59 protein-coding genes and 1 pseudogene (2 of these 60 only partly in view) are annotated in these 55477 nt (G+C 57.2%); 21 read left to right on the plus strand and 39 right to left on the minus strand.

The window, feature by feature from the left end:
* Window positions 1-292: the 3' end of a glycoside hydrolase family 25 protein gene (locus FY156_16090; protein ID UXS02881.1), read on the plus strand. Its footprint begins 791 nt before the window's first position; 292 of the gene's 1083 nt are visible here — the last part of the coding sequence; its start codon lies off the left edge, out of view; its stop codon occupies window positions 290-292.
* A gap of 15 nt (window positions 293-307) precedes the next feature.
* Here the strand turns inward: FY156_16090 and FY156_16095 are convergent, their stop codons facing one another.
* Window positions 308-1183, minus strand: coding sequence for a DMT family transporter (locus tag FY156_16095; protein UXS02882.1), 876 nt, complete (start codon window positions 1181-1183; stop codon window positions 308-310).
* Window positions 1184-1268: 85 nt separating this feature from the next.
* Between FY156_16095 and FY156_16100 the strand changes: the two genes are divergently transcribed.
* A complete protein-coding gene (locus FY156_16100; protein UXS02883.1) occupies window positions 1269-2693 on the plus strand; it encodes a PLP-dependent aminotransferase family protein in 1425 nt (474 codons plus the stop codon).
* Between the two features lie 101 nt (window positions 2694-2794).
* A complete protein-coding gene (locus tag FY156_16105; GenBank protein ID UXS02884.1) occupies window positions 2795-3112 on the plus strand; it encodes a hypothetical protein in 318 nt (105 codons plus the stop codon).
* A 54-nt stretch (window positions 3113-3166) separates the two neighbouring features.
* Here FY156_16105 and FY156_16110 read toward each other — a convergent pair whose 3' ends face one another.
* Window positions 3167-3625, minus strand: a complete 459-nt coding sequence (locus FY156_16110) for an Rrf2 family transcriptional regulator (GenBank protein ID UXS02885.1) — start codon at window positions 3623-3625, stop codon at window positions 3167-3169.
* Window positions 3626-3784: 159 nt separating this feature from the next.
* On the opposite strand from FY156_16110, the gene FY156_16115 reads away from it, so the two are divergent.
* Window positions 3785-4675 carry an NAD(P)/FAD-dependent oxidoreductase gene (locus tag FY156_16115; GenBank protein UXS02886.1) on the plus strand — a complete coding sequence of 297 codons (891 nt, stop codon included), beginning with the start codon at window positions 3785-3787 and terminating at the stop codon, window positions 4673-4675.
* A 7-nt stretch (window positions 4676-4682) separates the two neighbouring features.
* Here the strand turns inward: FY156_16115 and FY156_16120 are convergent, their stop codons facing one another.
* Complete coding sequence (locus FY156_16120) at window positions 4683-5561, minus strand: AraC family transcriptional regulator (protein UXS02887.1); 879 nt, start codon at window positions 5559-5561, stop codon at window positions 4683-4685.
* Between FY156_16120 and FY156_16125 the strand changes: the two genes are divergently transcribed.
* Window positions 5560-5967, plus strand: a complete 408-nt coding sequence (locus FY156_16125; protein ID UXS02888.1) for a DUF2000 family protein — start codon at window positions 5560-5562, stop codon at window positions 5965-5967. The two genes, FY156_16120 and FY156_16125, sit on opposite strands and share 2 nt — an antisense overlap.
* 74 nt (window positions 5968-6041) lie before the next feature.
* On the opposite strand, the gene lepA is transcribed toward FY156_16125, so the two are convergent.
* From lepA to FY156_16140, 3 genes are all read right to left on the minus strand, one after another.
* Complete coding sequence (gene lepA, locus FY156_16130; GenBank protein UXS03180.1) at window positions 6042-7880, minus strand: elongation factor 4; 1839 nt, start codon at window positions 7878-7880, stop codon at window positions 6042-6044.
* Window positions 7881-7941: 61 nt separating this feature from the next.
* Complete coding sequence (locus FY156_16135; GenBank protein ID UXS02889.1) at window positions 7942-8811, minus strand: carbon-nitrogen hydrolase family protein; 870 nt, start codon at window positions 8809-8811, stop codon at window positions 7942-7944.
* Complete coding sequence (locus FY156_16140) at window positions 8808-9404, minus strand: GNAT family N-acetyltransferase (protein UXS02890.1); 597 nt, start codon at window positions 9402-9404, stop codon at window positions 8808-8810. The genes FY156_16135 and FY156_16140 overlap by 4 nt, the downstream gene beginning before the upstream one ends.
* A 73-nt stretch (window positions 9405-9477) precedes the next feature.
* On the opposite strand from FY156_16140, the gene FY156_16145 reads away from it, so the two are divergent.
* From FY156_16145 to FY156_16155, 3 genes are read left to right on the plus strand one after another with little or no spacing between them, the layout of a single operon-like run.
* On the plus strand, window positions 9478-9879 hold the full coding sequence (locus FY156_16145) for an isopropylmalate/homocitrate/citramalate synthase (GenBank protein ID UXS02891.1): 402 nt from the start codon (window positions 9478-9480) through the stop codon (window positions 9877-9879).
* A gap of 58 nt (window positions 9880-9937) precedes the next feature.
* Window positions 9938-10516, plus strand: coding sequence for an XRE family transcriptional regulator (locus FY156_16150; protein ID UXS02892.1), 579 nt, complete (start codon window positions 9938-9940; stop codon window positions 10514-10516).
* Between the two features lie 16 nt (window positions 10517-10532).
* Window positions 10533-11081, plus strand: a complete 549-nt coding sequence (locus tag FY156_16155) for a GNAT family N-acetyltransferase (protein UXS02893.1) — start codon at window positions 10533-10535, stop codon at window positions 11079-11081.
* Here the strand turns inward: FY156_16155 and FY156_16160 are convergent.
* Window positions 11053-12129 carry a dienelactone hydrolase gene (locus FY156_16160; protein ID UXS02894.1) on the minus strand — a complete coding sequence of 359 codons (1077 nt, stop codon included), beginning with the start codon at window positions 12127-12129 and terminating at the stop codon, window positions 11053-11055. The two genes, FY156_16155 and FY156_16160, sit on opposite strands and share 29 nt — an antisense overlap.
* A gap of 137 nt (window positions 12130-12266) precedes the next feature.
* Here FY156_16160 and FY156_16165 point away from each other — a divergent pair.
* A pseudogene (locus FY156_16165) lies at window positions 12267-13401 on the plus strand (helix-turn-helix domain-containing protein).
* On the opposite strand, the gene FY156_16170 reads toward FY156_16165, so the two are convergent.
* Window positions 13365-14468 carry a TRAP transporter substrate-binding protein gene (locus FY156_16170; GenBank protein ID UXS02895.1) on the minus strand — a complete coding sequence of 368 codons (1104 nt, stop codon included), beginning with the start codon at window positions 14466-14468 and terminating at the stop codon, window positions 13365-13367. The pseudogene FY156_16165 and the gene FY156_16170 overlap by 37 nt on opposite strands.
* A 173-nt stretch (window positions 14469-14641) precedes the next feature.
* Complete coding sequence (locus tag FY156_16175; protein ID UXS02896.1) at window positions 14642-15115, minus strand: truncated hemoglobin; 474 nt, start codon at window positions 15113-15115, stop codon at window positions 14642-14644.
* Window positions 15116-15255: 140 nt separating this feature from the next.
* Here FY156_16175 and FY156_16180 point away from each other — a divergent pair, with 140 nt between their 5' ends.
* Window positions 15256-16239 (plus strand): rubrerythrin family protein, encoded by a 984-nt coding sequence (locus FY156_16180; protein UXS02897.1) that lies wholly within the window; start codon window positions 15256-15258, stop codon window positions 16237-16239.
* A gap of 70 nt (window positions 16240-16309) precedes the next feature.
* On the opposite strand, the gene FY156_16185 is transcribed toward FY156_16180, so the two are convergent.
* Together FY156_16185 and FY156_16190 are read right to left on the minus strand one after the other, a co-directional pair.
* Window positions 16310-16924 carry a transglutaminase-like cysteine peptidase gene (locus FY156_16185; protein ID UXS02898.1) on the minus strand — a complete coding sequence of 205 codons (615 nt, stop codon included), beginning with the start codon at window positions 16922-16924 and terminating at the stop codon, window positions 16310-16312.
* 121 nt (window positions 16925-17045) lie between these two features.
* On the minus strand, window positions 17046-17831 hold the full coding sequence (locus FY156_16190; GenBank protein UXS02899.1) for an alpha/beta hydrolase: 786 nt from the start codon (window positions 17829-17831) through the stop codon (window positions 17046-17048).
* 188 nt (window positions 17832-18019) lie between these two features.
* Between FY156_16190 and FY156_16195 the strand changes: the two genes are divergently transcribed.
* The 6 genes from FY156_16195 to FY156_16220 all read left to right on the plus strand — a co-directional run bounded on the left by FY156_16195 (window position 18020) and on the right by FY156_16220 (window position 23860).
* Entirely contained in the window at window positions 18020-18556 is a 537-nt protein-coding gene (locus tag FY156_16195) for a translation initiation factor IF-3 (protein UXS03181.1), read from the plus strand.
* Window positions 18557-18718: 162 nt separating this feature from the next.
* Complete coding sequence (gene rpmI, locus FY156_16200; protein ID UXS02900.1) at window positions 18719-18922, plus strand: 50S ribosomal protein L35; 204 nt, start codon at window positions 18719-18721, stop codon at window positions 18920-18922.
* Window positions 18923-18962: 40 nt separating this feature from the next.
* Complete coding sequence (gene rplT, locus FY156_16205; protein UXS02901.1) at window positions 18963-19367, plus strand: 50S ribosomal protein L20; 405 nt, start codon at window positions 18963-18965, stop codon at window positions 19365-19367.
* 90 nt (window positions 19368-19457) lie between these two features.
* Complete coding sequence (locus FY156_16210; GenBank protein UXS02902.1) at window positions 19458-20336, plus strand: serine/threonine protein phosphatase; 879 nt, start codon at window positions 19458-19460, stop codon at window positions 20334-20336.
* The gene (gene pheS, locus FY156_16215; GenBank protein UXS02903.1) at window positions 20329-21411 is read left to right on the plus strand and encodes a phenylalanine--tRNA ligase subunit alpha; all 1083 of its coding nucleotides are present in this window, start codon (window positions 20329-20331) and stop codon (window positions 21409-21411) included. The genes FY156_16210 and pheS overlap by 8 nt, the downstream gene beginning before the upstream one ends.
* 25 nt (window positions 21412-21436) lie before the next feature.
* Window positions 21437-23860, plus strand: a complete 2424-nt coding sequence (locus FY156_16220; GenBank protein ID UXS02904.1) for a phenylalanine--tRNA ligase subunit beta — start codon at window positions 21437-21439, stop codon at window positions 23858-23860.
* 82 nt (window positions 23861-23942) lie between these two features.
* On the opposite strand, the gene FY156_16225 is transcribed toward FY156_16220, so the two are convergent.
* Window positions 23943-24944 (minus strand): aldo/keto reductase, encoded by a 1002-nt coding sequence (locus FY156_16225; GenBank protein UXS02905.1) that lies wholly within the window; start codon window positions 24942-24944, stop codon window positions 23943-23945.
* A gap of 118 nt (window positions 24945-25062) precedes the next feature.
* Here FY156_16225 and FY156_16230 point away from each other — a divergent pair, with 118 nt between their 5' ends.
* Complete coding sequence (locus tag FY156_16230; GenBank protein ID UXS02906.1) at window positions 25063-25953, plus strand: LysR family transcriptional regulator; 891 nt, start codon at window positions 25063-25065, stop codon at window positions 25951-25953.
* A 1-nt stretch (window position 25954) separates the two neighbouring features.
* Here FY156_16230 and FY156_16235 read toward each other — a convergent pair whose 3' ends face one another.
* From FY156_16235 to FY156_16250, 4 genes are all read right to left on the minus strand, one after another.
* Window positions 25955-26398, minus strand: a complete 444-nt coding sequence (locus FY156_16235; GenBank protein ID UXS02907.1) for a GNAT family N-acetyltransferase — start codon at window positions 26396-26398, stop codon at window positions 25955-25957.
* Window position 26399: 1 nt separating this feature from the next.
* Entirely contained in the window at window positions 26400-27350 is a 951-nt protein-coding gene (locus FY156_16240; protein ID UXS02908.1) for an aldo/keto reductase, read from the minus strand.
* Between the two features lie 113 nt (window positions 27351-27463).
* Window positions 27464-28447: a GlxA family transcriptional regulator gene (locus FY156_16245; GenBank protein UXS03182.1), complete on the minus strand. Its 984-nt coding sequence runs from the start codon at window positions 28445-28447 to the stop codon at window positions 27464-27466.
* Window positions 28447-29007 carry an isochorismatase family protein gene (locus tag FY156_16250; GenBank protein ID UXS02909.1) on the minus strand — a complete coding sequence of 187 codons (561 nt, stop codon included), beginning with the start codon at window positions 29005-29007 and terminating at the stop codon, window positions 28447-28449. The genes FY156_16245 and FY156_16250 overlap by 1 nt, the downstream gene beginning before the upstream one ends.
* A 183-nt stretch (window positions 29008-29190) precedes the next feature.
* Between FY156_16250 and FY156_16255 the strand changes: the two genes are divergently transcribed.
* The gene (locus FY156_16255) at window positions 29191-30174 is read left to right on the plus strand and encodes a Gfo/Idh/MocA family oxidoreductase (GenBank protein UXS02910.1); all 984 of its coding nucleotides are present in this window, start codon (window positions 29191-29193) and stop codon (window positions 30172-30174) included.
* On the opposite strand, the gene FY156_16260 is transcribed toward FY156_16255, so the two are convergent.
* On the minus strand, window positions 30171-30542 hold the full coding sequence (locus tag FY156_16260; protein ID UXS02911.1) for a hypothetical protein: 372 nt from the start codon (window positions 30540-30542) through the stop codon (window positions 30171-30173). The genes FY156_16255 and FY156_16260 overlap by 4 nt on opposite strands.
* Window positions 30543-30564: 22 nt before the next feature.
* Window positions 30565-30807 (minus strand): hypothetical protein, encoded by a 243-nt coding sequence (locus tag FY156_16265; protein UXS02912.1) that lies wholly within the window; start codon window positions 30805-30807, stop codon window positions 30565-30567.
* Window positions 30808-30992: 185 nt separating this feature from the next.
* Between FY156_16265 and FY156_16270 the strand changes: the two genes are divergently transcribed.
* Window positions 30993-32591 carry an exodeoxyribonuclease VII large subunit gene (locus FY156_16270; protein UXS02913.1) on the plus strand — a complete coding sequence of 533 codons (1599 nt, stop codon included), beginning with the start codon at window positions 30993-30995 and terminating at the stop codon, window positions 32589-32591.
* On the opposite strand, the gene FY156_16275 is transcribed toward FY156_16270, so the two are convergent.
* The 3 genes from FY156_16275 to FY156_16285 form a co-directional block, all read right to left on the minus strand.
* Entirely contained in the window at window positions 32592-33794 is a 1203-nt protein-coding gene (locus FY156_16275) for a mandelate racemase/muconate lactonizing enzyme family protein (protein UXS02914.1), read from the minus strand.
* 17 nt (window positions 33795-33811) lie between these two features.
* Complete coding sequence (locus FY156_16280) at window positions 33812-34519, minus strand: FadR family transcriptional regulator (protein ID UXS02915.1); 708 nt, start codon at window positions 34517-34519, stop codon at window positions 33812-33814.
* A 117-nt stretch (window positions 34520-34636) separates the two neighbouring features.
* Window positions 34637-35134, minus strand: a complete 498-nt coding sequence (locus FY156_16285) for a MarR family transcriptional regulator (GenBank protein UXS02916.1) — start codon at window positions 35132-35134, stop codon at window positions 34637-34639.
* Between the two features lie 81 nt (window positions 35135-35215).
* Between FY156_16285 and FY156_16290 the strand changes: the two genes are divergently transcribed.
* Window positions 35216-36118 (plus strand): EamA family transporter, encoded by a 903-nt coding sequence (locus tag FY156_16290; protein ID UXS02917.1) that lies wholly within the window; start codon window positions 35216-35218, stop codon window positions 36116-36118.
* Here FY156_16290 and FY156_16295 read toward each other — a convergent pair.
* The 17 genes from FY156_16295 to FY156_16375 form a co-directional block, all read right to left on the minus strand.
* Window positions 36093-37331, minus strand: a complete 1239-nt coding sequence (locus tag FY156_16295; protein ID UXS02918.1) for an aminopeptidase — start codon at window positions 37329-37331, stop codon at window positions 36093-36095. The genes FY156_16290 and FY156_16295 overlap by 26 nt on opposite strands.
* 95 nt (window positions 37332-37426) lie before the next feature.
* On the minus strand, window positions 37427-37903 hold the full coding sequence (gene ybaK / locus FY156_16300; protein UXS02919.1) for a Cys-tRNA(Pro) deacylase: 477 nt from the start codon (window positions 37901-37903) through the stop codon (window positions 37427-37429).
* 11 nt (window positions 37904-37914) lie between these two features.
* On the minus strand, window positions 37915-38262 hold the full coding sequence (locus FY156_16305) for an ArsC family reductase (protein UXS02920.1): 348 nt from the start codon (window positions 38260-38262) through the stop codon (window positions 37915-37917).
* A 502-nt stretch (window positions 38263-38764) separates the two neighbouring features.
* Complete coding sequence (locus FY156_16310; protein ID UXS03183.1) at window positions 38765-39355, minus strand: 2'-5' RNA ligase; 591 nt, start codon at window positions 39353-39355, stop codon at window positions 38765-38767.
* Between the two features lie 215 nt (window positions 39356-39570).
* Window positions 39571-41148 (minus strand): glutamine-hydrolyzing GMP synthase, encoded by a 1578-nt coding sequence (gene guaA / locus FY156_16315; GenBank protein UXS02921.1) that lies wholly within the window; start codon window positions 41146-41148, stop codon window positions 39571-39573.
* Between the two features lie 173 nt (window positions 41149-41321).
* Complete coding sequence (locus FY156_16320) at window positions 41322-41870, minus strand: 5'-methylthioadenosine/S-adenosylhomocysteine nucleosidase (protein ID UXS02922.1); 549 nt, start codon at window positions 41868-41870, stop codon at window positions 41322-41324.
* Window positions 41867-42316, minus strand: a complete 450-nt coding sequence (locus FY156_16325) for a PaaI family thioesterase (GenBank protein UXS02923.1) — start codon at window positions 42314-42316, stop codon at window positions 41867-41869. The genes FY156_16320 and FY156_16325 overlap by 4 nt, the downstream gene beginning before the upstream one ends.
* A 78-nt stretch (window positions 42317-42394) precedes the next feature.
* Window positions 42395-42847 carry a tryptophan-rich sensory protein gene (locus tag FY156_16330; GenBank protein ID UXS02924.1) on the minus strand — a complete coding sequence of 151 codons (453 nt, stop codon included), beginning with the start codon at window positions 42845-42847 and terminating at the stop codon, window positions 42395-42397.
* Window positions 42848-42898: 51 nt separating this feature from the next.
* Window positions 42899-43993, minus strand: coding sequence for a DUF1513 domain-containing protein (locus tag FY156_16335; protein UXS02925.1), 1095 nt, complete (start codon window positions 43991-43993; stop codon window positions 42899-42901).
* Window positions 43993-45114: a hypothetical protein gene (locus tag FY156_16340; protein ID UXS02926.1), complete on the minus strand. Its 1122-nt coding sequence runs from the start codon at window positions 45112-45114 to the stop codon at window positions 43993-43995. The genes FY156_16335 and FY156_16340 overlap by 1 nt, the downstream gene beginning before the upstream one ends.
* Window positions 45114-46637, minus strand: coding sequence for a c-type cytochrome (locus FY156_16345; GenBank protein UXS02927.1), 1524 nt, complete (start codon window positions 46635-46637; stop codon window positions 45114-45116). Before FY156_16345 ends, FY156_16340 begins: the two co-directional genes overlap by 1 nt.
* Window positions 46638-46681: 44 nt before the next feature.
* Window positions 46682-47959, minus strand: a complete 1278-nt coding sequence (locus FY156_16350; GenBank protein UXS02928.1) for a peptidase — start codon at window positions 47957-47959, stop codon at window positions 46682-46684.
* A 155-nt stretch (window positions 47960-48114) separates the two neighbouring features.
* A complete protein-coding gene (locus FY156_16355; GenBank protein UXS02929.1) occupies window positions 48115-49404 on the minus strand; it encodes an RsmB/NOP family class I SAM-dependent RNA methyltransferase in 1290 nt (429 codons plus the stop codon).
* Window positions 49405-49464: 60 nt separating this feature from the next.
* Complete coding sequence (locus FY156_16360) at window positions 49465-49833, minus strand: septal ring lytic transglycosylase RlpA family protein (protein ID UXS02930.1); 369 nt, start codon at window positions 49831-49833, stop codon at window positions 49465-49467.
* A 425-nt stretch (window positions 49834-50258) separates the two neighbouring features.
* Window positions 50259-51131, minus strand: a complete 873-nt coding sequence (locus FY156_16365) for an SDR family oxidoreductase (GenBank protein UXS02931.1) — start codon at window positions 51129-51131, stop codon at window positions 50259-50261.
* Between the two features lie 3 nt (window positions 51132-51134).
* Window positions 51135-52283, minus strand: coding sequence for a tRNA epoxyqueuosine(34) reductase QueG (gene queG / locus FY156_16370; GenBank protein ID UXS03184.1), 1149 nt, complete (start codon window positions 52281-52283; stop codon window positions 51135-51137).
* A gap of 82 nt (window positions 52284-52365) precedes the next feature.
* A complete protein-coding gene (locus FY156_16375; GenBank protein UXS02932.1) occupies window positions 52366-53058 on the minus strand; it encodes a glutathione S-transferase family protein in 693 nt (230 codons plus the stop codon).
* A gap of 157 nt (window positions 53059-53215) precedes the next feature.
* Here FY156_16375 and FY156_16380 point away from each other — a divergent pair, with 157 nt between their 5' ends.
* The gene (locus FY156_16380) at window positions 53216-54022 is read left to right on the plus strand and encodes an undecaprenyl-diphosphate phosphatase (GenBank protein ID UXS02933.1); all 807 of its coding nucleotides are present in this window, start codon (window positions 53216-53218) and stop codon (window positions 54020-54022) included.
* A gap of 528 nt (window positions 54023-54550) precedes the next feature.
* On the opposite strand, the gene FY156_16385 is transcribed toward FY156_16380, so the two are convergent.
* Window positions 54551-55477, minus strand: the 3' portion of a protein-coding gene (locus FY156_16385) for a complex I NDUFA9 subunit family protein (GenBank protein ID UXS02934.1). 54 nt of this gene lie beyond the right edge of the window; 927 of the gene's 981 nt are visible here — the last part of the coding sequence; its start codon lies off the right edge, out of view; it ends in the stop codon at window positions 54551-54553.

Below are 55477 nucleotides of genomic sequence, written 5' to 3' on the forward strand. Positions count from 1 at the left end.
GGAAAAGATGCAGGTCTTCATGGACATGCTCGAGCGCCATTACGGCCAGCGCCCGATCATCTATACGGCCCCGGATTTCTATAAGGATCACCTCTCCGGTGAATTCCTGAATTATCCCTTCTGGCTGCGCGCGGTTGCCCAGCACCCATCCAAGGTCTATCCGGATCGCAAGTGGCTGTTCTGGCAATATTCCGGTTCCGGTCTGTCGCACGGCGTTGAAGGCAAGATCGACCTCAACGTCTTCAACGGCAGCGAGGAGGCGTGGCATCGCTGGGTTCGCAGCGCAGGCTGAGGACCGACCCGCCGCTCAACGGGAAAATTTTCTGGCACCAGCAACGCAGCAAACGACGGCAAGCGTAACGGCAATCATGGCACTGCTCACGCTTTCCCCGAGCAGCGTTGAGGCTAGGATCAGGCCGAAAAAGGGCTGCAGAAGTTGCAACTGTCCCACGGCGGCGATGCCGCCAAGCGCCAGCCCGCGATACCAGAAGATGAAGCCGATCAGCATGCTGAAGAGCGAGACATAAGCCAGCCCGCCCCAGGCTTGCGCTCCGATGCCGGTGAGCGACTGAGGCATGGTCAGGATCGACAGGGTGGCCATGACGGGTAGCGACAGTACCAGCGCCCAGGAAATGACCTGCCAGCCGCCAAGCGTGCGGGAGAGGGCGGCACCCTCCGCGTAACCAAGCCCGCAGACAAGAATTGCCGCCAGCATCAGTAGGTCGCCATAGAGCGATGAATCGGACCCGATTGCCAGGGAGTTCGACAGCGAAAATCCTGCCACCAGCGCGCTTCCTACGCAGGAAAACAACCAGAATGCCGGGCGCGGGCGTTCGCCGCCGCGCAGAACCGCAAAGATAGCCGTTGCCAGCGGCAGAAGTCCGACGAATACGATGGAATGCGCCGCCGTGACGTGACGCAATGCAAGAGCCGTAAGCAGCGGAAATCCAACCACGACACCAAGCGACACGACTGCAAGCGAGACCATATTGCTGCGAGACGGGCGCTTTTCCCGAAACAATAAAAGAAGCATGAGCGCCAGGATGCCGGCAATACTGGCGCGGACGACCGTCAGAAACACCGGATCGAAATCCATGATGGCCAATCGGGTCGCCGGCAGTGAGCCGCTAAAAATAACCACACCGATAAAACCGTTTAACCAACCGCTTGTTACTCTATTCATCTGTCGTCTCCTGTCAGTCGTTTTTCCTTGCTCTGGAATGAGCAGAAGATACAGTGACGGTCGTATACAGTTTGATGAAACTGTTATGGTTGTTGAGGCAATACAGATGGAACAGAGTGCGGGCAAAGCGGCTAATTCAGGTACACTGATCGATGCGGTCATGGCCAATATCCGGCAGCGCATTGCGGCGAGAAATCTTGTGCCCGGCGCCAAACTGCCGTCCGTCAGGGCTCTGGCAAAATCCATGCAGGTTTCAACCTCCACCGTTATCGAGGCATATGATCGCCTGGTTGCCGATGGCACCCTTCGCTCGCGACCTGGCTCCGGATTTTATGTGGCAGGTGCGCTCGCGCCCCTCTCTCTTGCCGCGATTGAACCGCGTCCGGACAGGGCCGTCGACCCTCTTTGGGTCTCCAGGCAGGCGCTTGATGATACCCCCGGTTTTGCCAAGCCCGGTTGCGGCTGGCTGCCACCATCCTGGTTACCGCAGGCCGCGTTGAGGCGAGCGGCCAGGGGAATTGCGCGCGCCGATGCCTCGATGTTGACGGACTATGCCAGCCCCATGGGGCTGGCGCCCTTGCGGCAGCTTCTGTCACGCAGGCTCGAAAATCATGGCGTTCAGGCCGGTGCGCACCAGATCATTCTGACGGAGTCCGGAACACAGGCGATCGATCTTCTCTGCCGCTTTTTGCTCCAGCCCGGTGATACGGTCATTGTTGATGACCCTTGCTATTTCAACTTTCATGCTTTGCTGAAAGCGCACCGTGTTAAAACCGTTTCGGTCCCCTACACCGCCTCGGGACCGGATCTCGTGTTGTTCGAACAGGCCCTGCTGGAACATCAGCCACGCCTCTACATCACGAATTCTGCAGTTCATAATCCAACCGGCGCCTCGCTTTCACCGGTTACCGCGCACCGGGTTCTCCTGTTGGCAGAGAGAGCCGGTTTGGCGATTATCGAAGACGATATTTTTGCGGATTTTGAAACGCACCCGTCACCTCGCCTTGCTGCGTTTGATGGGCTGAACCGTGTTGTCCAGATCGGCAGTTTCTCGAAAACACTGTCTGCCTCGGTTCGATGCGGGTTTATCGCCGCTCCAGAAGTATGGGTGGAGCCATTGATCGATCTCAAGATCGCCACGTCATTTGGCGGCGGGCATTTTTCCGAGGCACTGGTTCTCTCGCTTTTGAAGGATGGCAGTTATCGCAAGCATGTGGAAGCGCTTCGGCAACGTCTCGCCGTAACGATGGCCGAAGTGATAACCAGTCTCAAAGCATTGGGCTGCACGCCCTGGATCGAACCAAATGCGGGAATGTTTTTGTGGTGTCGGCTACCGGACGGCGTCGATGCTGCAGAGCTGGCAAAACGGGCTTTGACTCAACAGGTGGTGCTGGCGCCCGGCAATGTCTTCAGCTCGTCTGAAAAAGCGGCCGGATTCATGCGTTTCAACGTGGCGCAGATGTCCGATCCGAAGACCATGCCGGTGCTTCAGCAGGCATTACAGGGTTAACGGACTGCCGATTTTTCTACCTCTTGCGAGTGCAGGGAAACGAAATGGAACAAAATCTTGTGAACGCCGTTTCCTTCTCAGAGTGAAGAGGAGGAAATGCCATGACTTTTGATCCCGGCAACCCACGTCCGGAGCGTGATCTTCGCCCGGAAGTGAATATTACCAATGAACCACGCGCCCGTTCGTCCTGGACGCCGTGGCTGGCTGTTATCGTTGTTGTGCTTGTGGGTATTTTTGCCTGGTCGCAGATGAGCGGCCCGACGACCGACCCATCGACCACATCTTCGACAACACCGCCAGCCGTCAGTGACCAGGCACCTGCGCCGGCTCCGATGACCCCGACAACGCCTGCCACGCCGCCAGCAAACAATGCTGCGCCGACGACACCAGGCACGGGTGGCACACAGACCCAGCCTTAACAGGCGGGACGTCATGAGAGCAGCCGCTCGCCCTATGGGCGGGCGGTTGTTTTTTTATAACGTGTCCATGGCTGCAGGATTGTGTGACAGCATCGCCCAGTGGTTGATCGATTGTTTTGCCAGTTCAGCAAGCGTAATGCGTTCGAAACGCGTCAAGAGGATTGATTGGGCTTCGCTCATGGCGTCTGATAGCGCCTCATTGACAGCCTGCTCGATAACGCAGTTGGGATTGTCGCCAGCAAGGCCAATTGAAAAAAGCTCCGGTTTTCCAAGTGCGCGGTAGATATCGAGCAACGTGATTTCGGCCAGCGGGCGGGCGAGAACCCAACCTCCACCGTGGCCTTTTTCAGATGTGACGTAACCCTCATCGCGCAATCCCGCCATCGTTCTGCGTATGACGACAGGGTTGGTCTGCAACATTGTGGCAATCGCCTCCGATGTCGCAGGTCGCTCATGTTTCTCCATATGGATCAGAATATGCAGCACCCGTGAAAGGCGCGTGTCGTGTCTCATGGTCGCATCCGTTGTTTTGTTGGACCCTACCAACCGATTGGTAACGTAACAATATAAGTTGCATGATTGTTGACATGGAATTTCAAGTAACAATATAAGTTACGAAAGCGGGAATTGTCTTCCTGCTCGTTGAAGATCAACAAACAACAGGTGTTACCCATGAAATTCGATGCCATCATCATTGGCGGCAGCTATGCCGGGTTGTCGGCCGCTTTGCAGCTTGGCCGCGCCCGACGAAACATTCTCGTGGTGGATGCGGGCGAAAGGCGAAATCGCTTTGCTAGCCACTCGCACGGATTTCTCGGGCAGGATGGCAAGACGCCAGGAGAGATCATTGCCGAAGCAAGGCGTCAGATCGAGACATACCCGACAATACAGTGGGCAAGCGGTCGGGTGACGGATGCAGACGGTTCGTTCGATGACTTCAGGGTGGAGATTGATGGCGAACGCCGCGAGACTGCATCCCGTCTCATCCTCTCAATGGGTGTTACGGATGAGCTGCCAGAAATTCCGGGCTTGAAGGAACGTTGGGGCCAGACAATTTTTCATTGCCCTTACTGCCATGGTTATGAACTCGACAGGGGTCGGATCGGTGTGATTGCGGCGTCTTCGCTTGCCATGCACCACGCGTTGATGTTGCCGGACTGGGGGGAGACGACGCTGTTTACCAATGGTGTTTTCACGCCCGACATGGACCAGCGGGCTCATCTTGCCAGCAGGGGAACCGCACTGGACGAAACCAGGATTGCCGAAATTGCAGGTGCTGCGGATATCTTGCTTGCAGACGGCAGGCGCATCGTCATGGACGGGCTTTTCACACAGCCGATCATGCGTATTAGCGCGCGTTGGATCGCCAAACTCGGTTGTGCCCTTGAGGATGGACCCATGGGCGCATCGATTGCAACGGATGCCATGAAGCAGACCACAGCGCCGGGCATCTTTGCCTGCGGAGACATTGCCCGCGCGGCGAGTTCTGTTGCGCTTTCCGTTGGCGATGGCGCAATGGCCGGTGCATCCACCCACCGTTCCCTGATGTTCCCGAATGTGTGACGACGGTTCAGTGTGAGGTAAGGCTCAGCCAGCGACCCGGCGTGATGCCAAAAGCGCTTTTGAAGTGACGGGTGAAATGGGCCTGGTCTGCGAAACCGCATGAAAACGCCGTTTCTGCCAGGCCAGCCCCCGTCGCCATGATCGTTTTGCTCTTCTCCAGTCGCCGCATGATGAGATAGCGGTGCGGGCTTGTCGAAAACAGCGCCCGGAACTGGCGCGACAGTGTGAAGCGATCCAGACCGCTGATTGTCTCAAGGTCTTCGGAACTGACGATACGATGGCTGTTTTCGAAGAGATAATCGCGGCAGCGCAACATCGCTGCATGATCAACCCGTTTGCTTCTTTTGACCTTTGCGTCAGCGTGTTTCCAGAGGTGGTCTGCGAGGCGAGATTGCCAATCGCTAAGCTGCAGGTCAGTCGGTTCGAGATCGAGATTGCCCAGTGCGTCGACAAGGCAGTGACGGAAATCCTCATCCTCGATGACCGGGCTTCTTGCAAAGGGAAGGGCGCGATAATGGTCACAAGCCGCGATCATCCATTCCGGCGGCAGATACAGCATCCGGTAGTGCAGACCTTCCTCTGTGCCGGCGCCTCCATCATGAATCTCGTCCGGATGCAGGACAATGATGTTGCCGGGTGCACTGAAGCGCGATGCCCCACGATAGGAAAAGGTTTGAATACCGGAAATCGTCACACCCAGCGCATAGGTGTCGTGACGATGCGGAGAGTATGCGTTGCCACGGAACCGGGCATCGATGCGCTCGATCCCTTCGCTGGTCGGCGCACGAACAATGCCCTCGAAACTGCACGAACGTTCAAGATCGGCATCGTCTTGCGGTTCTAGGATCGGTTCTCTTTGATAACCGCAACCGGATTGAATTCGCATGTTTGACACCAAGATCGCCATTGTCCTTCGAGATGACCTTGCCGCGTGGCAAAAACTGAATGTTACCGCATTTCTGATGTCTGGAATTGTCGCCCAGACGCCCGAGGTCATCGGTGAACCATATCGCGATGGCGCGGGCAACGTCTATAATCCCCTGTCCGTACAGCCTGTCGTGGTCACCGCAGCGGATCAGGAAACTCTGCGAAAAATCCACGGCCGTTCGCTTGAGCGTGAGGTCACGACCTCGCTCTATATCGAGGAAATGTTTTCCACCGGCCACGACGCAGCCAATCGGCAGGTCTTTTCGGAGTTCTCTCCGGAGACCGCCAAGGTGGTCGGTTTAGCCATACGTGCCGATAAAAAGATCGTCGACAAGATTACGAAGGGTGCAAAGTTGCACGCGTGAGACCGAACCCACCGGAAACGAAAAGGGGAGGTAACAAGCCTCCCCGAATGACGTTTCGATGAGAGCTTCCGCTCTTATTCGTCGTTCATCTTCAGTGCAGCGATAAAGGCTTCCTGCGGAATTTCGACCTTGCCGAACTGGCGCATGCGCTTCTTGCCTTCCTTCTGCTTGTCCAGAAGTTTGCGCTTGCGGGTGGCGTCGCCGCCGTAGCACTTGGCCGTCACGTCCTTGCGCAGCGCGCGAACGGTTTCACGCGCAATCACCTTGCCGCCGATGGCAGCCTGGATCGGGATCTGGAACATGTGCGGCGGGATCAGCTCTTTCAGCTTCTCGCACATGCCGCGTCCGCGACGGTCGGCAGCCGAGCGGTGAACGAGCATGGAAAGCGCATCGACCGGATCGCCGTTGACGAGGATCGACATCTTGACGAGATCGCCCGGACGGTAATCCATGATGTTGTAATCGAAGGAGGCATAACCCTTCGAGATGGATTTCAGGCGGTCGTAGAAGTCGAATACCACTTCGTTGAGCGGCAGTTCATAGGTCAGCATCGCACGGGTGCCGACATAGGTCAGCTCCGTCTGAATGCCGCGACGGTCCTGACACAGCTTCAGAATGCCACCGAGATAGTCATCTGGGGTCAGGATGGTTGCCTTGATCCACGGCTCGCGGATTTCATCGATCTTCACTACATCCGGCATGTCTGCCGGGTTGTGAAGTTCCTTCTCGCTACCGTCCGTCAGGCTCATCTGGTAGACGACCGACGGTGCTGTTGCGACGAGATCGAGGTTGAACTCGCGCTCAAGACGTTCCTGAATGATTTCCAGATGCAGAAGCCCCAGGAAACCGCAGCGGAAACCGAAGCCGAGGGCTGCCGAGCTTTCCATTTCGAACGAGAACGACGCATCGTTGAGACGCAGCTTGCCCACGGCCGAACGCAGATCTTCGAAATCCGCAGCGTCAACCGGGAACAGGCCGCAGAAAACAACCGGCTGTGCGGGCTTGAAGCCTGGCAGAGCCTTTTCCGTCGGGCGACGGTCGTCGGTGATGGTGTCACCAACGCGCGTATCGGCGACTTCCTTGATCGATGCGGTGATGAAGCCAATCTCGCCAGGGCCGAGTGAATCGACATTCACCATCTTCGGTGTCAGCACGCCAACGCGCTCGACGCTGTATTTTGCGCCCGTACCCATCATGCGAATCTGCTGGCCCTTGGCCAGTACGCCGTCGATGACGCGCACCAGAACCATGACGCCGAGATAGGTGTCGTACCAGCTATCGACCAGCAGCGCCTTGAGCGGGCCTTTTTCGCCTTCCGCGCTTTTCGGCGCAGGCAACTTCTGGACGATGGCTTCCAGGACATCGGGAATGCCAAGACCGGTCTTGGCGGAGATGAGCACCGCATCGGAGGCGTCGATGCCGATGACTTCCTCGATCTGCTCCTTGATGCGGTCCGGTTCGGCCGCAGGCAGGTCGATCTTGTTGAGGACCGTCACCAGCTCATGATTGTTGTCGATGGCCTGATAAACGTTGGCTAGGGTCTGCGCTTCCACGCCCTGGCTGGCGTCGACGACGAGCAGCGAACCTTCACAGGCCGACAGCGAGCGCGAGACTTCATAGGCGAAGTCGACGTGACCGGGGGTGTCAATGAGGTTCAGCACATAGGTTTCGCCGTCGTTCGCCTTGTAGTGCAGGCGCACGGTCTGGGCCTTGATGGTAATGCCGCGCTCGCGCTCGATATCCATCGAGTCGAGAACCTGTTCCGACATATCACGTTCGGCAAGGCCGCCCGTCGACTGGATCAACCGGTCGGCCAGCGTCGATTTGCCGTGATCGATGTGGGCAACGATCGAGAAGTTGCGGATATGGTCCAGGGGCGTGCGGGTCGAATTTGTGCTCATGTTCCGCGCTATAGCAGGGGCTTGTGATGCCGCAAAGCGGGAATTTGGTTAAAAGCCCTTTAAAATGGGCTTTTCATCCCTGGAATTGCTCTGGCCAGTCGCGGCGGGTGGCGACCTGCCCCTCGGTCCGCAGTTTTGCCACTGTGGCAAGGTCGATATCGACCACGAGCAACGAACTTTCCATCACCGCATCGCTCTCGCTTTCCGCCACGATGCCGGACGGCGGCATGCCGTAATCCGAGGGCACATAAAGCGCCGCACGACCGCGATTTTCATCGACGGCCGGCGACCAGGGTGCTTCTCCCGCTGTGGGGGAGGAGAGTACGGCATACTGGTTTTCCAGCGCCCGTGCCTGAGCGCCAATACGCACCCGGTAAGCCCCCGCCAGCGTATCGGTGCAACTCGGCGCCAGCACCAGTTCCACACCGAGTTCGGCCAGCTTGCGGCCTAGCATCGGGAACTCGTTGTCGTAGCAGATAAGGATGCCAAGCTTGCCAAGTGCCGTGTCAAAGGCCTTGAGCCCTTCGGTACCACCGTGAATGTTCCATTGCTCGCGCTCAAAGCGCGTCATGATCTGCTTGTCCTGATATCCGATGAGGCCATCGGGTCCGAACAGCCAGGCGCGGTTGCGGAATTTTCCATCGTTGTCCTTGACCGGAGCGCTGCCCGGTTGAAAGAGAATCTGATGTTGCCGGGCCAGTTCCTCGCAAAGCTCGACCCATGAAGGGATCAGCGGCTGTATCTCCTCGATGGAACGGTGCAGATCCGAGCGTGCCTCAGGCGGCAACTGTCCGGTCAGCGTCATCGCGGAATATTCCGGCAGAAGCAGAAGTTCAGCTCCCTTGTCCTTGGCCTCCCGCACAATTGCCGAAAGATGCGCGGCATAGGCGTCCCATGTCTCGATCAGTTCAATGGCATACTGGCTGGCGGCAAGTCTGGTCATGGGGCAATTCTCTTCATCCAGAAGGACAGCGGTTTTGAACTTTTGCTCGTCTCGTCCAGGTCCTGCCAGGTAAATGTGGTGTGCAGTTCGGGGTGATGGCGATAACCGCGCTTTTCCCAGAAAGCGTTGAGCGGCACATAATCTGCAGGCCGGCGTGGATGGTTGTCCGGGCGCTCGACAGCACAGAACGTGCACCATTCGATACCACCAAGCCGTTTTGCGTGGGCTTCCCGCTCTTCGAAGAAACGCACGCCGGCACCCTGGCCACGATACGTGTCCAGAAGCACGCTTTCGCCAAAATAGAAAATGCGCTCGGGATCGTATCCGGCGGCAATGAAGGGAGCCTTGACCTCTTCGGTTTCGACAGCCATGGGCATGCCTGTGGACATGCCCACCACCTTGTCGCCGTCCAGTGCCAGCACGAAAACGGCACCCTCGGCCTGCGCATAGGTCGCCAGATATTCGCGTTCGTGTTCCAGCGTCCCGTCGTAAAGATAGGGGAAGGCGCGGAACACTGTAATGCGCAGATGCGCAAGGTCATCAAAATAGGGAACGGCATCAATGCCGGAAAGAGACTTGATTTCGACGGTCATGGGCATTTTCACTTTCGTTTCCGCTGGTTATACCGTCATGGGAAACCTGCGCAAGCATTGAACGGAGAAGATGATGACCGCTAGTGAGACCATTCGTGCCTATTACGATGCCTTCAACCGTCAGGACATGGAGGCGTTTCTGGCGCTGCTCACTGACGATGTCGTGCATGATATCAATCAGGGTGAGCGACAGGCGGGCAAGGCAGCCTTTGCCTCCTTCATGGATCACATGAACCGTTGCTACAAGGAAGCCCTCACGGACATGGTCATCATGGCTGCAGAGGATGGCAAGCGCGCGTCGGCCGAATTCGTTGTGAACGGCGAATACCTTGTAACGGATGAAGGCCTGCCGGAAGCCAACGGCCAAAAATACGTCCTGCCAGCCGGAGCCTTCTTCGAACTGAAGAATGGAAAAGTGGCCCGTGTGACCAACTACTACAACCTGAATGACTGGATTGCTCAGGTCGGGGCCTAAGCCGTTTTCTATTATGATGGATGTTGACTCCATTATGTGAGAGTGTAATTTTCACATAATGGAAAACGAAGATGACATCCTTGAACGGTCTATCGGTGAGCGCATCAAATTGCTGCGCTCACGGAACAGTCTGACGCTGGACCAGCTTGCCTCTTCATCCGGCGTCAGCCGCGCGATGATTTCGCGTATAGAACGCGGCGAGGCGAGCCCGACCGCCTCACTGCTTGCCCGCATTTGCTCGGCGCTTGGACTGTCCCTTTCCGGCTTTTTCGCTGAAGACGAAGACGTGGTGTCTCCTCTGGTGCGACGGTGCGAACAGCCGCTCTGGAAAGACCCTGAAACGGGGTATGTCCGCCGCGCGATTTCGCCGCCTCGTGTCGGCTCAGACGTCGACATTGTCGAGGTCGAGTTTCCGGCCGGTGCGCGTGTCAGCTTTCCGCCGCACGCGGCAAGCCGCGGCATGACGCAATATGTCTGGGTGTTCGAGGGCACGTTGGAGATGACGACGGGCGGAGAGACCCACCGCCTGGAGCCCGGTGACTGCCTTTTCATGCCTGTTGGCGAGGGACACATATTTCATAATTCATCCAGCATCGCCGCACGTTACGCAGTGGTGCTGGATCGCAAATCCCGCTGATTTTTTTGGAGTTTTTATGGTCAGCATTCGTGTTTTGAACGCGCAGGAAACGATCGCCGCGTTGCCCGATCTGTGTGAAGTTCTTTCGGACTGTGTGAATGGCGGGGCATCCGTCGGCTTCATGCTGCCATTTACACCGGTGGATGCGGAACCCTTCTGGCGTTCTGTGGCGGATGCCGTCGCCAATGGCGGCACGATTCATGTGGTGGCGGAAGTCGAAGGCAAGGTGGTTGGAACGGTCCAGATCGGGCTCGCATCGAAGCCGAACCAGCCCCATCGCGGCGATCTGATGAAGTTGCTCGTACATCGCTCTGCGCGTGGGCTTGGCCTGTCGCGCCAGCTCATGGAGGCCGTGGAAAAAGAAGCAGCTGATCTTGGTCGCAGCCTTCTTGTTCTCGATACCGCCACCGGCAGCGATGCCGAAGCGATTTATCCTCGCTTCGGCTGGGAGCGCGTTGGGGTTATTCCCGATTACGCACTTTTTCCCGACGGCAGCTATTGCGGCACGACCCTTTTTTACAAGCGGATCGGTTCAATCACTGACCCGGCTTCAGTGTCCGGTTGAATGCTGCCACGATCTTTGTTTCCAGCTCTGCGTGAAGATCCTTGCGATCACGCAAGCCGGCCGGTTCGCAGATAGGGTCGCGTTCGCCGACAGATTTCAGGAACGCTGCCGCGCCCGGTTTGCACACGGGCAGGAAGCTGAAATGATCGGCTTCGTCGACCTGTTCATAGACGGAGCCGGGTACCCTGGCTGCGAGCTCATCGGCAAGCACGGCAGGTGGAATCTTCCCCTTGCTGCCGAGATTGATGAAGGTCAGCGGAATGTCGATCTTTTCAAGGCTTTCCGGTTGGAACGCCAGTGCCAGACCAGGATCGACAAGCACGGCCGAACGAATGCGAGGGTCGCGGTTCTGCTGTTCAAAACGGGTTTTATCGATGCTGCCGAGATCGAGCTTAGGGACATCGATCTGCTCTTCATTCTTGTAGCCACGCCCGCCCGCAAACCATTGGCAATCCATGGAGGTGGCAAAGGTGTCGCAATAGTTGATGTAGGATTGGAGATCGGCGCGCGCGCCGGCGATTTCCATTGCTGCGCTGCCGCCGAGCGAAAAGCCGAGGACGCCGACCTTGTCGGCATCGATGGTACCGGTCCAATCCTTGCTGGATGTCAGTGCTGTTACGAGTGTCGAAAGATCATCAGTCCGTTCCCAGATTCTTGGGGTTTCGGCCGGGGTGGAATCGCCGCTGGTGGTGCCGGGATGGTTCGTGCCCGCCACGATGAAGCCTTCGCTTGCAAGTCTGGCTGCAATCCATGCCATGCCCTCCGCACGCGAGCCGGAGCCGTGAGAGATCAATACCAGAGGGAACTGTCCTATTTTGATTTCGGCACCTTCCAGAACCGATGCGCCTTCAAAAATGCGATTGTCGCCGGACATCGTCTGCGTGCCGTTCTTGCCTGTCGTTGGGTACCAGACGGTGACTGCCAGATCCGTTGCCCGCGCTTTCGACGGCACGGATATGATTTTCAGCCCAACCGCATCGGCGGCAAAAGCCGGACCGCAAAAAAGAGAACCGGCGAAAACGGCCGCAAGAATGTTTTTCGGTGTCATGAGAGCCTCTCTGTTTGACAAAGTAATGCTCCCGTTTTCTCTTTTGCGCGGATAAATGCGTCCTCGATCGTGTTCAAGGTCGTCCTCAAACGCGATCTGGTTCAAGAAGGATGTTATGGTCGTTTGCGGATGTTGCTGTGCTTTTCATTCCTTTACCCTTCGTTGTTGCGCTCCTTCTTGTCCTGATTTTCATTTCCTTCCTGCGAAGCAGGAGCGAACTGAAAGCCAACAGGGCGTTCCTCGCCTTGATTGCGTTTTGTGCTCTGCAGTCAGTTCTGGTCGGATTGCGTTGGGGATACGGCGTTGAGCAGGTTCGTTACATTCTGCCGGTTCTGGCGGCCTGCCTGCCACCTTTGACCTATTCTGCTTTTCACGGGCTGATCGGTCTGAGCGGCACCAGTCGGAACATCCTGTGGGGCGGCCTCCTGTTGTCGCCTTTGGTCGTGATCGCGCTGCTTTTCGTTTTTCCTGTCGTGATCGACTTCGCGCTGATTGTGATCTTTGTTGGTTACGCGGTGGCCTTGCTGCTTCTGGCGCGACAGGGTCCGGATGGATTGGATGAGGCACAGTTTGCAAGTGCCACTTCGGCGCATAGGGCTCTGGTGATTGCGGCCGTCGCCCTGTGCCTGTCCGCGACCTTCGATCTTCTGGTCTTCCTTGATTTCGAATGGACGCGTGGGGAAAATGCGGCCGCGCTGGTCAGCAATGCCAATCTTCTCGGTTTGTTGCTGATCGGTCTGATGGCCCTTGTCGCAGGACAAAGCAAAGCGCCTCAGCTTGCCTCTGAGCCGACGCTCGAAGCGCCGATCCATTCCACTCCATCAGAAGAGGACAGGGAGGTTCTCGAGAAGCTCGACAATCTCATGCAGGGGCAAAAATTTTATCGCGATGAAAATCTCAACCTGTCGCGACTGTCCCGCCGGTTGGGCCTGTCTGCCAGACAGATTTCCGGCGCCATCAACCGTTCCCTTGGCATCAACGTATCGCAATATGTCAATCAGCTTCGTATCCGGGAAGCCTGCCGTCAGCTCGAAGAAACCGATCAATCGGTCACGGCGATCATGTTGTCTTCGGGGTTTCAGACGAAATCCAACTTCAACCGCGAATTTCGCCGGATAACCGGCATGAGCCCGGTTGCCTGGCGCGAGCGCGAACTGTGGAAACTCGTATCGCCCAACAAAAACGGTCATCCGGAGCCAGCCGGATGACCGTTTGATCAGGCAGAAGATGCGTGATTACAGCGTGCCGTTGCGCTGCTGGATCATCATGTAGGTGTCGTAAGTGTATTCAGCGATCTGCGCCCAGAGGTAAGCGTCCTTCTTGAAAGCCTGCTGGCTTTCATAGATTTTCTTGAAGCTTTCGTTCTTGGCAGAGATTTCGGCGTAGGTTTCCTGTGCAGCCTTGTGGCAAACGTCGAGGATTTCCTGGCTGAACGGACGCAGGATGGCGCCCTGCGCGACCAGTTCCTTCAATGCCTTCGGGTTGTGCGCGTCATAGCGCTCCAGCATGGAAGCGCTGCCCGCTGCGCAGGCGTCCTTGAGGATACGCTTGTAGTTTTCCGGCAGTTCGTTGAACTTCTGCAGGTTCACGAAGGCGTGGACAGCCGGGCCACCTTCCCACCATGCCGGGTAGTAGTAATACTTCGCCACCTTGTAGAAGCCGAGCTTCTGATCGTCATAGGGGCCGACGAATTCGGTGGCATCGATCGTGCCTTTTTCGAGCGCCGCATAAACGTCACCGCCGGCGATCTGCTGCGGGGTGACACCGACCTTCTGCATGACCTGGCCGGTCAGGCCGGCGATACGCATCTTCAGGCCCTTGAGGTCGTCGATAGTATTGATTTCCTTGCGGAACCAGCCACCCATCTGCGCTCCGGTGTTGCCGAGCAGAATGGAGTAGATGTTGTGCTCAGCGAGGAACTCGTTGAGCAGTTCGTTGCCACCTGCCTGGTTGAACCAGGCGTTGGTCTGGCGCGCGTTCAGACCGAAAGGAACGGACGTTCCGAGAGCAAAGGTCGGGTCCTTGCCGACGTAATAGTAGGCGCAGGTGTGCGCCATTTCGACGGTTCCGGCCGTTACGGCATCGGCTGCCTGAAGCGCGGGTACGATTTCACCGCCGGCAAAGTGCTGAATGACGAAGTTGCCACCGGAAGCTTCCTTGACGTGGTCAGAGACGGTCTGGCCAGCGCCGAAAAGAATGTCGAGCCCCTTGGTGAAAGAGGACGTCATGCGCCAGGTGATCTTGGGGTTTTCCTGCGCAATAGCCGGAGCGGCGAGAGCAGTTGCGGTGACACCAGCGCCAACTGCGCCTGCCTTGCGGATAAATGATCTGCGATCCATGTCGATAAGCCTTGTACGTCTGTCAATTACAGGCGAACCGCACGGTACGCCTCCCAAGGGCTACTAATCATTTATCCTTGATGCCATCAAGAGGATATTTCTGAAAATTGCGCCCGGCTTGCTTCACGCGTGAAGATTGTTGCGACGATACTATCGCCAGGCGTCTATTATCGTCAGGAACGTGCTTTTTTCAGGGCGGGATCGTCCAGCGCCGGATTATAAAACAGCGAAAGCGTGAGACTTCTGGCAATCCGTTGAGCGGTTTCCATAAACCACGCATGGGCCTCGCGACTGGGGGCGATATCGGCCAAAGTTGCGGAGAACAGATCTAGCCATTGCGGGAATAGCTCTGCCGTCATGTTTTCCACGCCAACATGGGCCTGAACAGGCTTGCCGCCATAACCGCCGTTCTTGAAGGCAACCGCGGACCAGAAGCGTTTCATCTTTCCCATGTGCTCCGGCCAGCGTCCGTCGAGGCGGGCGGCGAAAACCGGACCGAGTGTAGGATGCTGCAAAACGCGCGCGTAAAAGGTTTCCACCAGAAGGTCGATAAACTGGGCATCGACTCCAATCGCCGCCATGGCCTCTTCTGCCCGGTGCTGGATCTCCGCATTGTGTGCCGCTTTCGCGTCGAACCGTTCCTGCATGGCTTTCTCCTTTCAGCGGAATTTAGGGTGGATTTGAGCCATTCACAATGCGACCTTTCGCCATATTAGAATTATTCTAAAAATTCTTGATCTGGCGCGCGGAGAGTTGTATTTAGAATTATTCTAAAAAGGCCATTCTCATGTTTCGCAGTCTCTTTTCACTTTCCAAACGCCCGTTCTTATCATTGAGCGAACAGGAAATCCTGGCACTCGCAATATCGTCCGAGGAGGACGATTCCCGAATTTACCGGTCTTATGCCGACCATCTGCGTGGGCAGTATCCGCAGTCGGCCAAAGTGTTCGACGATATGGCTGATGTCGAACAGCGCCATCGCAATGTTCTGATCGACATGCACCGTGAGCGGTTTGGAGAAACGATCCCGCTGATCCGGCGCGAGCATGTCCGGGGTTTTTACGAAAGAGCGCCGGATTGGCTGGTGAAGAACCTGTCTCTTGAGAAAATTCGTGCTCAGGCCGAATTGATGGAGGCGCAGGCAATCCGCTTTTACGACGAGGCGTTGAAGCGCACGACTGATGCTGGGACGCGCAAGTTGCTGGGCGATCTGGCAGAAGCGGAGCGCGGTCATGAAGACATAGCGCGTATGCTCGAAGACCGGCATCTTGGCGATGACGAACGCTCGGAAGAAGAACAGACCTCCAAACGTCAGTTCCTGCTGACCTATGTTCAGCCTGGCCTGGCCGGATTGATGGATGGTTCCGTCTCCACGCTCGCTCCGATTTTTGCGGCAGCCTTTGCGACGCAGGATACCTGGCAGACGTTTCTGATCGGCCTGTCAGCCTCTGTGGGTGCCGGTATTTCCATGGGCTTCACAGAAGCTGCGCATGATGATGGCAAGCTGTCGGGCCGTGGTTCTCCGTTCAAGCGCGGACTGGCATCCGGCATCATGACGGCGGTCGGTGGCCTCGGCCATGCCTTGCCTTACCTCATTCCGCATTTCTGGACGGCGACAGCCATCGCGGCCGTTGTCGTTTTCGTCGAATTGTGGGCGATTGCCTTCATCCAGAACCGTTTCATGGAAACGCCGTTCCTGCGTGCCGTCTTCCAGGTCGTGCTGGGCGGCTCGCTCGTGCTGGCCGCAGGCATCATCATCGGCAACGGTTGATTGGCAAACCGTACAGCATAAACAAAAAAGCCCGCAATGCTGCGGGCTTTTTCCGGAGTGGTTGTGGTGATCAGCGCAGCGCGCCGACCAGAACGTCGCGACCGTCCTCGATGGAGATCCAGCGGCCCGTGTTGAACGACGCCTGACGCTTCAGATAGGTATAGTTGGTATCCGTCCAGAGCTTCACATCATCCGAAAGGTTGTCGAGAATGAAGTCTCCATCCGTCGTACGAAGGGTGAGAACGGCATGACCTTCTCCATCCGGCTTGCGGACGACAGTGATCAACAGGTCCGAAACGGCAAACCCTTTTTCGATCAGCTTTTTGCGTTTCAAAAGCACGAAGTCTTCGCAATCGCCTGCTGTGGTCGGGTATTCCCAGACTTCGTCCTTGCCGTAGATTTCCTGGTCGGTCATGGCCACGATTGTGGCGTTAACGGAGGTGTTGATTTCACGAACAACGCCCCAGCCATATTCCGTCACGCGCGGCGGCGGTGTGACCTTGCTGCGAATATTGCACTCGTCGGCGTATTTCTGACAGAACTCGTAATGGCCGATTGGCTGGGAAGTAATGCCACCCGTCACCATGGAAGGGCTTCCCTTGTTCTCCGCAGATGCGGAGGCAGCAGTCATAAACCCGGCGGCAACTGCAAACAGCAGCGCACGCGCCAGTCGTGCGTTCATCATGAAACCCGTCCCTAAATTCTTAACGAAAAGTTAAGAGGCTTCAGGGGCGGGAGTCAATCATTAGCAATCATTCAACAACGGGACTCGTGAATTATGGTTAAGATCGTTGCTGAAATGCCTATCATACAAGGCTTTTGACGGCGGCCAGCATCCTGTCGATATCCTGCGGGCGTGACAGTCTATGGTCGCCATCGCGGATCAACGTCAGGACAACGTCGTCAGCCGGCAGGTGTTCAAGCAATTTCAGGGCATGCTGATAGGGGACGTCGGGGTCCTGCATGCCTTGCAGAATGTGCACCGCGCAGCCCGTGGTGATGATGCCCTTGAGCACCCGATTGTCTCGACCGTCGTCAATCAGTGCGCGAGTGAAGATATTCGGCTCGGGGCTATATTCGGAATGTTCCTCGAAATAGCCTTTCTCCTCAAGCGAGGCCTTTTCCGCATCCGAAAGGCCGGGTTCGATCAGCTCGGCGGTAAAGTCGGGCGCAGGTGCAATCAGAACCATGCCTGCAACAGTGGGAGAGCCGCCAGCTTTGCGCAGTTCCTCGACCATGCGAAGTGCAATCCAGCCGCCCATCGACGAACCGATCAACATAGCACGCTCGGGTGCGACATGACGAACGACGTCAAGCGCTTCTCCAAGCCAGCGGGAAATTGTGCCCTTATTGAAGTCGCCGCCGGATGCACCGTGGCCGGAATAATCCAGGCGAAGGCAGGCAATGCCGTTTTCTGCCGCAAAGCGATCCAGTTCGACCGCCTTTGTTCCCGACATGTCGGAACGATAGCCGCCGAGCCAGACAAGTGTCGGTGCTTGCGGGTTTGATGTCGCGGGACTATAGATAAACGCGATATCACGAGCATCGTCGCCGGTACCAATAGTGACGAATTCGGCAGTGTGTTCGGCCATGGAAATGTGATTCTCCTGATTTTGGTGCAACAACGGCGGCAGATTTGCAAAAACCGTGACAACAGGTGATCTTTTCGGGCAGATATGCTATTGACTTCGCCGCGGCAATAACGACATTTCCGCCGCTTGCAACTGAACAAGCTGTTTTTTGCTGACGTGATCCAGAAACAGATCAGGAGAATACGACCATTCGCAGACCTTTCAAAGCCGATGCCCCCGTCAAGGAGGGCCCGCGCTCCAACCGGGAAATTCGGGTTCCCAGAGTTCAGCTTATTGATGAAGAGGGCCAGAACCTCGGCGCGATGCCGACGGATCAGGCATTGAAACTGGCGGAGGAGGCCGGTCTCGATCTCGTTGAGATTTCGCCGAACGCTGAACCGCCGGTGTGCAAGATCCTCGATCTCGGTAAACTGAAGTACGCGACCCAGAAAAAGGCCGCTGAAGCGCGCAAGAAACAGAAGATCGTTGAGGTCAAGGAAATCAAGATGCGCCCCAACATCGACACCCATGACTATGAGGTGAAGATGAAGGCGATGAGTCGTTTCTTTGAAGACGGCGACAAGGTGAAGGTAACGCTGAAGTTCCGTGGCCGCGAAATGGCCCACCAGGAACTCGGCATGAAGCTTCTCCTGCAGGTTAAGGAAGATACCCAGGTCATCGCCAAGGTGGAAGCCGAGCCGAAGCTGGAAGGCCGTCAGATGATGATGGTGCTTGCGCCGAAGTAATACGGCATCCTTGCGGGGAAGTTTTTATTCCCCGTTGCGCTTTTCCATAACTGCGGTTATAAGCGCGCGTTCCGAACGGTCCGGCAGGGCATGCCGAGGCCGTTCTTAATGCTTGAAACCTGGCCTCGTCTGCCTGGTTCATACAAAAAATGGAGTAGCAAAATGCCCAAGATGAAGACGAAGTCCGCTGCCAAGAAGCGGTTCAAGATCACTGCAACCGGCAAGGTTGTTGCAGCTGCTGCCGGCAAGCGCCACGGCATGATCAAGCGTACCAACAAGTTCATTCGCGACGCGCGTGGAACCATGGTTCTCGCCGAAGCTGACGGCAAAAAGGTCGTCAAGAACTACCTGCCGAACGGTCTCTAAGACTTTTCCGCATTTTTGGACACTTTAAGGAGATCATGACATGGCACGCGTAAAACGTGGCGTAACTTCCCGCGCCAAGCACACCAAGACACTCAAGGCAGCCAAGGGCTTCTACGGCCGCCGCAAGAACACCATCCGCGCAGCAAAGGCTGCTGTGGATCGTTCCAAGCAGTACGCTTATCGCGACCGTAAGGTCAACAAGCGCAACTTCCGCGCTCTGTGGATCCAGCGTATCAACGCTGCTGTTCGCGAATTCGGCCTGACCTACGGCCGCTTCATCGACGGTCTGAACAAGGCTGGCATCGAAGTTGACCGCAAGGTTCTGTCCGACATGGCTATCCATGAGCCGGCAGCATTCGGCGCGCTCGTTGAAGCAGCGAAGAAGGCTCTTGAGTACCTCAAGGATGCTGGTACGACCAACGAGTTTGAATCCGCTGTAAAGTAATTACGGCGCGGACAATCTGTTGTTCATTTGAAACCCGCGCCGGTACACCGGCGCGGGTTTTTTATTTTTGGGTTGGGCGGGGCAGAAGACATGTTGGGTGCCGCAAGCGAGACGGAAAAGGCCGAAGGTTTTCATGTTCATCTGGGGGACGCAGATATTGCGGCCCTGATGCAGGCCCTCTTGCAGAGCAAGGGGCGTATTCAAAAGCTGCAACTGCCCAGCCTCACGGTCTGGATAAAGCGCCACGGCACGGAAAAACTGTCCGCGTGGATCAAGCTTCAGAGCTTTCTTGCCAAGCTGCTGCCTTACACCTTCATGCGTCCGTCGCCCCCTCTGGATGGTGCGGGTTTGATGCGCCGCGAGATCGAAACGATGCAGGTGTTCAGGGCCAAGGGTTTTCCGGTCCCCCCGATCATTTATTCCTCCAAGACCGCCGTTGTGCTTGGCGACGTAGGCCAGACGCTGGCTGAACGGATGGATGGATTGAAGGGCAGGGCTCCGCAGGACCATGACGCGTTGCTGGTCAAATCCGCCACGGCACTCGGGGAACTGCATGCCGCCGACCTCTGCCACGGTCGACCGCATGTTCGAGACTTCTTCCTTGAAAACGACCGTGTCGGTTTCATGGATTTCGAAGAACGTCCACAGGATGTCATGCCACTTCAGACAGCGCAGGCGCGTGATGTCTGGCTGCTCTTTTTGCAGGTCGCTACACGCGCCTGCAATTCTTCGGCAACCTGTGATGCGGCCTTTGCCGGCTGGTACAGAAACGCGCCCGCCGCCACCGTTGAGGAATTACGCCGTCTGGTCGAGATTCTCGGGCGATTTTTACCCCTTGCCCGGTTGATTGGGCGCGTACGGATGGGTAGTGATCTGCGACGCTTTATCATGGCGACCGACTATCTGATGAATGCTGTGAAACCCGAAGCCGCCGGGAAAGCTCTCGGCGAGGCAGGAAAAAATGACTGAACTTGATACCTTGAAATCGCAATTGATGTCGGAGATCGCCGTTGCTGCAGATGAGGCGGCTATCGAGGCCGTGCGCGTATCCGCACTGGGCAAGAAGGGCTCGGTTTCGGAGCTTCTCAAGACGCTTGGCTCGATGACCCCGGAAGAGCGCCAGACACGCGGCGCCGCCATCAACCAGCTCAAGAACGAAATCACCGACCTGATCGGCGAACGCAAGAGCGCCCTGAAGGATGCAGCCATTGCCGCGCGTCTTCAGGCTGAAACGGTCGATGTCAGCCTTCCTGTTCGCCAGTCGCCTGCAGAACGCGGTCGCATTCATCCGATCAGCCAGATCGTCGATGAAATCACCGCCATTTTCGCCGATATGGGTTTCTCCATTGCCGAAGGCCCGGATATCGAGACGGACTATTACAACTTCACGGCACTGAACTTCCCTGAGGGGCATCCGGCCCGCGAAATGCACGACACCTTCTTCTTCCAGCCGGATGAAAAGGGTGAGCGCAAGGTGCTGCGCACACACACCTCGCCGGTTCAGGTGCGCACCATGGAAAGCCAGAAGCCGCCGATCCGCATCGTCATTCCAGGCAAGACCTATCGCCAGGATTCGGACGCGACCCACTCGCCGATGTTCCATCAGGTTGAGGGCCTTGTGATCGACAAGAAGGCGCATGTCGGCAACCTTCGCTGGATTCTCGAAGAGTTCTGCAAGACCTTCTTTGAGGTGGACAGCGTCGTCATGCGTTTCCGCCCGTCCTTCTTCCCCTTCACGGAACCGTCCTTCGAAGTCGATATCCAGTGTGATCGCTCCGGTCCTATCGTCAAGTTCGGTGAAGGCAACGACTGGATGGAAATCCTTGGCTGCGGCATGGTGCATCCAAATGTTCTGCGCGCCGGTGGTTTGGACCCGGACGAGTACCAGGGTTTTGCCTGGGGCATGGGTCTCGACCGCATCGCCATGCTGAAATACGGCATGCCGGACCTGCGCGATTTCTTCAACGCCGATGTTCGCTGGATGAACCACTACGGCTTCCGCCCGCTCGATATGCCGACGCTGTTCGGCGGTCTGAGCGTTTGATCGGTTAAGTCGAGGAGCAAGATACATGAAATTCACACTCTCCTGGCTGAAAGAGCATCTTGAAACCGATGCCTCTCTGGAACAGATCTGCGAGCGCCTGACCGCCATCGGTCTTGAGGTCGAGGATGTCGACGACAAGGCGGCTTACAAGCCGTTCGTGATCGCCAAGGTTCTGACGGCTGAAAAACATCCTGAAGCCGACCGTCTCAAGGTTCTTTCCGTTGATGCGGGTGACGGCAAGCCGGTGCAGATCGTCTGCGGTGCGCCAAACGCGCGCGCCGGTCTCGTCGGTGCGTTGGCACGTCCGGGCACCTATGTTCCGGGCATCGATGTCACGCTGTCGGTTGGCAAGATCCGTGGTGTCGAAAGCCACGGCATGATGTGCTCGGAAAAAGAGCTCAACATTTCCGAGGATCACAACGGCATCATCGACCTGCCGGAAGATGCGCCTGTCGGCACGTCATTCGCGTCTTATGCCGGTCTCGACGATCCGGTCATCGAGATCAACCTGACGCCGAACCGCCCGGACTGCACCTCGATCTTCGGTATTGCCCGCGATCTGGCGGCATCTGGCCTCGGTACACTCAAGACCACGTCCGCGCCGTCCTTCAAGGTCGAAGGCAACACGTCGGTCGACGTGAAGCTGGAACTGGACGATGCGGCGCTCTGCCCAGGTTTTTCGCTGCGCATCGTGCGTGGCGTCAAGAATGGCCCGAGCCCGAAGTGGATGCAGGCACGCCTTTCCGCCATTGGTCTCCGTCCGATCAATGCTCTGGTGGACATCACCAACTACATGACCTTCGATCAGGGTCGTCCGATGCACGTCTTCGACGCCGCCAAGGTCAAGGGCGACCTCGTCGTGCGCCGTGCGAAAGAGGGTGAAACCATCCTCGCGCTCGACCAGCGTGAATACAAGCTCGGCCCTGCCAATGTGGTCATCGCTGACGATAACGGTCTGGAATCCATCGGCGGCGTCATGGGTGGCGAACACTCCGGCTGCGATGAGAACACCGTTGACGTACTGATCGAATCCGCGCTTTGGGACCCGATCAACATTGCCAAAACAGGCCGCTCGCTCGGTATCATCACCGATGCACGCTACCGTTTCGAGCGTGGCGTCGATCCGGAATATATGGTTCCGGGTCTGGAGCGCACGACGCAACTGGTGCTGGAACTTTGCGGTGGCGTTGCCGGCGAAGCCAAGGTTGTCGGTTACAAGGGCTACCAGCCCAAGGTGGTTGACTTCCCGCTTTCCGAAGTCAAGCGCCTTACCGGTCTGGAAGTTTCGACCGAAGAAAGCTTGACCATTCTCAAAGGCCTCGGCTTTGCCGTCGAAGGTTCTGGCGAGCGTGTCAAGGTTTCGGTTCCGTCATGGCGCCCGGACGTGGACGGCAAGGCTGACCTCGTTGAAGAGGTCATGCGCATTCATGGCGTGGACAACATCAAGCCAGAGCCGCTGGAAAGCTTCGGCGCCGTCAATGGCCGCATCCTGACCACGCTGCAGATCCGCACCCGCACTGCGCGGCGCGCACTGGCAAGCCGTGGCATGCTGGAAGCCGTGACCTGGTCCTTCATTCCTGAGGCACAGGCAAAACTGTTCGGTGGCGGTTTGCCCGCATTGAAGCTCGCCAACCCGATTGCCGCCGATATGTCCGACATGCGGCCTTCGCTGCTGCCAGGCTTGTTAACGGCTGCTCAGCGCAATGCCGATAAGGGTTATGGTGATGTGGCGATCTTTGAGGTCTCCGGCACCTATGAGGGCGATACGCCCGAAACTCAGCGTCGTGTAGCTGGCGGCGTTCGCCGCGGCACGGCATCGCTGGCTGGTGCGGGGCGTATGTGGTCCAACGCTGCCAAAGGTGGCGGCAAGCCGGTCGACGTCTATGATGCCAAGGCTGATGCTTTGGCCGTGATTGAAGCCTGCGGCCTGCCAATGGCCAATGTCCAGATCGAAGCCGGTGCACCGGGTTGGTATCATCCGGGCCGTTCAGGCACGATCAAGATGGGCCCGAAGGTCATTCTCGGTTACTTCGGTGAATTCCACCCGAAGACGCTTGGCGAACTGGATGTGTCAGGCGTTTATGCCGGTTTCGAAATTTATCTCGATGCAATGGCCGAGCCGAAGAAGAAGCCGACGCGTACCAAGCCTGCGCTTGATCTTTCGCCTTTCCAGGCGGTGAAGCGCGATTTCGCTTTCGTGGTCGACAAGTCGGTTGAGGCTGGTGCCATCATCAAGGCGGCAACCAGCGCAGACCGCAAGCTGGTGACCGGCGTGAATGTGTTCGACGTTTTCGAGGGCGCATCCCTTGGTGAAAACAAGAAGTCGATCGCCATCGAGGTTCAAATCCAGCCGGTCGACAAGACCCTGACGGATGAGGATTTCGAAGCCTTGACCGCAAAGATCGTCGGCAACGTCGAGAAGACGACGGGCGGCGTGTTGCGCGCCTGAGCCGAAGTCAATCAATGAAAGAAAGCCGCGGACGCAATGTCCGCGGCTTTTTTATTGGAGCCAAGTGACTTGGCCCGATGATTTATCGGCTTGTCATCTTGGAAAGTTGTTCCGGATATCGTCCACCGGCCACCCTGGATGGCGAGAGAAGCTCACCGAGTTTGCGGCTTTCGTCATTCGTCAGCGTGATATCTGCGGCAGCGACGTTGGTTTCCAGATTGGCGATCTTGGTGGTGCCGGGGATCGGCACGATGAAATCGCCCTGCGCCATGACCCAGGCGAGCGCCAGTTGACCGGCAGTCACACCTTTTTCGGCAGCCATTTCTTCCAGCAGCGAAACGAGCGCCAGATTTGCATCGAAATTCTCCGCCTGGAAGCGCGGCAGGGAGCGACGGAAATCATTATCCGACAGCCCGTCGAGTTTCTTCAGTGCGCCGGTCAGGACGCCCCGACCCAAAGGGCTGAACGGCACAAAACCGATGCCCAGTTCGCGGCAGGTATCCAGCACGCCGTTTTCCTCCACATCGCGGGTCCACAACGAGTATTCGCTCTGGATCGCGGCGATCGGGTGAACTGAGTGTGCTTTGCGAAGCGTTTCGGCGCTTGCTTCCGAAAGGCCGAGATGTTTGACCTTCCCCTCACGAACGAGTTCTGCCATGGCGCCCACCGTATCCTCGATCGGGACGTTCGGATCGACGCGATGCTGGTAGAAGAGGTCGATGACATCAACGCCAAGGCGCTTGAGCGATGCTTCCGCAACAGCGCGCACGTTCTCGGGGCGACTGTCGGTACCCACCATCATCTGCCCTGCAGGTTTGGTGGCATCGATCTTGAAGCCGAACTTGGTAGCGATGACAACCTGATCGCGGTAGGGCTTCAAGCCCTTGCCGACAAGGATCTCGTTGTTATAGGGGCCGTAAACTTCGGCGGTGTCGAAAAAGGTAACCCCGAGTTCGACGGCACGGTGCAGCGTGGCAATGGCGCTGTTCTCATCGCCAGCCGGGCTGTAGGCATGGGTCATGCCCATGCAGCCGAGGCCAAGTGCCGATACGGAGAGGTTGTTTCCAAGAATTCTTTTTTTCATCTGTTCGTCCTTCCACAAAGGAGCCGCCCTGTCGTGAGGGCGTGACGTCAAATTAGCGTCCCGCAGCGCTAAAAATAATCGCTGTAAATCCGGGCAGGTTGTTCTAAATAATAGAACAATGAACCGCATTCAGCTATCGCAACTGGCCGTATTGGCTGCCGTCGCCGAAGGTCGCAGCTTCCGCAAGGCCGCTGCCGAACTTGGCATCGCACCATCCGCTGTCAGCCATGCAGTCTCGACGCTGGAAGAAAGCCTGGGTTTACGCCTTCTGCACCGCACCACACGCAGCGTTTCGCCCACAGAGGAGGGGAGGCGTTTGCTGGAGACGCTGGCCCCCGCCTTGGCCGATATCGATGCGGTCATCGATACGCTTGCCGAGCATGGCGGCCGCCCCGCCGGGCCGTTACGCGTCACACTACCACGCCTTGCGGCGGAAGATCTGCTGATGCCGCGCATCAGCGAGTTTCTCGGTCTTTATCCTGACATCGCGCTGGAAATCTCCACCGACGACCGGTTTGAAGACATCGTTGCCAAAGGGTTTGATGCGGGCCTGCGGTTGGGTGAAAATCTGGAGGCGGATATGATTGCCGTGCGTGCCAGCGGTCCGTGGCGCGGCGCAATTGTCGCGTCACCCGGCTATTTCGACAATCATTCCGTGCCACTTCATCCCCGTGATTTGATGCAGCATCGCTGTATCCGCCGTCGGTTTTCCAGTGGTCGGATCTATCGCTGGGAATTGGAAAAGGACGGGCGGTCGTTGGTGGTGGATGTGCAAGGGCCACTGATCCTGTCAGATCAGAGCCTCATCCGCCGCGCCGCCATTGACGGGGCAGGCCTTGCCTTCGTTTTCGAACAGCGCATCGAAGAGGATATCAAGGCGGGCAGACTTGTCCGTGTGCTGGGCGACTGGTGTGCACCCTTTGACGGCTTCTACATTTATTATCCCTCGCGCCGGCAGATGCGTCCGGCGCTGAGGGCTTTTGTGGATTTTTTCCGCTACAAGGCCTAGATCAAAACTTGACGCGATAGCGGATGTGCCCGTCGCTCTTCACGTAGCTGTCGTAAAGCTTGCGGGCTTGGGCGTTGTCTTCATTGGTGTGCCAATAGAGTCGAGACCAGCCTTTTTCCTTGCAGATGGCAATCAGATCGTCCATCAGCGCGCGCCCGATACCCTTTCCGCGGATCGTTTCGTCAATAAACAGATCCTCCAGATAACAGTCCGGCGTCTTGACCCAAGTCGAGTCGTGGAAATGATGAATGGCAAAACCGACGGGTTTATCATCCAGCACCGCAAGGCGCATGGAGACCCGCGAGGCGGGATCGATGATCCGCTCCCAGGTATGAGCCGTCACATCCTCGGCGAGATTGACCCTGTAGAAGGCCAGATAATCAGCCCATAGCCGCAGCCAGTCTGCATGATACTGGCTGCGGGCATCACGAATTGTCAGTGCCATTTCACGCACCAGCCTTGTCGAGCAACGTCATCATCTCGTCGGTGAGGTCGAGATTGACGGCACGCTTGAAGCTTTCAAGCTGGGAAAGGCTTGTCGCGCTGGCAATCGGCGCCGTCACAGCCGGTTTGCGCAGCAGCCACGCCAGGGCGATGTCTGCAAGCTTTGCACCGGTTTCCACGGCAATGGTGTCCATGGCGCCGAGAACCGCAAGGCCGCGAGCATTGACGTATTCGCCGACACGATAACTGCGCGCAACACCCTCCGTATCGGCCTTGTTGCGATATTTGCCGGTGAGGAAGCCCGCCGCAAGGCTGTAATAGTTGATGACGCCGATGTCTTCCCTGACGCAGAGATCGGCCAGCGGGCCTTCGAAGGCGGCACGGTTGTAGAGGTTATACTCTGGCTGAAGAACATCGTAACGAGGCAGATCGGTTTTGGCTGCGACGTCGAGCGACTGCTGAAGCTGCGCGGCATCATAGTTTGAGCAACCGATGGAGCGAATCTTGCCTTGTTCTTTCAGCTTGGCGAAGGCATTGAGCGTCTCCTCCAGCGGCACGTCCGCGTCTGGTTTATGGGCGAGATAGAGATCGATGTAATCGGTCTGAAGGCGGCGTAGTGAATCGTCCACGGCCTGCGCGATCCACGCGGCGCTGAGGCCGGTCTTGCGTTCGTTGTTGTCGAAGCCGACCTTGGTGACGATTACTGCGTCTTCACGCTTCACGGAGCTCTGTTTCAACCATTTGCCGATGATCGCCTCGGACTCGCCGCCCTGATGGCCTGGAACCCATGCGGAGTACACGTCTGCCGTGTCGATGGCGTTGAAACCGGCGTCGAAAAAAGCATCGAGAAGCTGGAAGGATGTTTTTTCATCCGCCGTCCAACCGAAGACATTGCCACCAAATACGATCGGGGCGACGGAAAGACCTGTGCGGCCAAGTGCGCGTTTTTCCACGGAGAAACTCCCTATTGCTTTGAAAATCGGGGCGAAGTTAGCAACTGCAGTCAGGGATAACCATTCAATTCGGCTGATGGTTTCCATCACGGTGCGAATGATGGGGAACGAACCTAACCTTTCAGGTGGCGAAAATGGCTGGGTGAATGGGTATTGTGCTGCTGCCAGACCCGCCTGAAATGCCGCGCCGAGGAAAACCCTGCTTTCTCGGCAATGGCTTCCATGCCGAGACGCGTATGACTGAGAATTTCGCGGGCAAGATTGATCCGCATGAGGTTGACGTAATCGATCACGCCCATGCCGGCGTGGTCGCGAAACAGACGGGATAGATGGCGTTCGCTGAGTGCGGCGACATCGGCCAGTTCCTCGAGCCTCCAGTTGTTTGCAGGCTCCGCCATGACCCTGTCCTGAACCCTGTGAATGGCGGGATGGATATGGTTGCGGCCGGTAAACCACGGGGAAATTTGTGGATCATTACCGCTGCGTCTCAGGTAAATCACCATGGTCTTGGCAATGCGCGTAGCCACAGAGGGTGATGTCATCTGCGAAACGATATGCAGCAGAAGATCGATGCCGGTTGAAATGCCGGCACTGGAGAAGCGTTTTCCACTCTGGACGAACAAGCGGTTTTCAACGACCTGAGACAGCGGCGCAATCCGGCGCAGTTCCTCAATGCAGTCTGCGTGGGTCGTGCAGCTAAGACCATCGAACAACCCTGCTTCGCCAGCAAGAAGAGCGCCTGAGCAAATCGAAATGACTGTCGTGTCCGCCCGCGTTGTACGGCGTAGCCAGTTCGAAAGAGTTCGCCTTTCCCGTTCGGCATCGGGTTCTCCGTCGAACCGTGATCGGGCGCCAGAGATCAGCACAAAGGCATTGTCGGGAAGACTGTCCGGCAAAGCCTCCAGCCCGCAAATGCCAAGGCCGATGGATGAGGACTGCACCGAATGGGCGGCGATGTAGTGGCAATCGAAATGGATATCGCTCTGCGCCTCATTGGCGTAGCGAATGACTTCCAGCGGTCCGGCAATATCCAGCAAAAGAGCGTGCGGCGGCACAACGGTGTAGAACGGAATGATATGCGTGCCGCCGTGATCCATCATGCAGCCTTGCGTGTGGTTTCGAGTGCTCCCTCGACGGTAGTAATACGGGCGAAACGTCCGGCCACAACCAGTTCGGTACGGGTGCGGATATCCTCTGCGCTGAACGTTGCACCGGATGAATGTGTCATCGGAAAGGTCAATGTGGCTTCCGTCACATAATCGACGCTGTAGCCAAGGTCGGAAGCGTTCCGGGTCGTGGTTTCGCAGCATTGTTCGGTGCGGATGCCGGAGACGATGAGCCTGTTGATGCCGTTTTTCGTCAACCAGATATCGAGGCCAGTCCCGGCAAATGCCGAATGGCGGTTCTTGTGAAAGGTGACCGAAGGGGTAAGGCGCAAGCCCTCTAGGGTGCGGACATAACCGCTCTCTTGCGAAAACGCCTTGTCGCCGTCGACGTGAAATATCTGCACGACAGGAATACCCGCAGCCTGTGCGCCGTCGATCAACGCCTGCTGTTTGCCGAGGAAGGCTGAAACTTCGCTGTTATCGAAATAGGGCGCGTGCCGAAAGGACTCTTGCACATCGATCACGAGCAGTGCCGTATTCAGAAGGGACATTTTGTGGTCTCCATGGTTTCTATCCATAGCAGAATGTTCCATTGAAAACACGTGCGAAAGCATTGGGGCCGCCGAAGAAGGGACAAATTCGGACATTTATGCGATGACGTTCGTTTCGTGCCGCCTTGTCAGCATGGCGGGGGGTGATAAGGTCGGCTGCAAAGCTTTCCACAGGAGGTACCAATGCTGCGTTTCGGAATAATCTCGACGGCGAAGATCGCTCAGGATCACGTTATTCCGGCAATACAGGACGCGCGAGATTGCGTTGTGACGGCCATCGCCAGCCGCGATCTCGGCAAAGCCCGCAGCGTTGCCGATCGCTTTTCGGCGCCACATGCTTTCGGTTCTTATGAAGAGATGCTCGCATCAGATGTTATCGACGCCGTCTACATCCCGCTGCCGACATCTCAGCATGTCGAATGGACAATCAAGGCCGCAGAGGCCGGCAAACATGTTTTGTGCGAAAAGCCAATCGCTCTTAAAGCGCAGGAAATCGACAGCCTGATCGCTGCGCGCGATCGCAACGGCGTGGTTATCTCCGAAGCCTTTATGGTGACCTACGCGCCGGTTTGGCAGAAGGTGAAGGATTTGTTGGCGGAAGGCGCGATTGGCACGCTGAAACACGTGCAGGGAGCATTCAGCTACTTCAACCGAGACCCGGGCAACATGCGCAATATTCCGGAACTTGGCGGTGGCGCCTTGCCCGATATCGGCGTCTACCCGACAATTGTCACCCGCTTTGCAACGGGCGCCGAACCGCAGCGGGTGCAGGCGAGCGTCGAGCGGGACAAGGAATTTGGTACGGATATCTATTCCAGCGTTCGCGCAGATTTCGGTGATTTCGAGCTCAGCTTCTACCTCGCGACGCAACTCGCTGCCCGTCAGGTCATGGTGTTTCACGGCACGGATGGCTACATTGAGGTCAAGTCTCCCTTTAATGCCAACCGCTGGGGCGCGGAGGAGATCGAATTGACAAATCAGGCGCACAGCCAGTCACAAATCTTCCGTTTTCAGGATAGCCGTCAATATAAACTCGAAGCCGAGGCATTCGCCCGTGCCGTTCGGGGCGAGAGTGAGGTTGTCAGCCTGGAAAGCTCAAAGAAAAATCAGCTCTTCATTGATGCCATCTACCGCGCCGGCGAAAAGGACGGTTGGGAGCAGGTTTAATCCGCCCCGGCCGTGTGTCTTTTGCACACACGCGAATAACCGATCAGGGCGAGTGCTAAGCCGGACATCGCGGAAAACGCCAGCGTTATGAGCGGCTGCAGTAGCGGATTGCGTGCCTGGAGAAGCACAAAGAGGCCGATGCCCATAAGTCGGGACAACACCGTGAGCGTGTTTTTCAGAAAGCGGCTGACCGTCGCTGACGGCTTGTTCGACCGGTTGAGGAGCATGGTGGTGACCATGCCGGTGATGGCGCCGGGCAGGCGCGCGATCATCGGATCGAAAGTCGAGCCAAGCAACAGCAGTGCAGTGATGAGAAGATCGACGCTCAGGCCACTGCATTCAGCCAGCGCGAAACGCGACGGTCTCACGGACGCGCGCTCTTCGGTGCCATTACAGCGTTGGCTCGGAAATACGCGGACGCTGCAGGACCAGAAGACTGATGATAACGCTGATGACACCGAAGTTGTAGCCAGCCAGAGCCATCAAAAGCGACATCACCGGTACAGCGGCAGCCGAGGTCGCCATCGCGACCAGATAGGTGCCGACAAGCATCAGGCAGATGAAAACGATGCTGAATACGGAGCGCAACGCGACGGCGGTTACGCCCAGGATTGTGGCGGTAAGAAAGATCATTGGGCCACCTCCTCTTTGGTTGTCGGGCTCGATGAGAGACGTAGCCCTCATTCCCTAAAGAACCCTTGTTTTCTCCTCCATCCTCCATTTTGGAACGCTCTGGTTGAGAATATGGTTTCATCGCTGTTAAAATGCAGGGGGAATCGCGGCATTTCCGAATCGGTCGGCTTTGGTTACAAACGGGCATGAGTGATTTCTTCGGCAGCGCCCCCTTGAGCAATCTCACCGAGTTCTCGGTTTCGGAACTTTCGGGTTCCATCAAGCGTACGGTGGAAACGGCTTTCGACCAGGTTCGGGTGCGCGGCGAGATTTCGGGTTATCGCGGCCCGCATTCTTCCGGCCATGCCTATTTTTCATTGAAGGACGACCGATCCCGCATTGACGCGGTGATCTGGAAGGGCACTTTTTCGCGGCTGAAGTTCCGTCCCGAAGAGGGCATGGAGGTGATTGCTACCGGCAAGGTCACAACCTTCCCCGGATCTTCGAAATACCAGATTGTCATTGAGAGCCTTGAGCCGGCGGGTGCGGGCGCGCTGATGGCGCTTTTGGAAGAGCGCCGCCGCCGTCTTGCTGCAGAAGGGCTGTTCGACGCTACACGCAAGCGCCGCCTTCCTTTCATGCCGCATGTGATTGGGGTTGTCACCTCGCCGACCGGCGCCGTCATCCGCGATATTCTTCACCGTATTTCAGATCGCTTTCCGGTTCACGTCATTGTCTGGCCAGTCAAGGTGCAGGGTGAAGGGTCTGGTGAAGAGGTGGCGAACGCCATTCGCGGTTTCAACGCATTGGAGCGTGGTGGTGACATTCCGCGTCCGGATGTGCTGATCGTTGCACGTGGCGGCGGCAGCCTTGAGGACCTCTGGAGCTTCAATGATGAAATCGTTGTCAGGGCAGCGGCGGAGAGCGAGATTCCGCTGATTTCAGCTGTCGGCCACGAAACCGATACGACCCTGATCGATTACGCAGCCGATGTGCGCGCACCAACGCCAACGGGCGCTGCCGAAATGGCTGTGCCGGTCCGTGCGGAACTGGATGCGCAGCTTTCCGGTCTCGCCGCCCGTCTGTCAGGCTCCGTGTCGAGGCAGATGGAAAATCGGCGTCAGGGTGTGCGTGCTTTGGTGCGTGCATTGCCATCACTCGATCAGTTGCTTGCCTTGCCGCGCCGTCGTTTCGATGAGGCAGCGAGTGGCCTTGGACGGGGTCTGGAAATGACCACGCTCAACAAGCGTCGTGCCTTCGAACGACCGGCTTCCGGTCTCAGGCCAGAAATTTTGCTCAACGGTCTCAAGCAGCACCGGCAGCGCATTTCCGAGCGCATGCAGCGTGCTGAAGGTCTGGTGGAGCGCCGTCTGCTGCAGGGGCAAGCCCGCGTGTCTGCCTCGGATTCCTCCCTGCGATCGCTGCCCGCCCGCCTGCTTGGGCAACTGGAACGCCAGAAGGAGCGCATCGTAACGGCAACCCGTCGCGCTGACACGGCTGTGCTGCATCGCATGGCGCAGAACCGCTCGGGTCTTGCGGCGCATGACCGCATCCTGCAGTCGCTTTCTTACAAGAACGTGTTGAAGCGTGGTTATGCCGTCATTCGCGACGAAGAAAACCGGCCGCTGACCCGTGCCGAAGCGATAGCATCCGGTGCCGTGGTCTCGATGGAGTTTGCCGATGGCCGTATCGCGGCAATCACGACCGGAGAGGTCACCCCATCTGCGGAAGGAGCGGTTGCTCCAAAAAAGAAGCCGGTGAAACCGGCTTCTCCAGGATCAGGTAATCAGGGCAGCCTGTTCTGATCAGATCGAGTTTGCGTCCGAGAAGCGGCGGCTGACAGTGAATGATTTTTCGATGTCGGGATGCAGTTCCATACCAAGACCCGCGCCCGGCGGTACGGTGATCATGCCGTTCTTCACTTCCGGCAAGGCGGTGACGAGATCGCGATACCAGGTCTTGTAGAAGGCGCGCACGCTTTCCTGCACAAGCGCGTTCGGCGCATTGAGCGAGAGGTGGGTAGAGGCGCACAATACCACCGGTCCAGTGCAGTCGTGTGGAGCAACCGGCAGATGCCAGGCTTCCGCCATTGAGGCGATCTTGCGGGCTTCCGAAAGTCCACCGCACCAGCTGATATCCAGCATGACGACGCCAGCGGCGCCGGTTTCCAGGAGGTCGCGGAACGCCCATCGTGAGCCGAGTGTCTCGGATGCGGAGATCGGCGCCGGCGAAACGGCCGCATATCGCGTCAGGCTGGACAGGCTGTCCATCTTGATCGGATCTTCGTGCCAGAAGGTCTGATAAGGTTCCAGTGCCTTGGCGATCTGCATGGCCGGCAGAAGCTGCCACATGGAGTGGAACTCCACCATGATATCCATCTTGTCGCCGACAGCCTTGCGGATTTTTTCGAAAGGCTCGAGTGCGCTTTTCAGGTCCGGCATCGAGATGTACTGGCCGCGGGTCTTTTCCGCGGCTGCATCGAACGGCCAGATCTTCATGGCAGTGATGCCATCTTCGAGCAGTGAATGGGCAAGTTCGTCAGCGCGGTGCAGGAATCCGTTCAGATCATCATAGTCCTTGCCGCCGGACAGGCCGTAATTGGCCGTCTGTTGACCGGTCGCCTTCTTGATGTACTCCGTGCCAGCGCAGGTGTTGTAGGTACGGATTTCCTTGCGGCTGAAACCGCCGAGAAGCTGTGCGATAGGCTGATTGGTGGCTTTGCCGAAAATGTCCCAAAGCGCGATGTCGAAGGCGGAATTACCACGCACTTCCGCACCGGAAGAACGGAAACCGAGATAACCGACGAGATCCTGTGCCAGAAGATCGATCTGCAGCGGATCGCGACCGATAACGCGTGGCGCGATGTATTCATGCACATAGGTTTCCACGGTCTCTGCGCCGTAGAAGGTTTCACCGAGGCCGGTGATACCTTCATCCGTATGAACCAGAACCCAGAGCAGGTTGGCCCGTTCCGCCACGCGGACGGTCTCTAGTTTGGTGATTTTCATGTGTCTCTCCCGGAGTGTTATGCGATGCCTGCCGCCAGAAGGGCGTGCACGCTTTCGTCGAAGTGCCGCGCCATCAGCGTCGCGGCTGTCTGAGGGTCGCCTGCGGCAATAGCCTGACCGATAGCGATGTGAAGCTCACCCGCCGCGCGGCGCTGGTCATCCGATGTCCGGCTTTTCCAGCCGATCGGCCAGGTCTGACGCGTGACATTCTGGAAGGCGCCGAGGATCAATTCAAAGACAGGGTTCTTGGATGCGCGCGCAATTGCAAGGTGGAAGGCAAGGTCATGTTCCATCACCCTGTCATTGTGACCGAAGTCACTTTTCATCGCATTGGCGTGGCCGAGAATGATCAACGCTTCTTCATCGGTTCTTCGCAGCGCCGCGAGCGTGACGGTTCTGACTTCGATTGTCCGACGGACGTCATAGATCTGCTGGATGTTGATCTGCTCGGTGTGAATACCGTGTTCGAACATCAGCGACATGGCGCCGTGATCGAGCGTTGCAACCGTCGCCCTTTTCCCAGGGCTGACGTCGATCAGCCGCATGGCCGACAACGAACGAAATGCCTCACGCACCACCGTGCGCGAAACGCCTAGCTGCTGCGACAGCGAAAGCTCACTTGGCAACTTTGCGCCGGGCGCAAGCTCATTTTCGCGAATATGGCGTGTGATTGCGCCAATGGCGCTGCTGACCAAGCCTGTGTCGTGCGGAACTGCGTTATACATTTTTCCTCCAACCTGTACGACAGGTTTATGGAAAATTGCGTATCGGATTTCTCGTGCAAACACAAGCCAACAATGCGGCAATTCGTGTAATGACCAGAAACCTTAGCTATGGAGTCGTTATTCGAACTCGCGCAGGAAACGTTTCAACAGCGTATCAAGGGCTGCCTGCTCCTTTTCATCGAGCGGGGCGAGCAGTCTGTGCTGGTTGTCGACATGGGCATTCACGGCGTCCTCAACGACGGAAAAGCCTTTGTCGGTAAGCGATATCAGCACGCTGCGGCGGTCTTGCGGGTTGTGAACGCGTTCCACAAGGCCAGCCTTTTCGAGCTGGTCGATACGATTGGTCATGGTGCCAGAGCTGACCATAGTCATCGCCAGCAGATCGCCGGGTGACAACTGGTAAGGCGCGCCCGCGCGGCGCAAGGTCGCAAGCACATCGAAGGCGGAAGAGGACAGTCCGTGTTTCAACAGCACGGTCTCCACTTCGCGGCCGAGGTGAATGCTGAGGCGGCGTAGCCGTCCGAGAACACCCATAGGTCCAACGTCGAGGTCGGGTCTTTCCTTGCGCCATTGCGCCAGGATCTGGTCGACGCGATCAGCTGTGTCTTTGCTCATCCAACAGGCATATCAACTGATATCTTGACGTCAAGATAAAAGCAGCGATAATGAATTTATCTTGAGATAGAGATTCTTGAAATGAAGATTAATTCCACATCCACCGCCGATATCCTGCTGACGGCTCTCGCCCCGGCTGTCTGGGGCAGCACCTACTTCGTCACGACGGAGTTTCTGCCGCAGGGATATCCCCTGCATGTCGCCATGTTGCGAGCGCTTCCCGCTGGCCTGCTCTTACTGTTGCTGGTGAGAACTTTGCCTCACGGAAAATGGTGGGCACGCAGCCTTCTGCTTGGCGCGCTGAATTTCTCATTTTTCTGGGCAATGTTGTTCGTTTCGGCCTATCGACTGCCGGGTGGTGTGGCAGCCACTGTCGGCGCGGTGCAGCCACTGATCGTCATTGTGCTGTCGCGGGTCTTTCTCGATACAGCGGTCCGAAAGCTCGCAGTCGTGGCTGGCTTGATCGGCATGGCTGGTGTGGGTCTTCTTGTGCTGACGCCGGGCGCTGCGTTGGACGGTATCGGTATTCTAGCAGGACTGGCTGGCGCTGCGTCCATGGCATTCGGAACGGTATTGACGCGCAAGTGGAAGCCACCGGTCTCCAGCCTCACCTTCACGGCATGGCAGTTGACCGCAGGCGGCATTTTGCTTGTTCCGGTGGCATTGTTGGTCGAGCCCGCTTTACCGTCGCTGACTGTCGCCAACATCTCTGGCATGGCCTATCTTGGCCTTGTTGGTGCCGCGCTGACATATCTTCTGTGGTTTCGCGGGCTTTCCCGCATCGAGCCTTCCGCCGCCGCCTCTCTCGGTTTTTTAAGCCCGGTGGTTGCGACGCTGCTCGGATGGTTGACGCTTGGTCAGAGCCTTGCGCCAACGCAAATTGTCGGTTTCGTCATGGTGCTGGTCAGCGTCTGGCTCAGTCAGAAAAGCCAGATGCCGCCCAAAATCATAGAGGTGGTTATGCCCACTCGCCCTTACGCATGACAGCCACTTTCGATCCGTCAGGCTTGATACCGTCGATGTCGACCTTGTTGGAGCCGATCATCCAGTCGATGTGGATGAGACTGGAGTTGCCACCCTGTGCCGTGATCTGCTCGGGTGTCAATGAGGCGCCATCAAGGAAGCACTTCGAATAGCATTGACCCAGTGCAATGTGGCAGGAGGCGTTTTCGTCAAACAGCGTGTTATAGAAGAGAATACCGCTGGCGGAGATCGGCGAAGAATGCGGAACGAGCGCCACCTCACCGAGCCGTCGTGCGCCGTCATCGGTATCGAGAACCTTGTTCAGCACCGCTTCGCCCTTGGAAGCCTTGGCTTCGACAATGCGTCCACCTTCGAATTTCACCTGAATGTCATCAATCAGCGTACCCTGATGTGAGAGGGGCTTGGTGCTGGAAACATATCCATCGACACGCAACGCGTGCGGCGTGGTGAAGACTTCCTCGGTTGGAATGTTCGGGTTGCAGGTTACGCCGTTTTTCGCAGTGGAGGCGCCACCGTGCCATTCATGTCCATCTGCAAGGCCGATCGTTACATCGGTGCCGGGGCCGGTGAAATGCAACGAGGCGAACCGTTCGCCATTGAGCCATTTCGAACGCTTTGCAAGATTGGCGTTGTGGTCGGCCCATGCGGCAACCGGATCGGCAAGATCGACACGCGACGCGGCGAAGATGGCGTCGGCCAGTTTCTTTACGGCCTCATCTTCCGGCAGGTCAGGGAAGACCTGTTTTGCCCAGGATGGGTTCGGATAGGAGATGATGTTCCAGTTGATGTCGAAGTTGGAAATCTTCTCGAGCGCCGGTTTATAGGCGGTGGAGTTGGCCTTGTTGGCACGTGCGACCTTGGCCGGATCTTCGTTGGCCAGCAGCATCGGGTTGTCACCGGCAATCGCCAGACGCGCAGCGCCATTGGCGTAAGCTTTGGCCATGCCCTCGTAAAGCCAGCTCGAGGCCCTGTCGAAATTCGCATCGCTTGCATGGCGATAGCGTGCAAGCGTGGTTTCCTCATCGGAATAGAAGGTGGTGACGAGACCGCTGCCAGCCATATAGGCGTGTTTCGTCAAAAGGCGCACCAGCGGCAGTGCCGCCATTGGCGCGGTAATCACCAGATCCTGATCTTTTTGCAATTGCAGGCCAACCTTGATGGCAACTTCTGCGAGTTTTTCGAGTTTGACGGGATCGATGGGGGAAACGGTCATGATCAGCCTTCGTATATTTGCATGAAGAGTGCCGAACCATAGCCCATCCGTCGTGAAAGCCAAATGCTTTCAAGGCGTGTGGCTCGACAGGATCGTCAATCGCTGACGAGCGGCGCAGCTTCGGCTTTGAGTGCCTTCATTGCGTCCTGAGGCGAGAGCCTGATCTGCAGGCCGCGTTGCCCACCATTCATGTAGACATAGCCGTGATCCATGGCCTCCGCCTCGATGGCGGTCGGCACGAGTTTCTTCTGGCCGAAAGGACTGATGCCTCCCACATGATATCCCGTGGCGCGTTCGGCATCAGCGGGTTTCATCATGTTGGCGGATTTGCCGCCGAAGGCTACAGCCAGCTTCTTCATGCTGACCTCGCGGTCGGAAGGCACGACAACGCAGACCGGCTTGCCATCGACCTCGGCCATCAGGGTCTTCAGCACGAGGTGAGGTGGCTCGCCGATAGCCTCGGCAGCCTGAAGACCGATACGATCGGCATTCGGGTCATATTCATAAGTGACCGTGGTGAATGAGACGCCGACTTTCACGAGCATCTGGGTGGCGCGTGTGCTCTTCGACATGACGCAGCCGCTCAGCCGAACAGGGCTGCATAGGTTTCCGGCTTGAAGCCGACGGTGATCTTGCCCTTTGCCTCAAGCACCGGACGCTTGATCATCGATGGTTGTGCGAGCATCAGCGAGATTGCCTTCTCGCGCGTCAGGTCGGCCTTGTCGGCATCATCAAGCTTCTTGAACGTCGTGCCAGCCCGATTGAGAACTGTTTCCCATCCTGCTGCATCACACCAGCTTTCAAGGTGCACCTTGTCGATACCCGACGCCTTGTAGTCGTGGAAGGCGTACTCGGTGCCGTTCGCTTCAAGCCATGTCCGGGCTTTCTTCATCGTGTCGCAATTCTTGATGCCAAAGATGGTGACGGTCATGGAATGCCTGCCTGTTCGAGTTCCGTGTCCGAGTGGCATAACAAACTGGGCGCGCAATGCAATGCTGCTCGTTTTTGCAGCTTCAGCAGGCACATTATCTTCGAGGATGCATATTTATGCATAGCTCTGCTGCTTGATCCTGCATTGTAAGCAGCTGCTTTTATACCCATTATCTGAGCATCAAAGATGGAGAGAAAAATGCGTTCCGTTGCAAAGACATCGCGTAAGTTTTTTGGTGAAACCTTCGCCGTATTCGGCGCAGCAATGGCTGTCTCGGCTGCCGTTCGCGCTCATCGCAAGCCTGCTGGCGCAGACTTGGAAACCCTCGGTATCGATTCCAAGGCTTTCGACAAGGTTCAGCTCTAATACCCGCAACGGCGGGGTTAGACTACCTCGCCCTGGATTGTGCGCCTTTAACATAGGCGCACTCGTTGAGAGCTGTTAAAAGTGCACGTTGATTGCTCCGTGCCAAAATCCCTCCGGGTGGCTCGTAGTCAGTTTTTTATACATCCGATGCCGAGTGGCTCTGTATGTCAGAGCCTTGCAAGATAAGTTGTCGTGCAGGTCGCTCGTAATCGTTCGCTTGCGCGGATAGCGACCATCGTCCCAACTCGTCGTGTCGCGTCAGCCCGTTGTGGCTATAAACCAGCACAAAATCGTCCGCTGTCCAATGATAGGGTTGCTCAATCGACATCGTGTCGATCTTCCCGCATCCGTAAATCGTCGTGATGTGCGGAACGACCGGCTGGAATGGCACAAATGGCAGGTTGCGTCGCCGTAGCTGCCGCTGAAGAAGTCTCGCAAGGCCTTCAATTTCGGGGATGTCTTGACTGCTTTTCAGGACATGGCTGCTGCGGTTGCCGAAGACAGCACATCTGTCTAGGGTCACGGGAAATGGCCGGCCGCTGATCCCGTCCATCGCCTTGCGGATTCTGCTGATCAAACTTTCGGGAATTGCCCCAAAACATCCGACGCAAAAGAGCGTGATGTGCAGCAGGTCGGCAGGGTAGGCTTTCCGGCGTGTACGGCCCTCCGCATGGCGGCACGCGTCCGCAAAAATCTGTTCGCTCAACGGCTGCGGCGGCTTTAACAAAAACAACAGCTTGCTCAGGAAGCGCACATTAAATCGCGCTTGCCGGGCTGACTGCGTCCAGTTGAAACAAAGCTGGTCGGAAACCGTTTCATCGCTCGATAGGTAAACCATGACGATGCTCCGTGGCTTCATGCCAAGGTCGTCATAATATCATCCGGCGACAGAAATTTAAAGAACAAAAAGAGAACAAAAGCGGAGAAAACTCCGCCTTCTGCCTATTCCCACTCGATGGTACCTGGCGGCTTCGAGGTGACGTCGTAGACGACGCGGTTGATGCCCTTCACTTCGTTGATGATGCGGGTTGCCGCGCGACCAAGGAAGTTCATGTCGTAAGGGTAGAAATCTGCCGTCATGCCGTCCACCGACGTGACAGCGCGCAGGGCGCAGACGAAATCATAGGTACGGTAGTCGCCCATGACGCCCACGGTCTGTACCGGCAGCAGCACGGCGAAAGCCTGCCAGATGGTGTCGTAGAGACCGGCCTTGCGGATTTCATCGAGGTAGATGGCATCTGCCTTGCGCAGGATGTCGAGCTTTTCGCGCGTTACGGCGCCGGGGCAGCGGATCGCCAGACCCGGACCAGGGAAGGGATGGCGGCCGATGAAGCTGTCCGGCAGGCCGAGTTCCCGGCCAAGTGCACGAACCTCATCCTTGAACAGCTCGCGAAGCGGCTCCACCAGCTTCATGTTCATGCGTTCCGGCAAGCCGCCGACATTGTGGTGGCTCTTGATCGTCACCGATGGACCGCCGGAGAAGGAAACGCTTTCGATAACGTCAGGGTAAAGCGTGCCCTGTGCCAGGAAGCTCGGAGCCCCCTTGCCGTCAGCAGCGATCTTTGCAGCTTCGGCCTCAAAGACTTCAATGAACAGGCGGCCGATGGTCTTGCGCTTTACTTCCGGATCGGAAACGCCCGCCAATTCCGTGAGGAAGAGGTCGGAGGCGTCGACGTGCACCAGCGGAATGTTATAGTGATCGCGGAACATGCCAACGACCTGTTCGCTTTCGGCCATACGCATCAAGCCGTGGTCGACATAGATGCAGGTCAACTGGTCACCGATCGCCTCATGGATGAGGACGGCTGCAACCGAGGAATCCACGCCGCCGGAGAGGCCGCAGATCACACGCTCAGTGCCAACCTGTTCGCGGATCTTGCGGATCATTTCGGCGCGATAGGCGGACATGGTCCAATCGGACTTCAGCCCGACGATCTTGTGCACGAAGTTGGAAAGAAGCTTTGCCCCGTCAGGCGTATGCACCACTTCCGGATGGAACATGGTGGTGTAATAGCGACGCTCTTCGTTGACGGCGATAGCAAAAGGCGCATTTTCGGAGGTCGCGGCTACTTCGAAGCCTTCCGGAAGTTGCGTAACGCGGTCGCCATGGCTCATCCATACCGGATAGCTGCCACCCACGTCCCAGAAACCTTCGAACAGCGGGCTTGCCTTCTTGATGTCGATGTCGGCGCGACCGAATTCTGCGGCGTGACCACCTTCCACGACACCGCCAAGCTGGGTGCAGAGTGTCTGCTGGCCGTAGCAGATGCCGAGGATCGGAATGCCGGCATCAAATACCGCCTGCGGTGCGCGGGGGCTGCCTTCAGCCGTTACCGATGCCGGGCCGCCGGAGAAGATCACGCCTTTCGGCTGCAACTTCTCAAAAGCTTCCGCTGCGTTCTGGAACGGGTGAATTTCACAATAGACGCCGGCTTCGCGTACACGGCGCGCAATAAGCTGCGTCACCTGGCTGCCGAAATCGATGATGAGAATGCTGTCGGGATGGGCTATCTGGGTCATGGCGAGCCTTTAAAGAAAACCGGGGCTTTAGGCAACCCGTCAGTTGCCCTGAAAAGCCAGAAAATATGCGGTTGCGCAAGGCGTCAGAGCGCGATCGCACCGTCTTTGATCGCGAGGCTGAGCTTGTCGATGCTCTCCGCCAGCTTTTCATCGATGATATGCAGATACTCGGTTCAGTCGTCGATGTGGTTCACGTCTGCCTTGCCATCGGAAATGCCACGCAGACCGATCAACGGAACCCCGAAGCGCTGACAGGCGCGTAGCACAGCATAGGTTTCCATCTCCACCATGTCCGCATCGATGAGATCATAGGCTGCGCCTGAAACGACATTTCCACCGGTCGAGAGCCGTGCCTCGGGTATGCCGGGTATGCGCAGGGGAAGGGCAATCTCCGCCGGCAGATCGAGAAAAGGTGTTCTTCCTTTTTCAAAACCGAAAGCGGATGCGTCCATGTCGCGCCACGAAACCGAAGCAACCTGATAGACTGATGTTTGCTCAAGCGTCTTCGATCCGGCCGAACCGAGGGATACAACGAGGTCCGGCAGATGGTCGGCGGCATCAAGTCCAGTCAGGACGGCCGTAACCGAAATCGCAGCCTCGACAGGTCCCACACCGATCATCAGCGGCGACATGCGGGCCTGCAGGTGCGGGCCATATTCGGCAGGCGCAGCCATGACGAAAAGAACGGATTTGCCGGCGACATGCTGGAGACTGTAGCTCATCCGGTGATATCCTCGCGGCCCTTCATGACCATCATGGTTCCGGTCATCGAGGCGATCAGTTTGGCCGGGCCATCGGAAATTGCATAGGCGCGTCCATCCGCGACAATAAGATTGCTTCCCGGTTTGATGATTTCGCCGCGGAACAGAAAGCGCTCGCCACGTCCAGGCGACATCAGGTTGACCTTGAACTCGATAGTCAGCAATGAGGCTTCAGGTTCAATGATCGTATAGGCGGCGTAGGTGCAGGCCGTATCGAGACCGGCAGCAATCACGCCCGCGTGCAATATACCATGCTGCTGCGTCAGTTTTTCGTGAAAGGGAAGTTCTATTTCCACCAGGCGATGCTCGATACGAGCAATCGATGCATCGATGGCCTGCACAACGCCCTGCCGTGCAAAGCTTTTTTCTATCCTCTGACGAAAATCGCCCGGATCGGTGATCTCCATGCCCCGCCTGTCCGCTCTATCCTGTCCTTAGACAGACATGGCGCGTGGTGATGGACAAGGCAAGGGGAGTTCCCGGATTTAGTTTAACAGGGTGATGCTCAAATTCAGCAAGGTCGCGAAAGACACCCAAACGGCATAGGGGACGAAAAGCCACATTGAAATGCGGTCACGGCTGTAGTTGAGGACGATGAAGGCGATGCTGCAGATCAGCATCGGCACGATGATGACAAGCGCTCCAATCGGGCTCTGCATGCCAAAGAAGATCGGCGACCAAAGAAAGTTCAGCGCCATTTGCGTGAACCAAAGCCGCATGCGGGTGCCCGTCGGTCGCAAGATCCACATTCGTGCACCGGCAATGCCAATCAGCACGTAAAGCGTTGTCCAGACAGGTCCGAAAATCCAGTTGGGTGGATTGAAGGGCGGTTTTTGCAGCGACTGATACCAATCGCCGGGGATGTTGTTGATGCCGATGAGCGCACCGATGGCCACGACGACAACAACGAAAACAATATAGATGGACAGGTTCTTCATGACGCCTACAATGTCCTGAGTGATCTTTTGTTCCCGTTGTTTTTCAACATTTTAGCGGGATATACGTATGATATGCTGGTCCCATGCAACGTTGCTGCGGGTTGTTTCGAAAAGTCCGTCATAAGACGATACGGCAACGCTTTTTGCTGAAGGTGCCACGCCCGCAGCGTCCCGAACTGTCGTTTCGGAAATGACCTGACCGGTTTTTGCATCGAGTTCTACAGCCGAATTGCCATTGGGAGAGGTCAGCCCGACAACGCCAGCTTTCCTGTTGACGGCAATCGCACCGACATAGTTCGCCAGACGCAACGTCGTCTCTTCGGGGAGATCCATGAAGGTGACGTCTTCGCCTTTCGAAAAATACCCGACCAGAGGTGGCAGGTCGTTGCGCGGTCCTTCATATTGGCAAGCAAACCAGATGCGCCCGTCGCCATCCAGATCGACATGGCGGGTGGAAAGCTGTTGCAGCTTTTGCGGCATGGTGTGTTTTTGAACGAGCTGTCCGGTGGCAGCATCCAGCAACACCAGCGATGGTTCCATACGATCGACATTGAGCTTGGTACGGCCAAAGTCGGGATGGGTTTCGATGCCGCCGTTCGCGATGACGATCATCGTGCCATCGTCGCTCACCGTCATGTCGTGGGTGCCGATACCGTGCGCGTCATATTCGCCAATACGACGGAAGCTGTCACGCGCGTCGTAAAGCCCGATGACGCCGCGATTGCCATCGAAGTCGTTTTCGCTGGCATAGAGGATCGTACCGTCAGGCGAGAATTGTCCATGGCCGTAGAAATGACGGTTGTCCGGAGTGTGCACCACAATGGGTTCTCGGCCACCGACCGGATCAAGAGCCATGAAGAAGGTGCCCGGCCGCCGGGCAAAAGCCACCACGGTGCCCGATACCCGGCTGACCGCCATTCCATGCGCTCGTGCCGGTAACGTGACCCGGTCGATGATCTGTCCTGCTTCGCTGACGGTTGCAATACCATAGCCACCATCGGCACCACGAAAAGCCGAGGCGAAGACTGCATCGGTCCGCTCGAGGGCGAAAAGCGAACGGGGAGCAAGGGTCGCCAGAAACGGCAGACCCGCCGCTTTCATGAAGCTTCGCCGGTCAATCAGCGTGCGAACACCGCCTGGCATCATCAGTCCCCGTCTGCAAAGGAGAAACCGGAACTCAGACCGATTGCACCACCATACTGGTCGTTGAGGCGGTAGATCAGATCCTTGCCGTTCAATAGCAGGTAATCCACCTTGGTGCGCTGCTCCTTGTTGTCGAGTGCCTTTTCGATATCGGGCTCAATGCCGCCGGCAACGCGGATCATCGACTTGGCGAGGAAATCGATGGAACTTACGATAGAACGTTGGTCTGGTGGCAGGAGATCGGTCATATCAGCCGTATGAAGCAGACCCTGAACCGCGGCGATATTGGTGGAGATGCTTTTCCAGGTCAGGCCTGAACGGCGGTAAATTGCCGTCCGTGGGAAGTCCGCCTTGTCTGGCCCCTTATAAAAAGTTTCAATTCGCTGGTCGCGAATGGCCTCGGAACCGTGCACGAGAATGCCGAGCAGGGCGACCAAAGCCTCTCGTTCGTCACGGAACACGGGATTATCAGGTCCGGGTTGCGTCCAGTGTTGAGCGGCGCCATCGGGCGCATTCCAAAGGCCGGTGAGTTCCTTGGCGACATTGGCGATGTTGCCGGCAATCGCTATGCCATAGCGGCAACGAAAATCGCCCGCTTTCCCCTGGAGCTCGTCGGCATTGGTACCGTAAAGTACGAATTCCAGTGCTCCCAGTCCCTGTGCCGCAACGCTTTTACCCTTCAGGCCATTTGTGGTCGTGACACTTTCGTCCTTGCTGGCGAGGTAGCCTTGCACCTGTTTCAGCCCAAGTCCCTTTTTATCTGGATAGTAGAGCACCCGCTCAAAACGGTTTTGCTCGATGACCGGACCAACACGCACGATCTCGATGGTGGACCATTTCTGCACCGTATCCACAAAAGCGTCTTTTGCTGCTGCCTCAGTCTCAGGCGAAGGTGCCGCGCAGAAAGCCATCATCTTGCTTTGCAACGTTTCGGCCGAGACCTGGAAGCGGTCATAACCGGGGCGGATGAAGCCGTTCACGGCCTTTTCAAGCACGCCTCGAACCTGGGCGGGGTTGAGCGGCGGCGGTGGCATCAATTCCACGTCCTGCGCCTTGGCGGGCAGGGCGATCAGCACCATCAACAGGGAAAGAAGGCCGGGCAGTTTTCGCATTTTGGTGTTCATCAAAGGGACTCCAGAAAGGCCAGCAAAGCCTGCCGGTCGGATTTTGGCAAGGTGGCAAAGGCATTGCGGGCTTTTTCGGCCTCGCCGCCATGCCATAAGATCGCTTCCATCAGGCTGCGCGCGCGCCCGTCGTGGAGGTAAAAGCCGTTTCCGTTGACAACCTGCGTCAGGCCGATACCCCAAAGCGGCTGGGTTCGCCACTCCCTGCCGTTTGCGTCGCCGACCTGCTGACCATCGGCGAGACCCTCGCCCATGTCGTGCAACAGAAAGTCGGAGTAGGGCCAGATGAGCTGGAAGGAATGAAGATCATTCCTGGCATCCCGCCGGGTGACGAATTTCGGCGTGTGACAGGCAGTGCAGCCGGCTGCGTAAAACATTTCCTTTCCACGCAATACGCTCGGTTCGCCAACATTGCGGCGCTGCGGCACGGCAAGATTTTCGGTATAAAAAGTCACAAGATCAAGCACCGGATCGGGCGCTTCTGAAGAGCCGAGCCGTGGCTGCACGCCGGTCGGCGTGGCGAGACAGTCTGTCTGTGCCTCGGTGCAATCGCCATAGGCGTTCTCGGCATCCGGCGTGGAGATGCCGATGTCGTGTGAAAAAGCACTCGAACTCTGGTCGCGGACACTGGCATTTTGCGCCTTCCAGCCGAAACGACCAAGTTTGACTTCGCCGCTTCGGTGATCCCGTACCCACGCTGCCTTGCCAGAAATGCCGTCGCCGTTGGCGTCGTTCGGATCGGCAAGGGCGATGATATCCGCCTCAGAAATTGCTTCGATCAGTCCGAGACCAAGCGTCGGCATGGCAATGCGCGCCGACAGTGTCGTGTCCTCTCCGAGAGGACCATATTGTGGCTCTGCTATGCTATAGAGAGGCTTGCGCAGCGTAACGGTCTCGCCGTCGCCGAGAAGGACGGGCTGCTCCGTATAGCTGACTGCCAGCTTGCCTTCGGCTTTCAGACCTGGAATGGCAAGGTTTTGTAGCTGTGCGCCATAGGTCGCATCGGGAAAATTCAGGATCTCGTGGCTGGCGATGGCCTGTCGTTCTGCCTCGTTGCGGGCCGGACGTGCCAGCCGCAGGAACATCGATACGGCATCCTCACCAGCAAGTGGGGGGCGACCTCTGCCGTCCTTGACGTGACACGTCTGGCAGGAGCGTGCATTGAAAAGCGGTCCCAGCCCATCAGACGCTTGTGTCGACGAGGGGGAGGAGACCCAGAGCTTCTGGAAGAGCGCGTTCCCGAGCCTGAAATCCTGTACCCTCTCGGAGGACATGTTGGCGGAAGGGTGAGAAAAGGCACCGGTTCCGGGTTTGGACTTACTCGTCGCAGCCCCGGCTGACATGGCTTCGAAGGCTTCGGGTTTTGAAAAATCTGCGGCTGGCTCTGTGACAGCCAGAACGCGCTGCCGATCTTTTTCCGTTAGATCGTCGCGCAGAGGCGAGGCAAGCGTCACCGATGCCGCAAGGCATGCGACCCCGGCAAAAATAAGTGGCTTGCGGATCGGCGGCAGCACAAAAAACATGAGAAGGCAAAAAGGGGCCGTGGAAGACCACGACCCCTCATATCTTACTTGAAGACGGTATTCGGATTGTCGAGGCTGTCGGAGCCTTCGAGTTCGATCTTGCCGAGATCAAGTGCGGCGATCACCCGCTCGATGGTTTTCGTCTGGTCGAGAAGGCCGTCAATGGCGGCCTGGACAGCAGCGTTGCCCTCCTTGTTGCCTTCGCCGATCATCTGATCGTAGGCTTCAACGGTCTGGGCGCGCTTTTCCATGGCATGCATGGCGTCGAGTGTCTTGTTGAGCTTCGACGTCATTTCGTCGTTCAGCGCCTTGTCCTTCGCGCCAACCAGTTCGGAAAGGGAGGCGCCGGTCATCTTGGTACCATCAGCGCGGGTGTATTCGCCCGTATAGGCCGACGCGATCCCGACAGCATCGTAAAGATGCGAGTTGTATGTGTTGTCGGAGAAGCAATCGTGCTCTTCTTCCGGATCGTGCAGCAGAAGGCCGAGTTTCATGCGCTCGCCCGCGAGTTCACCGTAGGACAGCGAACCCATACCCGTCAGAATGGCAGTCAGGCCAGCCTTGGGATCAGCTTCGATCGTCTTGGTGGCCTCACCCTCAGGCGCCCACGCGTCCACCATGTCCTGCAGATCCTTGACCAGCAGCGTAGAGGCGGATTTCAGGTATTCGGCACGGCGATCGCAATTGCCATTGGTGCATTTGGCCTTGTCGTAATCGGTATAGGGACGGTTGCCCGCACCCGGTCCGGTGCCATTCAGATCCTGGCCCCACAGCAGGAATTCGATGGCGTGGTAACCGGTCGTTACATTGGCTTCCACATCGCCCGCTTCGCTCAGGCTTTCAATCAGTTCCGGCGTGATCTTGGTCGCGTCAACCTCTTCGCCGCCGATCTTGATCGTCTTGTTGGCGATGATGTTTGCGACGTAAAGTTCGTTTTCATCGCTTTCGGTGCCGTAAGAGCCGTCGACGTAGTCGATGAGACCTTCATCCAGCGGCCAAGCGTTGACCTTGCCTTCCCATTCGTCAACGATCGGGTTGCCGAAGCGATAAACCTCGGATTGCTGGTAAGGCACGCGTGCCTTGATCCATGCCGTACGTGCCGCCTTCAGAGTTTCATCGCTCGGGCTGGCGATCAGGGCATCGATTGCCTTGTCCAGTGCCTTGGCCGTGATGAGTGAATCTTCGTATTTCGCGTGCGCGACATCGGCGTAATGTTTCACGACGGCGGCGGCATCGGTTGCCGCTCGTGCTGGAAGCGCGGTGAACGCTGCGGATGCTGCCAAAAGCGCAGCGGATGCGCCAAATATGGTTTTGCGGATCATGATCCCTCTCCTTCAGCAGACGTGACATTGCATCACGCTACGGGAAGCGAGTTCTGAACCAATCACAAACTTGTGTCAAACATTCTAGTTTAGAACCTTTGGAAACAAGCTTCTGCAAATTTTGCCCAGTAAAATCTGTGCGTGCAAAGACCGTTTTATTGTTTGCGTTTCATCACGCTAAAGAAAAACCCGTCAGTATCTGTGGTTGCAGGCGTCAACGTAACGGTCTCGTTGTCGGCGGAATGTGGCTTTCTCGCCTGAGCACCGAAAACACTGGTCCAGCGCGCAACAGCAGAGCCCATGGAAAATTCCGGGTTCTCATCGCAGAAGCGGCGGACCTGCCGCTCGTTTTCTTCTGGCAGGACCGAACAGGTAACATAAAGCAACTCGCCACCGGGCCGTACGAACACCTTTGCCTGATCCAAAGCTTCCGCCTGCTGGCCGACACGTTCTTCAAGATTGCGCTGCGTCAACCGCCATTTCGTGTCGGGCCGTCTGCGCCAGGTTCCGGTGCCGGTGCAGGGCGCATCGACCAGAACACGATCGAACTTTTCAGTGAACGGAGCGAGGCCGGACGCGCGGTCATGCACCTGCACATTGCGTGTGCCGGCGCGCTTCAGACGTTCGATGATCGGTGCCAGACGTTTGCGGTCGGCATCGAAGGCATGCACCTGTCCCTTGTTGTTCATGCTGGCGGCCATGGCCAGTGTCTTGCCGCCACCGCCTGCACAATAATCAAGAACCTGCTCGCCTTCTTGAGCGCCAGCCAGATCGGCCACGATCTGGGAGCCTTCGTCCTGAACCTCGAACCAGCCTTTTTGAAAGGAAAGTTCCGCAGTGACATTTGGCAGTCGGGAAGGGCCCTCGCCTGCAGCGATGCGTACACCCTGGCGGGCGATCCGTGTCGCTTCGGCGCCGCTTTCCTCCAGCGCCTTCAAAACCTTCTCGCGTGTTGCCTTCAAGGTGTTGGCGCGCAGGTCGAGCGTCGGGCGTTCGTTGAGCGCCTTTGCTTCCTCCAGCCATCTTTCCCCGAAAGCGACCTCGAAAGAGGCCTGCACCCATTCAGGTATGTCACCCTGAATGTGCAATGGGGCGTCGGTAAGCGCGCGCGTGGTGAAAGCCTTGACGGCGTCGTCGGACAGGGCGGCGGGTGCGAACTTGTCGCCATCGAATTCCGCTGCAAGCTGTTCGAGTGATTTGCCCCATTGTCGCAGCATGACCGCATAACCGAGCGCATTGGCGCTGTCGTCTTCCATCAGCCATGCGTGGGAGAGTTTCATGCGCAGGGCATCGTAGACGATGTTGCCAATGGCGGCCCTGTCACCTGACCCGGCAAAACGATGCGCGAGGCCCCAATCCTTCAGGGCATCGGCCACGGGGCGTCTACGTCCCTCGATATCCGCCAATACCTCGATGGCTCCGGCCAAACGTCCGCCTAAACGCATTGTCTACCTCTTTTTGCTGGTTGCCCGGTTGGTAGACGCGAATGGCGGCGAGGGCAAGGCTCATTTGGCGGAAACGATCTCGTAGCAAACCTTGGCCGTACCGGAACTGATCATGCCGATATGATTGGCGGCTGCCTTGGACAGGTCGAGAACACGACCCTTGATGAACGGTCCGCGATCATTGATGCGGACGACAACGGCTTTGCCGTTACGGGCATTGGTGACCTTGACCTTGGTGCCGAACCGCAGCGAACGATGTGCCGCGGTAAGATGAGCAGCGTTCATACGCTCGCCCGAAGCAGTCTTGGAGCTCAACGCATACCACGATGCGCCCCCGCAACCGTTTGCCGCAGACGCCTGAAGAGGCGCGATGATGGAACAGACGGCAATAGTTGCAGCGGTGAAAGTTATACGGCGGATGTTCAACAAACTGTGCTTCCCTGATACTCGGCCCCGCGCCGATTGAATTTGCCCTTGCTTGAAAGCCATTGAGCGGCTTGAACGCGTTTGAATGCGTGATTGTAGGGCGAGGGAAAAATGGCGAAAAAAAGCTGAATTCCAATCACGAACTGTTACAGCTTGTAACATTCGTGATCGCGTTTGGAGAACCCATGCGGATGAAGTTTTGCGCAAAACTGGAAAAAGTAACGCGGAATCAACGCCAAAGCGGAATAGCGTTGCTACTCTCGAATTTGTGAATCGAGTTCACGAAATGTGAGTGAAATATTTTTCTAATAGCTACGATTTTAGCGAATCGCGCCTAGTTAATAAAATCATAATAGGCAGAAATGCGACGAAATCTATCCCGAAAAATGGCTTTGGAAGGATTTTTCATCGCTTTCAAGGTCGCGATTTCAGCCCCGCCAAACGCCGTCTTGCCAGAGTTGCTCGAGCGACATTCGGTAGTTGGGAAACTCGAAATCGAAGCCAAGCGCACTAAGTTTTCCATTCGAAACGCGCTTGTTCTCACCATAGAAGGAACGCGCCATCGGCGTCAGTTCAGCGGTCTCGAAGGCTTGTTCGGGCGGTGGCTCTTTCCCCATCAGGGACGCGGCATAGGTCACCACATCCTGCGGCGGCGCCGGCTCGTCATCGGTGATATTGAAGATGCCATCCTCGTTGCGTCGTAACAAAAAAGCACCGGCAGATCCGATATCCTCGACACGGATACGGTTGAAAACCTGGCCGGTTTTTACCAGCCGCCGGGCAATACCCTTTTCGAAATTGACGAAAGCGTTGCGGCTCGGCCCATAGATGCCGGACAATCGCAGCACGGCAAGAGGTAGGTTGGCTTTGAGAGCTGCGGTCGACCAGGCATTTTCTGCGGCCAGTCTCTCCACCGACCGGCTTGAAACGGGTCGGCATGGGCTGTCCTCATCGACCCAGGCGCCGTCGTGGTCGCCGTAGACGCCGACAGTTGAAAGATACGCAACCCATCTCAGTTCCGGGAAAAACCGCCTTAGATCCCCTTCGGTCAGCCGCAACAACGGGTCGTCGTCGTTCTTTGGCGCGATTGACTGAAAAAGATGAGTGGTCGTGCGCATCGCCTTCAGCAGTTCATCACCGAGCGTTTCACCGTCGAAGAGATGTGGCCACATTCCAGCCGTCGAAAGGCTCGCGAATTTCTCGGGACTGCGCGTTGTCCCGTAGATGCGTTCGGAGTCAGGCTCCAGAGAGGCTGCAATCGCTTTGCCTGAATATCCTGCACCGAAAATCATGACTTGCATGGTTCACGCCTCTGCCTGCTGCCATTCATTCATCACGTCCGGATCTGTCTCCGAGGCGCGTGTTGCAGCGTAAGCATGGAATTCGGCCCTGTCCATAAGCTGCGACAGTGCCCAGATTGCCATGCCGCGAACGTCCGGTGACGGGTCTTCCGCAAGCTGTCTGCATTGAGGCATAAATCGCCTGTCGCCGGAATTGCCTGCAGCAATCAGGACATTGCGCACGAAGCGGTTCCGCCCGATACGTTTGACAGGCGATCCGCTGAAAAAGCTTCGGAAGGTCGGATCGTCCAGCGTCAGGAGAAACGCGATGGAGGGTTCTTTCAGGTCGTCGCGCGCCTGAAGTTTCATTTCCGAGGCGCTGGCTGCGAACTTGTTCCAGGGACAGGCCGCAAGACAGTCGTCGCACCCGTAGATGCGGTTGCCGATCATCGGACGGAATTCGTGCGGGATCGGACCTTTGTGTTCGATCGTGAGGTAGGAGATGCACCGCCGCGCGTCGAGTTGATAGGGGGCGGGAAACGCGTTGGTCGGGCAGGCGTCCAGACAGGCCCGGCATGAACCGCAATGGTCCTTCTCCGGTTCATCCGGACAGAGTTCTGCGGTGGTGAACATGCTACCCAGAAAGAGCCAGGAGCCATGTGTACGGCTGACGAGGTTGGTATGCTTTCCTTGCCAGCCGAGACCGGCTGCCGCCGCCAACGGTTTTTCCATCACGGGCGCTGTGTCCACGAAGACTTTGACGTCTTCACCGGCGCGCGCGGCAAAGCGGGTGGCAATTTCCTTTAGCCGCCCCTTGATCACATCGTGGTAATCGCGGTTGCGGGCATAAACCGAAATGGCGGCTTTATCGGGTTTTTGCAAAATGGGGCGTGGATCTTCATCGGGTCCGTAGTTCAGTCCGAACATCACGATGGAGCGAACATCGCCCCACAACGTCTTCGGTGTCGCGCGACGTGCCTCTGTTTCCTCCATCCACGCCATGGTGCCGTGGTAGCCGCTTTCGAGAAATGCGCGCAGCCGGTCTGGCGCAAGCGGTATGCTGTCCGGGGTGGTTATGCGGCACAAATCGAAGCCAAGCGAAAGCGCTTCCTGACGGACGAAGTCCGTCAGCTTGCGTGCGCGTAACCGCTGCTTCTCGCTCGCAACGTCGATGATCGTGCCTCCCGCTGGCCGTAGTGCCCTGATTATAGATAGTGGCTAACCGGCAGCAATCGAGCCTGAAAAGGATTGTCTCTCAGAAATCCAGGTCGGCGTAGTGAGAGGACGGAGCAAGCCGGGGAATGCGTTCGCTCAGGAATTGACGGAAAGAAGGACGGGATTTTACCCGCTGATACCATTCTTTCGCGATCGGTGCTTCGAGCCAGTTGATCTCACCCAGATAGTCGAGAACCGACACTGCCGATGCCGCTGCAAGATCCGCGTAGCTCAGCCGATCACCGGCAAGCCAGGTCCGGGAGCCGGCCAGCCATTCCAGATACTTGATGTGCTGGCGGATATTGTTGCGGGCGGTGCGCAGCAGTTTGGAATCCGGAGGACCACCGCCTTGAGCGGCCGTCATCTGCAGCTTGTAGACGCGCTCGCGCACCAATGGTCTGGTTACGTCGTTTTCCATCTTCTGCAAAAACCACTCTGTCAGGCGGCGGATTTCGGCGCGCTGGAATGGGTCTTCCGCCAGAAGGCGCCTGTCACGCTTCAACACGCCATGCGTTTCGTCAAGAAACTCGGCCAGCACATAGGGGCCGCTGAGCGAACGCATGTTGTCGTCAACATAGACGGGCAGGGTGCCGGCAGGATTGAGCGCCAGGAACTCCCGACGTCTCTCCCATGGTTGCTCCTCCACGAGATCGGTCTGGAAACCGTATTCCGCAAGGATCAGCCGAACAAACCGGGATGCGGTCGACATCGGAGAATGATAGAGAGTTGGCATTGGTACTCGAATTTGTGATTGGGGTTCATGTCCGGCGTCCGCCGAAGACATTTTCAGTTTCGCTTCATCAAGACGCTATAAAAGCGCGGGCACTTTAAAACAAGTTTAACGCAATTTCTTTCAATCCTCATCTCTTCCTGAAAATCAAGGAGATCTCATGGGCGACCAATCGATCATCAGTGCGCTTCTACTGGGGATAATCGAAGGTCTGACGGAGTTCATTCCCGTTTCCTCAACGGCGCATGTCCTGCTCGCCGGTCACTTTCTCGGCTTCAAGTCACCCGGCAATACCTTTGCAGTGCTGATCCAGCTCGGCGCGATCCTCGCCATTCTTCTGGTGTATTTTCAAAAGCTTGTGTCGATCGCTCTATCGTTGCCGACAAGTCAGAAGGCGCGTCGGTTCGTGTTGGCCGTGCTGCTCGCTTTCCTGCCTGCAGCCGTTATCGGCGCCATCGCGCATGATTTCATCAAGTCGGTGCTGTTTGAAACTCCGATGCTTATCTGCATTGTGCTGATCCTCGGTGGGATCATCCTTCTTGCTGTCGATCGCATGCCCATCAAACCGAAATATACAGATGTCATGGACTATCCGCCCTCGCTCGCCTTCAAGATTGGACTTTTCCAGTGCCTTGCAATGATTCCGGGAACGTCGCGTTCCGGCGCCACCATTGTGGGCTCGCTGTTGATGGGAACAGATAAACGTTCGGCCGCAGAGTTTTCGTTCTTCCTTGCCATGCCGACGATGCTCGGCGCCTTTGTGCTCGATCTTTACAAGAACAGGGACGCACTGACGTTTGATGACGGCGCGTTGATTGCCGTCGGTTTTATCGCAGCCTTCGTATCGGGCCTGTTTGTCGTGCGTTCGCTGCTGGATTTTGTCTCGCGCCGCGGTTTCGCACCCTTTGCCTGGTGGCGGATTGCCATCGGCACGCTGGGGCTTATTGCGTTGCTGCTGTTCGGCTGAACATCAACCCTGCCATCCGTCCATCAAAAAAGCGCCCCGGAATATCCGGCGGCGCTTTTTTCAAATCGTCATGAATTCGATCAGTTGGTTTTGATCGACGCCGTTGCGCAAGGGTCAACGCCGTATGCCGGTGAACAACCGCTCTTACCTGCTGCAACCGTACCCGGCGCCATGAAAGAACCCGCCAGAACCACCAAAGCCGCACACGCAAAAAAGAGTGCGATAGATCTGCCCATTTTATTGTTGCCTTTCAGACATTTGTTCGCGCGGAGCACACCGCGTTCAGTGAAGTTGAGGGTTCGGGAATATGCTTTGATTGTGGCCAATATCAATAAACCAGGTTGCTGAATACCGGGTTAATGCGAAGTATTTTCCACAGTTGCGCTTGTGCCACGCTTGCCTTGCCGCAGGCGGCTTTCATCGTTTTTTTTGCATTCGGTAGGCGGTTTTTTGAACACGACAATTCATCCCTTCCAATTGGAGGGTCAAACGCGCCAGAGAGGGAATGGTTGCGCCTGAAGCGATGCTTCAGGCCGCTTTGCCGGCATTGGAGAACTGGCCGTGCTGCCGGTACTGAACCATGTAGGATGGCAGAACCGAAGCGACGCGAACGGGCGTAATGCCGATGCCTTCCAGCGTCAGGCCATTCTTGTCGGCGTCTGCGGAGACCACATTGTCCTTTTTCAGCATAGTGACTTGGTCTGCGGTCAAGGGCGGTGCGATGAGCGGGACAAGCGAGGCGACCTTGCCGATCAGCGATGCAACGCCAAAGGGCAGGTTCACGAACGGACGCTCACGATACGTCGCCGAAAGAACGGCCTCAAGACAGTCGCGGAACGTCATGACGTCCTGACCACCGAGTTCGTAGATCGCGCCGGGCTTCAGCTTGCCGTCGACACTGCGGGCGACAGCTTCCGCGACGTCTTCGACGTAGACAGGCTGGAATTTCGTTTTGCCACCGCCGATCAGCGGCAGGAATGGCAACGAACGGGCCATCTTGGCAAATTTGTTGAAGAAGTCGTCTTCAGGCCCGAACACGATCGATGGACGCAGGATCACGGCACTGGGCAGGATGGACAGGATAGCAGCCTCAGCGCGGCCCTTGGTGCGACCATAACCCGTCGTGGAGCCGGCATCTGCACCGATGGCAGAGATATGCGTCAGGGTTGCTCCGGCGTCGCGTGCGGCTTCGGCAATCGTCTTGGCACCGAATTCCTGTACGGCGTCAAAGGTGTTGCGGCCACTCTCAGCCAGAATGCCAACGCAGTTGACGACGTGATCAGCGTCCGCAATCGCTTTGACAACCGAGTCACGGTAACGCAGGTTCGCCTGTGCGAAAGAAATCTGGCCGACATTGCCGAGTGGCTGCAGGAAGCCCGCGAGATCCGGCCTGCGGACTGCGACACGGATACGGTAGCCACGCTTCGCCAGCATTCGCACGACATGCCGCCCGAC

Source organism: Agrobacterium tumefaciens, from assembly GCA_025559845.1.
Lineage (GTDB): Bacteria > Pseudomonadota > Alphaproteobacteria > Rhizobiales > Rhizobiaceae > Agrobacterium.

Bases quoted from the DNA above. Each gene is read 5' to 3' on its own strand.
- FY156_16255 (UXS02910.1), top strand. From the start codon at position 29,191: ATGCTGCGTTTCGGAATAATCTCGACGGCGAAGATCGCTCAGGATCAC.
- FY156_16105 (UXS02884.1), top strand. From the start codon at position 2,795: ATGACTTTTGATCCCGGCAACCCACGTCCGGAGCGTGATCTTCGCCCG.
- FY156_16325 (UXS02923.1), bottom strand. From the start codon at position 42,316: ATGGAGATCACCGATCCGGGCGATTTTCGTCAGAGGATAGAAAAAAGC.
- FY156_16095 (UXS02882.1), bottom strand. From the start codon at position 1,183: ATGAATAGAGTAACAAGCGGTTGGTTAAACGGTTTTATCGGTGTGGTT.
- FY156_16275 (UXS02914.1), bottom strand. From the start codon at position 33,794: ATGAAAATCACCAAACTAGAGACCGTCCGCGTGGCGGAACGGGCCAAC.
- FY156_16160 (UXS02894.1), bottom strand. From the start codon at position 12,129: ATGACACCGAAAAACATTCTTGCGGCCGTTTTCGCCGGTTCTCTTTTT.
- FY156_16150 (UXS02892.1), top strand. From the start codon at position 9,938: ATGGAAAACGAAGATGACATCCTTGAACGGTCTATCGGTGAGCGCATC.
- FY156_16170 (UXS02895.1), bottom strand. From the start codon at position 14,468: ATGGATCGCAGATCATTTATCCGCAAGGCAGGCGCAGTTGGCGCTGGT.
- FY156_16375 (UXS02932.1), bottom strand. From the start codon at position 53,058: ATGCCAACTCTCTATCATTCTCCGATGTCGACCGCATCCCGGTTTGTT.
- rplT (UXS02901.1), top strand. From the start codon at position 18,963: ATGGCACGCGTAAAACGTGGCGTAACTTCCCGCGCCAAGCACACCAAG.
- FY156_16280 (UXS02915.1), bottom strand. From the start codon at position 34,519: ATGTATAACGCAGTTCCGCACGACACAGGCTTGGTCAGCAGCGCCATT.
- FY156_16295 (UXS02918.1), bottom strand. From the start codon at position 37,331: ATGACCGTTTCCCCCATCGATCCCGTCAAACTCGAAAAACTCGCAGAA.
- FY156_16320 (UXS02922.1), bottom strand. From the start codon at position 41,870: ATGAGCTACAGTCTCCAGCATGTCGCCGGCAAATCCGTTCTTTTCGTC.
- FY156_16285 (UXS02916.1), bottom strand. From the start codon at position 35,134: ATGAGCAAAGACACAGCTGATCGCGTCGACCAGATCCTGGCGCAATGG.
- FY156_16120 (UXS02887.1), bottom strand. From the start codon at position 5,561: ATGCGAATTCAATCCGGTTGCGGTTATCAAAGAGAACCGATCCTAGAA.
- FY156_16235 (UXS02907.1), bottom strand. From the start codon at position 26,398: ATGGCACTGACAATTCGTGATGCCCGCAGCCAGTATCATGCAGACTGG.
- pheS (UXS02903.1), top strand. From the start codon at position 20,329: ATGACTGAACTTGATACCTTGAAATCGCAATTGATGTCGGAGATCGCC.
- FY156_16225 (UXS02905.1), bottom strand. From the start codon at position 24,944: ATGAAAAAAAGAATTCTTGGAAACAACCTCTCCGTATCGGCACTTGGC.
- FY156_16180 (UXS02897.1), top strand. From the start codon at position 15,256: ATGTTTCGCAGTCTCTTTTCACTTTCCAAACGCCCGTTCTTATCATTG.
- FY156_16265 (UXS02912.1), bottom strand. From the start codon at position 30,807: ATGATCTTTCTTACCGCCACAATCCTGGGCGTAACCGCCGTCGCGTTG.
- FY156_16135 (UXS02889.1), bottom strand. From the start codon at position 8,811: ATGACCAGACTTGCCGCCAGCCAGTATGCCATTGAACTGATCGAGACA.
- FY156_16305 (UXS02920.1), bottom strand. From the start codon at position 38,262: ATGACCGTCACCATCTTTGGCATCAAGAATTGCGACACGATGAAGAAA.
- FY156_16115 (UXS02886.1), top strand. From the start codon at position 3,785: ATGAAATTCGATGCCATCATCATTGGCGGCAGCTATGCCGGGTTGTCG.
- rpmI (UXS02900.1), top strand. From the start codon at position 18,719: ATGCCCAAGATGAAGACGAAGTCCGCTGCCAAGAAGCGGTTCAAGATC.
- FY156_16380 (UXS02933.1), top strand. From the start codon at position 53,216: ATGGGCGACCAATCGATCATCAGTGCGCTTCTACTGGGGATAATCGAA.
- FY156_16110 (UXS02885.1), bottom strand. From the start codon at position 3,625: ATGAGACACGACACGCGCCTTTCACGGGTGCTGCATATTCTGATCCAT.
- FY156_16340 (UXS02926.1), bottom strand. From the start codon at position 45,114: ATGAACACCAAAATGCGAAAACTGCCCGGCCTTCTTTCCCTGTTGATG.
- FY156_16185 (UXS02898.1), bottom strand. From the start codon at position 16,924: ATGATGAACGCACGACTGGCGCGTGCGCTGCTGTTTGCAGTTGCCGCC.
- FY156_16155 (UXS02893.1), top strand. From the start codon at position 10,533: ATGGTCAGCATTCGTGTTTTGAACGCGCAGGAAACGATCGCCGCGTTG.
- FY156_16250 (UXS02909.1), bottom strand. From the start codon at position 29,007: ATGTCCCTTCTGAATACGGCACTGCTCGTGATCGATGTGCAAGAGTCC.
- FY156_16290 (UXS02917.1), top strand. From the start codon at position 35,216: ATGAAGATTAATTCCACATCCACCGCCGATATCCTGCTGACGGCTCTC.
- FY156_16125 (UXS02888.1), top strand. From the start codon at position 5,560: ATGTTTGACACCAAGATCGCCATTGTCCTTCGAGATGACCTTGCCGCG.
- FY156_16140 (UXS02890.1), bottom strand. From the start codon at position 9,404: ATGACCGTCGAAATCAAGTCTCTTTCCGGCATTGATGCCGTTCCCTAT.
- FY156_16190 (UXS02899.1), bottom strand. From the start codon at position 17,831: ATGGCCGAACACACTGCCGAATTCGTCACTATTGGTACCGGCGACGAT.
- FY156_16100 (UXS02883.1), top strand. From the start codon at position 1,269: ATGGTTGTTGAGGCAATACAGATGGAACAGAGTGCGGGCAAAGCGGCT.
- FY156_16350 (UXS02928.1), bottom strand. From the start codon at position 47,959: ATGATCCGCAAAACCATATTTGGCGCATCCGCTGCGCTTTTGGCAGCA.
- FY156_16220 (UXS02904.1), top strand. From the start codon at position 21,437: ATGAAATTCACACTCTCCTGGCTGAAAGAGCATCTTGAAACCGATGCC.
- ybaK (UXS02919.1), bottom strand. From the start codon at position 37,903: ATGTCGAAGAGCACACGCGCCACCCAGATGCTCGTGAAAGTCGGCGTC.
- FY156_16175 (UXS02896.1), bottom strand. From the start codon at position 15,115: ATGCAGGAACGGTTCGACGCGAAAGCGGCACACAATGCGGAGATCCAG.
- FY156_16145 (UXS02891.1), top strand. From the start codon at position 9,478: ATGACCGCTAGTGAGACCATTCGTGCCTATTACGATGCCTTCAACCGT.
- FY156_16210 (UXS02902.1), top strand. From the start codon at position 19,458: ATGTTGGGTGCCGCAAGCGAGACGGAAAAGGCCGAAGGTTTTCATGTT.
- FY156_16365 (UXS02931.1), bottom strand. From the start codon at position 51,131: ATGCAAGTCATGATTTTCGGTGCAGGATATTCAGGCAAAGCGATTGCA.
- FY156_16270 (UXS02913.1), top strand. From the start codon at position 30,993: ATGAGTGATTTCTTCGGCAGCGCCCCCTTGAGCAATCTCACCGAGTTC.
- FY156_16335 (UXS02925.1), bottom strand. From the start codon at position 43,993: ATGATGCCAGGCGGTGTTCGCACGCTGATTGACCGGCGAAGCTTCATG.
- guaA (UXS02921.1), bottom strand. From the start codon at position 41,148: ATGACCCAGATAGCCCATCCCGACAGCATTCTCATCATCGATTTCGGC.
- FY156_16230 (UXS02906.1), top strand. From the start codon at position 25,063: ATGAACCGCATTCAGCTATCGCAACTGGCCGTATTGGCTGCCGTCGCC.
- FY156_16245 (UXS03182.1), bottom strand. From the start codon at position 28,447: ATGGATCACGGCGGCACGCATATCATTCCGTTCTACACCGTTGTGCCG.
- FY156_16345 (UXS02927.1), bottom strand. From the start codon at position 46,637: ATGTTTTTTGTGCTGCCGCCGATCCGCAAGCCACTTATTTTTGCCGGG.
- FY156_16330 (UXS02924.1), bottom strand. From the start codon at position 42,847: ATGAAGAACCTGTCCATCTATATTGTTTTCGTTGTTGTCGTCGTGGCC.
- FY156_16355 (UXS02929.1), bottom strand. From the start codon at position 49,404: ATGCGTTTAGGCGGACGTTTGGCCGGAGCCATCGAGGTATTGGCGGAT.